At 72.0% G+C, this 56,432-nt stretch carries 52 protein-coding genes and 1 riboswitch (2 of these 53 cut by a window edge); of the genes, 35 read left to right on the top strand and 17 right to left on the bottom strand.

Translation table 11 applies throughout. The annotated features are described in order from the left end of the window. From ACZ6J5_RS15330 to ACZ6J5_RS15340, 3 genes are all read left to right on the top strand, one after another. Positions 1-431 carry the end of a M16 family metallopeptidase gene (locus ACZ6J5_RS15330; protein WP_469392148.1) on the top strand. 937 nt of this gene lie to the left of the window's left edge, so only the last 431 of its 1,368 coding nucleotides appear in the window; its start codon lies off the left edge, out of view; its stop codon occupies positions 429-431. 201 nt (positions 432-632) lie between these two features. Beyond that, positions 633-799: riboswitch (cyclic di-AMP (ydaO/yuaA leader) on the top strand. Between the two features lie 12 nt (positions 800-811). Beyond that, entirely contained in the window at positions 812-1,582 is a 771-nt protein-coding gene (locus tag ACZ6J5_RS15335; RefSeq protein WP_469391548.1) for a M23 family metallopeptidase, read from the top strand. A gap of 245 nt (positions 1,583-1,827) precedes the next feature. After that, the gene (locus ACZ6J5_RS15340; protein WP_469391550.1) at positions 1,828-2,511 is read left to right on the top strand and encodes a GntR family transcriptional regulator; all 684 of its coding nucleotides are present in this window, start codon (positions 1,828-1,830) and stop codon (positions 2,509-2,511) included. A gap of 168 nt (positions 2,512-2,679) precedes the next feature. Here ACZ6J5_RS15340 and ACZ6J5_RS15345 read toward each other — a convergent pair whose 3' ends face one another. Then, positions 2,680-2,961 carry an HPr family phosphocarrier protein gene (locus ACZ6J5_RS15345; RefSeq protein ID WP_076095604.1) on the bottom strand — a complete coding sequence of 94 codons (282 nt, stop codon included), beginning with the start codon at positions 2,959-2,961 and terminating at the stop codon, positions 2,680-2,682. A 174-nt stretch (positions 2,962-3,135) separates the two neighbouring features. Here ACZ6J5_RS15345 and ACZ6J5_RS15350 point away from each other — a divergent pair, with 174 nt between their 5' ends. From ACZ6J5_RS15350 to ACZ6J5_RS15365, 4 genes are all read left to right on the top strand, one after another. Then, positions 3,136-6,135: a bifunctional acetate--CoA ligase family protein/GNAT family N-acetyltransferase gene (locus ACZ6J5_RS15350; RefSeq protein WP_469391552.1), complete on the top strand. Its 3,000-nt coding sequence runs from the start codon at positions 3,136-3,138 to the stop codon at positions 6,133-6,135. Between the two features lie 221 nt (positions 6,136-6,356). Beyond that, positions 6,357-6,953, top strand: coding sequence for a DUF5998 family protein (locus ACZ6J5_RS15355; RefSeq protein WP_469391554.1), 597 nt, complete (start codon positions 6,357-6,359; stop codon positions 6,951-6,953). Next, positions 6,953-8,158: an alkaline phosphatase family protein gene (locus ACZ6J5_RS15360; RefSeq protein WP_469391556.1), complete on the top strand. Its 1,206-nt coding sequence runs from the start codon at positions 6,953-6,955 to the stop codon at positions 8,156-8,158. The genes ACZ6J5_RS15355 and ACZ6J5_RS15360 overlap by 1 nt, the downstream gene beginning before the upstream one ends. A gap of 155 nt (positions 8,159-8,313) precedes the next feature. Continuing rightward, positions 8,314-8,961, top strand: a complete 648-nt coding sequence (locus tag ACZ6J5_RS15365) for a thymidine kinase (RefSeq protein WP_469391558.1) — start codon at positions 8,314-8,316, stop codon at positions 8,959-8,961. A gap of 13 nt (positions 8,962-8,974) precedes the next feature. On the opposite strand, the gene ACZ6J5_RS15370 is transcribed toward ACZ6J5_RS15365, so the two are convergent. After that, positions 8,975-10,039 carry a GlxA family transcriptional regulator gene (locus ACZ6J5_RS15370; RefSeq protein WP_469391560.1) on the bottom strand — a complete coding sequence of 355 codons (1,065 nt, stop codon included), beginning with the start codon at positions 10,037-10,039 and terminating at the stop codon, positions 8,975-8,977. Positions 10,040-10,456: 417 nt separating this feature from the next. Between ACZ6J5_RS15370 and ACZ6J5_RS15375 the strand changes: the two genes are divergently transcribed. From ACZ6J5_RS15375 to ACZ6J5_RS15385, 3 genes are read left to right on the top strand one after another with little or no spacing between them, the layout of a single operon-like run. After that, positions 10,457-13,216, top strand: coding sequence for a YfhO family protein (locus ACZ6J5_RS15375; RefSeq protein WP_469391561.1), 2,760 nt, complete (start codon positions 10,457-10,459; stop codon positions 13,214-13,216). 57 nt (positions 13,217-13,273) lie between these two features. Beyond that, the gene (locus ACZ6J5_RS15380; protein ID WP_469391563.1) at positions 13,274-14,239 is read left to right on the top strand and encodes a glycosyltransferase family 2 protein; all 966 of its coding nucleotides are present in this window, start codon (positions 13,274-13,276) and stop codon (positions 14,237-14,239) included. 3 nt (positions 14,240-14,242) lie between these two features. Beyond that, positions 14,243-15,517 (top strand): polysialyltransferase family glycosyltransferase, encoded by a 1,275-nt coding sequence (locus tag ACZ6J5_RS15385; RefSeq protein WP_469391565.1) that lies wholly within the window; start codon positions 14,243-14,245, stop codon positions 15,515-15,517. 30 nt (positions 15,518-15,547) lie between these two features. On the opposite strand, the gene ACZ6J5_RS15390 is transcribed toward ACZ6J5_RS15385, so the two are convergent. Then, complete coding sequence (locus ACZ6J5_RS15390) at positions 15,548-16,348, bottom strand: VOC family protein (protein WP_469391567.1); 801 nt, start codon at positions 16,346-16,348, stop codon at positions 15,548-15,550. Positions 16,349-16,558: 210 nt separating this feature from the next. On the opposite strand from ACZ6J5_RS15390, the gene ACZ6J5_RS15395 reads away from it, so the two are divergent. Next, positions 16,559-17,386 (top strand): sulfurtransferase, encoded by an 828-nt coding sequence (locus ACZ6J5_RS15395; RefSeq protein ID WP_469391569.1) that lies wholly within the window; start codon positions 16,559-16,561, stop codon positions 17,384-17,386. Between the two features lie 76 nt (positions 17,387-17,462). Here ACZ6J5_RS15395 and sepH read toward each other — a convergent pair whose 3' ends face one another. Then, the gene (sepH, locus tag ACZ6J5_RS15400; protein ID WP_469391571.1) at positions 17,463-18,515 is read right to left on the bottom strand and encodes a septation protein SepH; all 1,053 of its coding nucleotides are present in this window, start codon (positions 18,513-18,515) and stop codon (positions 17,463-17,465) included. Between the two features lie 454 nt (positions 18,516-18,969). Here sepH and ACZ6J5_RS15405 point away from each other — a divergent pair, with 454 nt between their 5' ends. Then, entirely contained in the window at positions 18,970-19,728 is a 759-nt protein-coding gene (locus ACZ6J5_RS15405) for a hypothetical protein (protein WP_469391572.1), read from the top strand. 3 nt (positions 19,729-19,731) lie between these two features. On the opposite strand, the gene ACZ6J5_RS15410 is transcribed toward ACZ6J5_RS15405, so the two are convergent. Next, positions 19,732-21,075, bottom strand: a complete 1,344-nt coding sequence (locus tag ACZ6J5_RS15410; RefSeq protein ID WP_469391574.1) for a D-arabinono-1,4-lactone oxidase — start codon at positions 21,073-21,075, stop codon at positions 19,732-19,734. Beyond that, positions 21,011-22,276, bottom strand: a complete 1,266-nt coding sequence (locus tag ACZ6J5_RS15415) for an MFS transporter (protein ID WP_469391576.1) — start codon at positions 22,274-22,276, stop codon at positions 21,011-21,013. Before ACZ6J5_RS15415 ends, ACZ6J5_RS15410 begins: the two co-directional genes overlap by 65 nt. Before the next feature lie 160 nt (positions 22,277-22,436). Between ACZ6J5_RS15415 and ACZ6J5_RS15420 the strand changes: the two genes are divergently transcribed. Together ACZ6J5_RS15420 and ACZ6J5_RS15425 are read left to right on the top strand one after the other, a co-directional pair. After that, complete coding sequence (locus ACZ6J5_RS15420) at positions 22,437-23,564, top strand: ferrochelatase (RefSeq protein WP_469391578.1); 1,128 nt, start codon at positions 22,437-22,439, stop codon at positions 23,562-23,564. 35 nt (positions 23,565-23,599) lie between these two features. Then, complete coding sequence (locus tag ACZ6J5_RS15425) at positions 23,600-24,400, top strand: inositol monophosphatase family protein (protein WP_469392150.1); 801 nt, start codon at positions 23,600-23,602, stop codon at positions 24,398-24,400. Positions 24,401-24,469: 69 nt separating this feature from the next. Here ACZ6J5_RS15425 and ACZ6J5_RS15430 read toward each other — a convergent pair whose 3' ends face one another. Then, the gene (locus ACZ6J5_RS15430; RefSeq protein ID WP_469391580.1) at positions 24,470-24,643 is read right to left on the bottom strand and encodes a hypothetical protein; all 174 of its coding nucleotides are present in this window, start codon (positions 24,641-24,643) and stop codon (positions 24,470-24,472) included. A 348-nt stretch (positions 24,644-24,991) separates the two neighbouring features. Here ACZ6J5_RS15430 and ACZ6J5_RS15435 point away from each other — a divergent pair, with 348 nt between their 5' ends. The 4 genes from ACZ6J5_RS15435 to ACZ6J5_RS15450 all read left to right on the top strand — a co-directional run bounded on the left by ACZ6J5_RS15435 (position 24,992) and on the right by ACZ6J5_RS15450 (position 28,589). Next, a complete protein-coding gene (locus ACZ6J5_RS15435) occupies positions 24,992-25,645 on the top strand; it encodes a response regulator transcription factor (RefSeq protein ID WP_403798905.1) in 654 nt (217 codons plus the stop codon). Positions 25,646-25,649: 4 nt separating this feature from the next. Beyond that, positions 25,650-26,885: a sensor histidine kinase gene (locus ACZ6J5_RS15440; protein ID WP_469391583.1), complete on the top strand. Its 1,236-nt coding sequence runs from the start codon at positions 25,650-25,652 to the stop codon at positions 26,883-26,885. A gap of 396 nt (positions 26,886-27,281) precedes the next feature. Next, a complete protein-coding gene (locus tag ACZ6J5_RS15445; protein ID WP_003955561.1) occupies positions 27,282-27,578 on the top strand; it encodes a DUF4193 domain-containing protein in 297 nt (98 codons plus the stop codon). A gap of 12 nt (positions 27,579-27,590) precedes the next feature. Then, complete coding sequence (locus ACZ6J5_RS15450; RefSeq protein ID WP_469391585.1) at positions 27,591-28,589, top strand: hypothetical protein; 999 nt, start codon at positions 27,591-27,593, stop codon at positions 28,587-28,589. 62 nt (positions 28,590-28,651) lie between these two features. On the opposite strand, the gene ACZ6J5_RS15455 is transcribed toward ACZ6J5_RS15450, so the two are convergent. Then, a complete protein-coding gene (locus ACZ6J5_RS15455) occupies positions 28,652-29,170 on the bottom strand; it encodes a DUF3093 domain-containing protein (RefSeq protein ID WP_469391586.1) in 519 nt (172 codons plus the stop codon). Between the two features lie 58 nt (positions 29,171-29,228). Between ACZ6J5_RS15455 and ACZ6J5_RS15460 the strand changes: the two genes are divergently transcribed. The 8 genes from ACZ6J5_RS15460 to ACZ6J5_RS15495 all read left to right on the top strand — a co-directional run bounded on the left by ACZ6J5_RS15460 (position 29,229) and on the right by ACZ6J5_RS15495 (position 37,056). Continuing rightward, a complete protein-coding gene (locus tag ACZ6J5_RS15460; RefSeq protein ID WP_469391588.1) occupies positions 29,229-29,813 on the top strand; it encodes a PaaI family thioesterase in 585 nt (194 codons plus the stop codon). Then, entirely contained in the window at positions 29,813-30,325 is a 513-nt protein-coding gene (gene dut, locus ACZ6J5_RS15465) for a dUTP diphosphatase (RefSeq protein WP_128977708.1), read from the top strand. The genes ACZ6J5_RS15460 and dut overlap by 1 nt, the downstream gene beginning before the upstream one ends. 1 nt (position 30,326) lies before the next feature. Continuing rightward, positions 30,327-31,085: a DUF3710 domain-containing protein gene (locus ACZ6J5_RS15470; RefSeq protein WP_469391591.1), complete on the top strand. Its 759-nt coding sequence runs from the start codon at positions 30,327-30,329 to the stop codon at positions 31,083-31,085. A gap of 368 nt (positions 31,086-31,453) precedes the next feature. Beyond that, positions 31,454-32,122: an ABC transporter ATP-binding protein gene (locus ACZ6J5_RS15475; RefSeq protein ID WP_469392152.1), complete on the top strand. Its 669-nt coding sequence runs from the start codon at positions 31,454-31,456 to the stop codon at positions 32,120-32,122. Positions 32,123-32,470: 348 nt separating this feature from the next. Then, the gene (locus ACZ6J5_RS15480) at positions 32,471-35,020 is read left to right on the top strand and encodes a DUF4118 domain-containing protein (RefSeq protein ID WP_469391592.1); all 2,550 of its coding nucleotides are present in this window, start codon (positions 32,471-32,473) and stop codon (positions 35,018-35,020) included. A gap of 130 nt (positions 35,021-35,150) precedes the next feature. Further along, a complete protein-coding gene (locus ACZ6J5_RS15485) occupies positions 35,151-35,837 on the top strand; it encodes a response regulator (protein ID WP_469391594.1) in 687 nt (228 codons plus the stop codon). A gap of 34 nt (positions 35,838-35,871) precedes the next feature. Next, a complete protein-coding gene (locus ACZ6J5_RS15490; RefSeq protein WP_469391596.1) occupies positions 35,872-36,270 on the top strand; it encodes an OB-fold nucleic acid binding domain-containing protein in 399 nt (132 codons plus the stop codon). Between the two features lie 3 nt (positions 36,271-36,273). Further along, on the top strand, positions 36,274-37,056 hold the full coding sequence (locus ACZ6J5_RS15495; protein WP_469391598.1) for a DUF3159 domain-containing protein: 783 nt from the start codon (positions 36,274-36,276) through the stop codon (positions 37,054-37,056). Between the two features lie 118 nt (positions 37,057-37,174). Here ACZ6J5_RS15495 and ACZ6J5_RS15500 read toward each other — a convergent pair whose 3' ends face one another. Further along, positions 37,175-37,849: a potassium channel family protein gene (locus ACZ6J5_RS15500; protein WP_469391600.1), complete on the bottom strand. Its 675-nt coding sequence runs from the start codon at positions 37,847-37,849 to the stop codon at positions 37,175-37,177. Continuing rightward, positions 37,849-38,517 (bottom strand): potassium channel family protein, encoded by a 669-nt coding sequence (locus ACZ6J5_RS15505; protein WP_469391602.1) that lies wholly within the window; start codon positions 38,515-38,517, stop codon positions 37,849-37,851. Before ACZ6J5_RS15505 ends, ACZ6J5_RS15500 begins: the two co-directional genes overlap by 1 nt. Before the next feature lie 447 nt (positions 38,518-38,964). Here ACZ6J5_RS15505 and ACZ6J5_RS15510 point away from each other — a divergent pair, with 447 nt between their 5' ends. The 7 genes from ACZ6J5_RS15510 to ACZ6J5_RS15540 all read left to right on the top strand — a co-directional run bounded on the left by ACZ6J5_RS15510 (position 38,965) and on the right by ACZ6J5_RS15540 (position 48,104). Next, positions 38,965-41,019, top strand: a complete 2,055-nt coding sequence (locus tag ACZ6J5_RS15510) for an APC family permease (protein WP_469391604.1) — start codon at positions 38,965-38,967, stop codon at positions 41,017-41,019. 61 nt (positions 41,020-41,080) lie between these two features. Next, positions 41,081-42,409, top strand: coding sequence for a class I SAM-dependent RNA methyltransferase (locus ACZ6J5_RS15515; protein WP_469391606.1), 1,329 nt, complete (start codon positions 41,081-41,083; stop codon positions 42,407-42,409). 199 nt (positions 42,410-42,608) lie between these two features. Beyond that, entirely contained in the window at positions 42,609-42,917 is a 309-nt protein-coding gene (locus ACZ6J5_RS15520) for a PASTA domain-containing protein (RefSeq protein WP_469391608.1), read from the top strand. Between the two features lie 57 nt (positions 42,918-42,974). Beyond that, positions 42,975-43,760, top strand: a complete 786-nt coding sequence (locus ACZ6J5_RS15525; RefSeq protein ID WP_469391610.1) for a hypothetical protein — start codon at positions 42,975-42,977, stop codon at positions 43,758-43,760. 91 nt (positions 43,761-43,851) lie between these two features. Next, complete coding sequence (locus ACZ6J5_RS15530) at positions 43,852-45,933, top strand: GNAT family N-acetyltransferase (RefSeq protein WP_469391612.1); 2,082 nt, start codon at positions 43,852-43,854, stop codon at positions 45,931-45,933. Continuing rightward, positions 45,930-46,409 (top strand): ASCH domain-containing protein, encoded by a 480-nt coding sequence (locus ACZ6J5_RS15535; RefSeq protein WP_391817173.1) that lies wholly within the window; start codon positions 45,930-45,932, stop codon positions 46,407-46,409. Before ACZ6J5_RS15530 ends, ACZ6J5_RS15535 begins: the two co-directional genes overlap by 4 nt. Positions 46,410-46,577: 168 nt before the next feature. Further along, positions 46,578-48,104 (top strand): hypothetical protein, encoded by a 1,527-nt coding sequence (locus ACZ6J5_RS15540; protein ID WP_469391614.1) that lies wholly within the window; start codon positions 46,578-46,580, stop codon positions 48,102-48,104. Positions 48,105-48,220: 116 nt separating this feature from the next. On the opposite strand, the gene ACZ6J5_RS15545 is transcribed toward ACZ6J5_RS15540, so the two are convergent. The 7 genes from ACZ6J5_RS15545 to ACZ6J5_RS15575 are packed head-to-tail and all read right to left on the bottom strand — an operon-like array spanning position 48,221 to position 54,455. Next, positions 48,221-49,252, bottom strand: a complete 1,032-nt coding sequence (locus tag ACZ6J5_RS15545; RefSeq protein ID WP_469391616.1) for a serine hydrolase domain-containing protein — start codon at positions 49,250-49,252, stop codon at positions 48,221-48,223. A 54-nt stretch (positions 49,253-49,306) separates the two neighbouring features. Further along, positions 49,307-50,410 carry a glycosyltransferase family 4 protein gene (locus tag ACZ6J5_RS15550; RefSeq protein WP_469391617.1) on the bottom strand — a complete coding sequence of 368 codons (1,104 nt, stop codon included), beginning with the start codon at positions 50,408-50,410 and terminating at the stop codon, positions 49,307-49,309. Beyond that, positions 50,407-50,943, bottom strand: coding sequence for a dCTP deaminase (locus tag ACZ6J5_RS15555; RefSeq protein ID WP_469391619.1), 537 nt, complete (start codon positions 50,941-50,943; stop codon positions 50,407-50,409). The genes ACZ6J5_RS15550 and ACZ6J5_RS15555 overlap by 4 nt, the downstream gene beginning before the upstream one ends. Then, entirely contained in the window at positions 50,940-51,479 is a 540-nt protein-coding gene (gene dcd, locus ACZ6J5_RS15560) for a dCTP deaminase (RefSeq protein WP_469391621.1), read from the bottom strand. Before dcd ends, ACZ6J5_RS15555 begins: the two co-directional genes overlap by 4 nt. Further along, positions 51,476-52,690 carry a metallophosphoesterase gene (locus ACZ6J5_RS15565; protein ID WP_469391623.1) on the bottom strand — a complete coding sequence of 405 codons (1,215 nt, stop codon included), beginning with the start codon at positions 52,688-52,690 and terminating at the stop codon, positions 51,476-51,478. The genes dcd and ACZ6J5_RS15565 overlap by 4 nt, the downstream gene beginning before the upstream one ends. Next, positions 52,687-54,006 (bottom strand): UDP-N-acetylglucosamine 1-carboxyvinyltransferase, encoded by a 1,320-nt coding sequence (locus tag ACZ6J5_RS15570; protein WP_388068431.1) that lies wholly within the window; start codon positions 54,004-54,006, stop codon positions 52,687-52,689. The genes ACZ6J5_RS15565 and ACZ6J5_RS15570 overlap by 4 nt, the downstream gene beginning before the upstream one ends. Beyond that, positions 54,003-54,455 (bottom strand): ATP-binding protein, encoded by a 453-nt coding sequence (locus ACZ6J5_RS15575; protein WP_469391625.1) that lies wholly within the window; start codon positions 54,453-54,455, stop codon positions 54,003-54,005. Before ACZ6J5_RS15575 ends, ACZ6J5_RS15570 begins: the two co-directional genes overlap by 4 nt. Positions 54,456-54,626: 171 nt before the next feature. On the opposite strand from ACZ6J5_RS15575, the gene ACZ6J5_RS15580 reads away from it, so the two are divergent. Both ACZ6J5_RS15580 and ACZ6J5_RS15585 read left to right on the top strand, forming a co-directional pair. After that, positions 54,627-55,913 carry a helix-turn-helix domain-containing protein gene (locus ACZ6J5_RS15580; RefSeq protein ID WP_469391627.1) on the top strand — a complete coding sequence of 429 codons (1,287 nt, stop codon included), beginning with the start codon at positions 54,627-54,629 and terminating at the stop codon, positions 55,911-55,913. After that, positions 55,910-56,432: the 5' portion of a flavoprotein gene (locus ACZ6J5_RS15585; protein ID WP_469391629.1), read on the top strand. 8 nt of this gene lie beyond the right edge of the window; only the first 523 of its 531 coding nucleotides appear in the window; the start codon lies at positions 55,910-55,912; the stop codon falls past the right edge of the window. The genes ACZ6J5_RS15580 and ACZ6J5_RS15585 overlap by 4 nt, the downstream gene beginning before the upstream one ends.

Genomic DNA, 56,432 nt, shown 5'->3' on the forward strand with positions numbered 1-56,432 from the left:
TGCTGCGCTCCGACGGCGCGGGCCACGGGCTCTCGCTGCTCGCCATCAGCGGCTCGGTGGACACCCCCAACACGGGTCCGGCACTTGACGACCTGTGGAAGGTGCTGCGCACCCTCGCCGCCGAGGGCCTGACGGACGCCGAGCGCGACGTGGCCGTGCAGAACCTGGTGGGGGTGGCCCCGCTCAAGTACGAGACGGCCGCCTCCGTCGCGGGCACCCTCGCCGACCAGGTCGAGCAGCACCTCGCGGACGACTACCAGGCGCAGTTGTACGCGCGGCTGGCCGAGACCGGCACGGTGGAGGCGACCGCGGCCGTGGTCAACGCCTTCCCGGTGGACCGGCTCGTGACGGTGCTTGTCGGCGACGCGGCGCAGATCGAGGAGCCGGTGCGGGCCCTGGGCATCGGCGAAGTGACGGTCGTGACCGGCTGATTGAGCCGCCGCCAGGCGGACGAGGAGACCCCGACGGCATGGTTCGTCGGGGTTCTCCTTTTTGTCCGTATTGCCGCTCGTGTGATCTTCTGCCCTGTGGCATGTCTTACAAAAAAGCGTGTCTGTTTGGCGATTGACCGAAGATCGGCCTAGCGTCGATCCGGCTGTCCGCCCGTTGTACGACGCCGCATTCGCGGCAACGGACAGTCATCGCCGAGTCCCCGTAAGGCGCGAGCCTGGGGAGCCGGGGACCCATCGCAGTCCCTGGGGTGAATCGGACGCCTTCGCTCAGCGAGCGGAGGGGCCCGTAGGAGACCTTCCTGCTCCGAACCCGTCAGCTAACCCGGTAGGCGAGAGGGAAGGAAAGGATCAGCCACTTCATGGCGTTCACCCGTGCCACCGGGAAGCATCGTGGTCCGAGCCGCATGGCGCGCCGCTCCGTGGGCATCGCCGGTGTGGCGACCCTCGCGACGACCGGCGTCATCGGCACCCTGGCCTCCCCGGCGTTCGCCGCCGACACGGAGCCCGCCTCCCCGGAGGACACCGGCCTCACCAAGGTGATCACCGCCGAGTCCATCGCCGAGCGCGTCGACGCCCAGGCCGCCGCCCAGGAGAAGGAGGCCGTCGAGGCCGCCGCCCGGGTCAAGGCCGCCGCCGAGGCCAAGCGCAAGGCCGAGGCCCGCGCCAAGGAGGCCCGCGCGGCCCAGGAGCGCGCCGCCCGGGAGGCCGAGCGCAAGCGCCTGAACTCCTTCCAGCTCCCCGTCGCCGGCACGTACGTGAGCACCGGCTACAAGACCGGCGGCTCGCTCTGGTCCTCCGGCAGCCACTCCGGCATCGACTTCCACGCCGCCTACGGGAGCAAGGTCGTCTCCGTCGGCTCCGGCACCGTCGTCGAGGCCGGCTGGGGCGGCGCGTACGGCAACAACATCGTCATCCGGATGAACGACGGCACGTTCACCCAGTACGGCCACCTCGCCTCGATCGGCGTCTCCGTCGGCCAGACGGTCACCCCCGGCGACCAGATCGGCGTCTCCGGGTCCTCCGGCAACTCGACCGGCCCGCACCTCCACTTCGAGGCCCGTACGTCCGCCGAGTACGGATCGGACGTCAACCCGGTCTCCTACCTGCGTGCCCGCGGAGTCCACGTCTGACGTGTGCGTTCTGTGAAGAAGTCCCGGCTCGAACGAGCCGGGACTTCTTTTTTGTTTCCGTATTATCGGGTGGCATCGGAAATTCCGGCATCCTGCAATAGAGTCGCAGGGGTCGCCGGACGGGCGCCATGCGGTGGGTTTCGCTCGGGTCGAGCCGGATCGCATCGAGCCGGATCGCGTAGAACCGGATCGAAACGAGCCGGATCGAAGTGAATCGAATAGCGGATCACATACGGAGGTCGGACATGCGTGTTCCCGCGCACTCGGTATGCACGGCGATCCGGGACGACATCGTCTCCGGCGTCTTCGCGCGGGGTGCCCGCCTGACGGAGGAGCAGCTCGCGCGCCGCTACGGGGTCTCCCGCGTGCCGGTCCGCGAGGCGCTGCGCACGCTGGAGTCCGAGGGCTTCGTGGTCACCCGGCGGCACGCGGGCGCGCATGTCGCCGAGCCCACCGAGCAGGAGGCGGCGGACCTGCTCGACGTGCGGACCCTGCTGGAGCCGCTGGGGGCCGCCAGGGCCGCCCAGCGCCGCTCGGACGCGCACCTCAAGGTGCTGCGCGGGCTGGTCAGGCTGGGGCAGGAGCGGGCCAGGCGCGGCCAGGGGGAGGATCTGCGCGCGCTCGGCGCCTGGTTCCACGAGACGCTCGCCCAGGCGTCCGGCAGCCCGCCGCTCACCGCGCTCCTCACCCAGCTGCGGCACAAGATCGCCTGGATGTACGCGGTCGAGCCGGCCGTCCGGCCCGTGGAGGCGTGGGCCGAGCACGGGGCGATCGTCGACGCCGTCGCGCGCGGGGACGCGGAAAGGGCCCGCGCGCTGACCGCGCTGCACGTGGAGCGCGCTCTTCCGCTGCACCGGCCGCGGCGGGCGGAGCGCCCGCGTGTGAGGGTTTCGCAACATGCCGTCAACACGGCGGGGCCGCGGAATTAACATGGGCGCCGTATACAAGAGGAAGGCGATTTCCGGCGTGCGGGTAATTTGCGCTGTCGAAATCGAATTCCTCTTGGCGGAAACGCTTCAGGGAAGCAGAAAGGACCGTACCGGCCGGAATTCCGGCGAGTACGGCCCTTCGTGATCCGTCGTCGGGGAGGAGACGGATCAGACGGTCTCGGGGAGCTCCTCGAGACCCTCGGCGACCAGCTTCGCGAGGCGGTCGAGCGCGGCGTCGGCGCCGTCGGCGTCCGAAGCGAGCACGATCTCCTCGCCGCCCTGGGCACCCAGGCCGAGCACCGCGAGCATGGACGCGGCGTTGACCGGGTTGCCGTCGGCCTTGGCGATCGTCACGGGGACGCCGGCGGCCGTGGCGGCACGGACGAAGATGGAGGCGGGGCGGGCGTGCAGGCCCTCGGCCCAGCCGACGTTGACGCGGCGCTCAGCCATGGTGGTTGCCCTTCAACTTTCAGCGGTTGTCTAGACCAGTCTCTCACGGGCGGCGAGATGCTCGTGCCGACCTTCGGCCCGATATCGGCGGCCTTTAGGCCCTCCCTACCTTGCACGGTGGGCACCCGCCGCGCGACCGGTGCCGCTGTCGGACCCCGGTCGTAGTCTTGCCCCATGCACAGCGCGTCGGAACAGTCCGAACAGCCGGAGCACGCGTACCCCGACCACTGGGAAGCCGACGTGGTCCTCCGTGACGGCGGCACCGCGCGCATCCGTCCGATCACCGCCGACGACGCCGAGCGGCTGGTCAGCTTCTACGAGCAGGTCTCGGACGAGTCGAAGTACTACCGCTTCTTCGCGCCCTACCCCCGGCTCTCCGCCAAGGACGTGCACCGATTCACCCACCACGACTTCGTGGACCGGGTGGGACTCGCGGCCACGGTCGGCGGGGACTTCATCGCCACCGTGCGCTACGACCGGATCAACGCCCTGGGGCGCCCCGCCGCCGCCCCCGCCGACGAGGCCGAGGTCGCCTTCCTCGTCCAGGACGCCCACCAGGGGCGGGGTGTCGCCTCCGCGCTCCTCGAGCACATCGCGGCGGTCGCGCGGGAGCGGGGCATCCGCCGGTTCGTCGCCGAGGTGCTGCCCGCGAACACCAAGATGATCAAGGTGTTCACGGACGCCGGCTACACCCAGAAGCGCAGCTTCGAGGACGGCTCCGTGCGCCTCCACCTCGATCTGGAGCCCACCGACCGCTCGCTCGCCGTCCAGCGCGCCCGGGAGCAGCGCGCCGAGGCCCGGTCCGTGCAGCGGCTCCTCACCCCCGGCTCCGTCGCCGTCATCGGCGTGGGCCGCACCCCCGGAGGGGTCGGCAGGGCCGTGCTCCGCAACCTTCTGGACGCCGGTTACACCGGCCGGGTCCACGCCGTGAACAGCGCCCTGGGGGACGGGCCGCACGAGCTGGAGGGCGTCCCCGCCTTCCGGGGCGTCGCCGACATCGGCGAGGACGTCGACCTCGCCGTCGTGGCCGTGCCCGCCGAGCGGGTCCCCGAGGTCGTCGCCGCGTGCGGGGAGCACGGGGTGCGGGGCCTGGTCGTGCTCTCGGCCGGCTACGCGGAGAGCGGGGCCGAGGGCCGCGAGCGCCAGCGCGCGCTGGTGCGGCAGGCCCGCTCGTACGGGATGCGGATCATCGGGCCCAACGCCTTCGGGATCATCAATACGGCCGAGTCCGTCCGGCTGAACGCCTCGCTGGCCCCCCAGATGCCGGCCGCCGGGCGGGTCGGACTGTTCACCCAGTCCGGCGCCATCGGCATCGCGCTGCTCGCCGGACTGCACCGGCGCGGCGCCGGACTCTCCTCCTTCATCTCCGCCGGGAACCGGGCGGACGTCTCCGGCAACGACCTCCTCCAGCACTGGTACGACGACCCGGACACCGACGTCGTCCTCCTCTACCTGGAGTCGATCGGAAACCCCCGGAAGTTCACCCGGCTCGCCCGGCGCACCGCCGCCGTCAAGCCGGTCGTCGTCGTCAAGGGCGCCCGGCACAGCGGCAGCGCCCCGCCCGGCCACCGGGTCCCCGTCACCCGCATCCCGCACGCCACGGTCTCCGCCCTGCTGCGGCAGGCCGGCGTCATCCGCGTGGACACCGTCACCGAGCTCGTCGACGCGGGCCTCCTCCTCGCGGACCAGCCCCTCCCGGCCGGCCCCCGCGTCGCCATCCTCGGCAACTCCGAGTCCCTGGGGCTGCTCACCTACGACGCCTGCCTCACCGAGGGCCTGCGCCCGCTGCGGCCCCTGGACCTGACCACCGGGGCCACCCCCGCCGACTTCCGCACCGCGCTCGCCGCCGCCCTCGCGGACGACGCCTGCGACGCCGTGGTCGTCACCGCGATCCCCTGGGTCGGGGAGAACGGGGCGACCGAGTCCGGCGACGGCGAGGTCCTGGCCGCCGCCCTCCGCTCCGCCGTCGAGGACGCGCGGGGCACGGCCAAGCCGGTCGTCGTCGTCCACGTCGAGATGGGCACCCTCGCGGACGCCCTCGCCGCGGCGACCCGCACCCGCCCGGCGGCGTCCGACGGCGCGGCCGGTCCGGGGCGTACGGTCGGCTCGGACCGTACGGCGGGTCCGGATCGTACGGCCGGACCGGACCGTACGGCTGCGGCCGGGGGCACCTCCATCCCCGCTTTCGCTTCCGGTCCCGGTCCCGCTTCCGGTTCCGGTCCCGCGTCCGTATCCGCGTCCGAGCATCCCCCCGTACCCCACCCGGACGCGCAGCCCCAGGGTGTGCCCGCCGTCCGCCCCATCCCCGCCTACCCCGCCGCCGAGCGGGCCGTGCGGGCGCTCGCCGAGGCCGTGCGGTACGCGCAGTGGCGGCGGCAGGCGGCGGCCGAGCCCGGACGGGTGCCCGAGTTCGACGGCATCGACGAGACCGGGGCCGCCGGCCTCATCGCGCGGGCGCTCGCCGCCGACGGCGGCGACCCGCGCGGGGTGACGCTCGACGCCGAGGGGGCCAGGGGGCTCCTCGGGCGGTACGGGATCGACGTCCCGCCCGCCCTCCCCGCGCCCACCCCCGACGAGGCCGTCCGCGCCGCCGCCAGGCTCGGCTTCCCCGTCGCCCTCAAGACCACGGCCCCGCACCTGCGCCACCGCCCGGACCTCGGCGGAGTCCGGCTGGACCTGGCCACGGAGGAACAGCTCCGTACCGCGTACGCCGAGCTCACCGAGGCGCTCGGCAAGCCCGAGGAGCTCCAGCCGGTCGTCCAGGCGATGGCCCCGCGCGGGGTCGACACCGTCGTCCGCGCGGCCATCGACCCCGCCGTCGGCGCCGTCCTCTCCTTCGGCCTCGCCGGAGCCGCTTCCGAGCTCCTCGGCGACATGTCCCACCGGCTCGTTCCCGCCACCGACCGGGACGCCGCCGAGCTCGTCCGCTCCATCCGCACCGCCCCGCTCCTCTTCGGCTGGCGGGGCGCCGCCCCGGTCGACACCCCCGCCCTCGAAGAGCTGCTGCTGCGCGTCTCCCGCCTGGTCGACGACCACCCCGAGGTCGTCGCCCTCTCCCTCGAACCCGTCGTCGTCGCCCCGCGCGGCCTCTCGGTGCTGGGCGCCACCGTCCGACTGGCGCCGCCCCCGCCCCAGACCGACCTCGGCCCCCGCCGCCTGCCGAGCTACCAGTGACCGCCACCGACCCCACCGACCCCACCGACCGCGCCGACCGCGCCGACCGCGCCGACCCCGCCGGCCGCGCCGATCCCGGCAGCACCGGTGACGCCCGCGTCACCGGAGGTGCCACGGCTCCCCCGGGGGAGTCCCATGTCACAGCCCCGGCGCTCACGAACGGCCCAGACCCCCCGCACAACCGGCCAAGCGGTCCTTGTGCACGGATTAGGATGGAGTCCATGGCGAAGACCGGTACGACGACCCAGGGGCTGCGCGCGGCGATCGAGCGCAGCGGCTATTACCCGGCCCTCGTGGCCGAGGCGGTGGAGGCCGCCGTCGGCGGCGAGGCGGTCTCGTCGTACGTGGTCCACCAGGAGACCACCTTCGACGCGAACGAGGTCCGCCGCCATGTCACCGTCCTCGTCCTGACGGCCCACCGCTTCATCGTCAGCCACACCGACGAGCAGGCGGCCGACACCAGCTCCCCGACGCCGTACGCCACGACGTCCACCGAGTCCGTGAAGCTCGACCGGATCTCGTCCATCGTCGTCAGCCGCGTCGTCGCCAACCCGGAGTCCTACACCCCGGGCACCCTGCCCCGCGAGGTCGTCCTGACCATCGGCTGGGGCGCCGTCTCCCGGATCGACCTGGAGCCCGCCGCCTGCGGCGACCCGAACTGCGACGCCGACCACGGCTACACCGGCAACTCCACCGCCGACGACCTCAGCCTCCGCGTCAGCGACGCCGGCGACGGCCCGGACACCGTCCGCCAGACCCTCGCCTTCGCGCAGGCGCTCTCCGAGGCCACCGCGGACACCGCCGCGGTGACCCGCTGATGGCGCAGCCCGCCTCCGTGGCCCAGGGCTGGCCGGACGACCCGGTCCCGCTCGACCCCGCCACCGCGCCGCTCCCCGAGTACGGCAGCGGTTCCCTCGGCGACCTGCTCCCGACGCTCGTGGCCGGGCAGGGCGTGCCCGGCTTCGAGTCCCGGATAGCGGAGCTCGCCCCCGCCGACCGCAACTGCGTCTTCCTCATCGACGGGCTCGGCTGGGAGCAGATCAAGACCCACCCCGACGAGGCCCCCTACCTCGCCTCGCTGCTCGACGGCTCCCGAGGAGGCACCGGCCGTCCGCTGACCGCGGGCTTCCCGGCCACCACCGCCACCTCGCTCGCCTCGGTCGGCACCGGCCTCTTCCCTGGTGTCCACGGGCTCCCCGGCTACACCGTGCGCAACCCGGACACGGGCGAGCTGATGAACCAGCTCCGCTGGAAGCCCTGGACCTCGCCCCGCACCTGGCAGCCGTACCCCACGGTCTTCCAGCTCGCCCACGAGGCCGGGATCCACACCGCCCAGGTCTCCTCGCCGATGTTCCAGGACACCCCGCTCACCAAGATCGCGCTGAGTGGCGGAACGTTCCACGGACGGCTGTCCGGCGAGGAGCGGATGGACTTCGCGGCCGAGCAGCTCGCCGCCGGCGACCGCTCGCTGATCTACACGTACTACAGCGAGCTCGACGGCGCCGGACACCGCTTCGGCATAGACTCCGACGCCTGGCGCGGCCAGCTGATGTTCGTCGACCGCCTCGTGCGGCGGCTGGCCGAGCAGCTTCCGCCGCGCGCCGCGCTCTACGTCACCGCCGACCACGGCATGGTGGACATCCCCTTCGACGAGGACCACCGCATCGACTTCGACGAGGACTGGGAGCTGCGCGCCGGCGTCGCCCTCCTCGGCGGCGAGGGCCGCGCCCGGCACGTGTACGCCGTCCCGGGCGCCGAGTCCGACGTCCTCACCTGCTGGCGCGAGGTCCTCGGCGACCGCTTCTGGGTGGCGGGCCGCGACGAGGCCATCGAGCTCGGCTGGTTCGGCGACCGGGTCGACGAGCGGGTGTACGGGCGGATCGGCGACGTCGTCGCGGCGGCCCAGGACGACCTCGCCATCACGGCCTCCGTCAACGAGCCGAACGAGTCCGCCATGGTGGGGATGCACGGTTCGATGACCGCCGCGGAGCAACTCGTGCCGCTGCTCGAAGTACGCTCCTGAGGCTGCCGAGCCCACCCGGCATCACGCCCGAACCCGCACCACGCCCGAACCCCGCACCAAGCCCGAACCCCGGATCACGCCCGGACCCCGCCACGACCGACCGCCCGCACGCCCCCGTCGCCTCGCCCCCTGACCCGAAAGGTCCCCGACCTCCCATGCCCGAGCTGGTGTTCTTCTCCGGAACGATGGACTGCGGAAAGAGCACCCTCGCTCTTCAGATCGAACACAACCGGTCCGCGCGCGGGCTCCAGGGCATGATCTTCACCCGGGACGACCGGGCCGGCGAGGGCAAGCTCTCCTCACGGCTCGGCCTGGTCACCGACGCCGTCGAGGCGGCCGAGGGCTTCGACTTCTACGCGTACCTCGTCGCCCACCTGTCCAAGGGCGGGCGCTGCGACTACGCCATCGCGGACGAGGCGCAGTTCCTCGCGCCCGAGCAGATCGACCAGCTCGCCCGGGTCGTCGACGACCTCGAACTCGACGTCTTCGCCTTCGGCATCACCACCGACTTCCGCTCCAAGCTCTTCCCCGGCTCCCAGCGGCTCGTCGAGCTCGCCGACCGGGTCGAGGTCCTCCAGGTCGAGGCCCTCTGCTGGTGCGGCGCCCGGGCCACCCACAACGCGCGCACCGTCGGCGGCGAGATGGTCGTCGAGGGCGCCCAGGTCGTCGTCGGCGACGTCAACGCGGGGGACCAGGTCGGCTACGAGGTGCTGTGCCGCCGCCATCACCGCCGCCGGATGACGGCCTCGTCCGCCCGCGCGGCCACGCTCTCCCCGGACGTCCTGCCCGTCCCGCAGGGCTGACCGCGCCCGCCGCTCAGCCCCCGGCCGAGACGGAGTCGGGGGCAGGTGCCGAAGCAGGGGCCGAGGCGGGCACGGCGCCCGCGCCGCCGCCGGGCACGGCACGGAACCGGCGCCGGTACTCCATCGGTGTCGTGTCGAGGCGCCGGCGGAACGCCCGGATCAGGGTGTCCGTCGTGCCGAACCCGCACAGCGTCGTGATCCGTTCGAGCGTGGCGTCGGTGGATTCCAGCTGGTGGCGCGCCCGCTCGACCCGCGCCGACTCCACGTACGCGCTCGGCGTCATGCCCAGCTCCGCCTTGAAGATGCGGGTGAGCTGACGCTCGCTGACATGGGCGGTCGCCGCCAGGTCCGCCAGGGTCAGCGGCTCGCCGAGGTGGCGCGTGATGTGGTGGCGCAGGTCCTCGATCCGCCGCGTCGTGGAGACCGGTTCGAGCGGCACGCTGAACTGGCTCTGCCCGCTGGGCCGCTTCAGGTACATCACGAGCTGGCGGGCCACCCGCAGTGCCACCGTCTCCCCGAAGTCGTCGGCCACCAGGGCCAGGGACAGGTCGAGACAGGAGCTGATCCCCGCGCCCGTCCACACGTCGCCGTCCCGGATGAAGATCGGGTCGGCGTCGACCTCGACCTCCGGGTGCTCGGCGGCGAGCTGCCCCGCCGTCGACCAGTGGGTGGTGGCCCGCTTGCCGTCCAGCAGCCCGGCCGCCGCGAGGATGTGTGCCCCGACGCACACCGACGTCACCCGCCGGGTCCGCTCCGCGAGCCTCCGCACCCACGCCACGACGCCCGGATCGACCAAGGCGCGGACCCGCCGCCGCTCGTCCGTCTCGACCGAACCGGGCACCAGCAGCGTGTCGATGGCGCGCCCGGCCAGCTCCTCGAAGGTGATGTCGGGGAGGACCCGCACCCCGGCGGAGGTGGTGACGGGGGCCGTCGACTCGGCGGCCAGCAGCACCTGATAGCCCGTCGCCCCGTCGGTCTCGCGCCGCAGCAGGGCGAAGACCTCCGGAGGGCCGGTGACGTCGAGCAGGTCGACGCCCTCGAAGAGGACGATGACGACGAGTCGTCCGGCGCTGCCCATGGTGTCTCCGTCCGAGGGGGGGCGGGCGAGCCCGATGCCTGCGGGCCCGCTCGATGTCCGGATCCGCATGTTAGGCGACGTCACCGACATCGAGCGGGCCGGCCCCGATGCCGTCGCCGGTGCCGTCGCCAGTCCGCCCGCCGGTGCCGCCACCGGTCCGGCCACCGGTCCGGCCGCCCGTCCGGCCGCCCGTCCGGCCGCCCGTCCGGCCGCCCGTCCGGCCGCCGGTCCGGTCGCCGGTCCGGCCGCCGGTCCGGTCGCCGGTGTCGGCGCGCGCACCGGCTGTTCACCTGAGGTGCGCCCGGGGACCCCCTCCCGCTCGGGCGCGGGTCGTACGCCTCGGCGGTAATGCGTCTCTACGCCGATGCCGATCAGGCCCCGTAGCCCGCCCGGCCGAGCCCGCCCCCTGGAGGACGTGTGCCACCCGCTGCCGAGACCGCGCCCGCCCCGTCCCGGCCGAGGCTCCGGGCGGCGACCGGCGCGGCCCTCCTCGCCGGACTGCTGTTCTGCCTCGCCGGGGCGCTCGCGGGCAGCCACCCCTTCGGCCCCCGGACCCGCAACATCGTCGACCTCGGGCAGCAGTACCTGCCCTTCCACGTGTACTGGCGCAAGCTGCTGCTCGGCGAGACCCACGGCGACCTCTTCCTCAACTGGTCCTCGGGCTTCGGCGCCAACTTCCTCGGCGACTTCGGCACGTACCTGAGCAGCCCCTTCGACCTGCTCGTCCTGCTCTTCCCGGCCGACCGGCCCGAACTCGCCCTGTACGTCATCACCGCCGCCAAGATCGCCGCCGCGGCCGCGGGCATGGCGGCCCTGCTGCTCACCCTGCGGCGCGGCCCCTGGCCGGTGGCGGCCGTGCTCGGCACCGCGTACGCGCTCTCCGGCTGGACCTTCAACTACGGCGCCACCGTGCCCATGTGGCTGGACGGGCTCGCGGCCTTCCCGCTGCTGTGCCTGGTGGGGGAGTGGGCACGGCGCGGACGCCGCCCGGTGCTCGGGCCGCTGGTGGTGGCCCTCGCCTGGTTCGCCAACTTCTACACCGCGTACATGGCGACCATCGGCGCCGCCGTCGTCCTGGCCGTACGCCTTCTGACGACGAATCCGGAGCCGTCCGGTCCGGGAACGGTCGACCGGGACTCGTCCGGTCCGGTAGCGGCCGATCCGGAGCCGTCCGGTCCGGCCGCAGCCGATCCGACGCCCGGCACCGAGGCCGCCCCGCGCGGGCCCCGCCATCCCCGCCTCGCCGCCCTCCTCCGTGCCGCCCGCGGCGTGCTCATCGGGATCGGGCTGGCCGCCCCGCTCGTCGTCGTCATCTTCTTCGCCACCCGGGTCGCCGACCCGACCCCGCCCACCGCCTTCGTCCCCGCCGACTGGACCGACGTCCTGGCCCGCCTGCTGCCGGCCACGGCGAGCGTGGCGACCCCGGCGCTGTTCATCGGCACGCCCGCCCTCGCGCTCGCGCTCACGCTCCCGTTCAACCGCGCGGTCGCCGCCCGCGTGCGCGCCGGATGGACGGGCGCGACCGTCCTGGTCACGCTCTCCCTCCAGTGGGAGCCCACCCATCTGCTCTGGCACGCCGGGGCCTCGCCCAACGGCATCCCGTACCGCCAGACCTTCGTCCTGTGCGGGCTGCTGCTGATCGCCGCCTGGCTGTCGACCGCCCAGGGCCTGCCCCGGCCCGCCGCGCTCCTCTGCGGCGGCGCCCTGCTCGCGGGCGCCGCGTGGGCCGCCCGCGGCAGCGCGGACATCGACCGCTGGACGTACCCCGCCGTCGCCACGGCCGGCGCCCTCGCCGTCCTCGCCGCCGGGGCGGCCCTGCTCGGCGCCCGCCGAGGCGGGCGGCTGCTGCCCGCCCTCGCGGTCCTCCTCCTGCTCGCCGCGCAGGCGGGCGAGACCCTCGTGACCGGCAAGCGCGTCGAGGAGCAGCAGCTCGCCAAGGTCTCCTGGGCGCCGAGGCTCGGCCCCTGGCACACCGACACGGCCCGTGCCGTCGCCGAGAAGGACGCCTGGCCGCGCCACCGCACCGAGCCCGGCGAGGTCCCCGGTGGCAACGACGTCCTGCTCGTCGGCGGCGAGGGCGCCGACTACTACAGCAGCCTCACCTCCGACACGTACTCCCGCACCCTCGCCGGGCTCGGCTTCGGCTACTACGCCAAGGGGCGGCACCCGGTCGGCCTCGACAACCCGGTCACCGACGCGATCTTCTCCGTCGGCAGCCGCGTCCGCTCGACTCCCGAGGGCCCCCTGGCCGTCGACCGGCTGCCCCGGGCCGACGTGACCGCCGCCGACAGCCCCGTACCGCCCCTCGTCACCGTCCACCCCGCCGCCCCGGACACGCCGCCCCAGGGGGACGCCGACTCCGCCTTCGCCCGTCAGGAACGACTCCTGGGCCACACCGTGTACGAGGTCCCCGACGTCAGCCGCACGGGTACCGGTACGGGCACGGGCACGGCTCCGGGTACCGGCACCGGCCCTGGCACCGACCCCGGTACCGGAAAGGGCACCGGCCCCGGCACCCCCCTCACCCTCACCGCGCGCTGCCCCGCCGGCTCCCAGGTCTGGCTCTGGGCACCCGAATATCAGGGCTCCGCCGCCCTCGGCGGGCGCCCGGCCGTCTCCTTCGCCGGGAAGCTGCCCTCCGTCCTCGCCCCGATGCGGGCGCTCGGCACCGTCCCCGGCACGGGCGAGGTCCGCGTGGCCCTGAAGCCCGAGGCGGGCACCCGTCCCACGCTGCCCGCGCGGGCCGTCGGCTGCCTCGTGCCCGAGCGCCTGGCCGCCGCCGTGCGGCAGCTCACCGCCACCGGCGCCACCGCCGTCCGCACCACCGGCCACACCCTCACCGCCGAGCTGCCGCCCGGCAGCACCGGCACCGCCGTCCTCGCCGTGCCCCGGATCTCCGGCTGGCGCTGCGCCGCGGGCGACGCGCCCCTCGCCCCCGCGCGCGGCCGCCTCGGCCTCGTCGCCGTCCCGCTCGACGGCCGGGCCACCTCCGTGACCTGCTCCTTCCGGCCGCCGGGGGTCAGGCTCGGCGGCGCCGTCGGCGTGACCGCCCTCGCCGCGCTCCTGGCGACGGCATGGCTCCACCGGCGGCGGCGACGCACCCGCGAACCCGCAGGACCGCAAGAGTTCACCGCCCGTGCACACGAGGCTCGTCCGGCCGAGAAAAGCGCTGTCTAACCTGTCTGCTCTGCCCGCCAGTACCTGTACACGCGTACGCGAGTTGGGAATTCCCGAGTGCCGAAGCTGTCCGTCGTCGTGCCCTTCCACAATGTCGGGCCCTATGCTCCCGACACCCTGCGCAGTCTCGCGGACAACGCGGACGCGGACACGGAATTCCTGCTGGTCGACGACCATTCCACGGACGAGACGTCCGATCTCCTCGACCGCTGGAAGGGCCGCATTCCGCAGGCCAGAGTCATTCGCCACGAGACCAATCTCGGCGTCGCGCAGGCACGCAACACCGGAATCGACGCGGCCACCGGCGACTACCTCACCTTCCTCGACGGCGACGACTGGTACGCCCCCGGCCACCTGGCCGCCATGCGAGCCGGCATCCACCGCCTGGGCTGCGATTTCGCCCGCACCGACCATGTCCTGTCCACCGACCGCACCCGGCAGATCCGCTATGCCCCGGCGAAGGCGCGCGACACCGTCATGGACCCCAGGGACGGCATCGCACCGGCCAGCATGGTGACGATGGTCGACTATCCGTTCGTCCCCTTCGGCATTTACAGCTCCCGCCTGTTCGAAAACGGCGCCTCGCGTTTCGAGACGAAACTCCGGACCGCCGAGGACCGTCTCTGGATCTGGCGTCTGCACCTCACTGCCCGCACCTATGCCGCGCTTTCCCTGCACGGCGTCTTCTACCGGCGCGGAGTCACCACCTCGCTCACCCAGATCACCGACAACCGGCAGCTCGATTTCATCCCCTCGTACGATCTGCTGCTCGAAGAGGTCGCCCGTGACCGGGACGCCGACCGCTTTCTCCCGAAGGCCGTCCGCACCTACTGCGCGATGATCGCCTTCCACATGGCCAAGTCCGACCAGTACGAGCCGGCGGTGGCCAAGCGGCTCCGGCGCGACGTCACCGACGCCCTGCGCCGGATGCCGCGCCAGGTCCTCGACGGGACCCTCGCGACCATGGACACCCCCCGCGCCACCCTCCTCAGGAGCCTGCGCGACACCGGAAAGGCCGCCTGAGCCATGCCGTCCACCGACCGGGTCCAGATCTTCCAGGCGTCCACGCTGTACGGGGCCGCCACCGTCGCCGCCGCGATCGACGCCGGGCTGTTCGGCGCCCCCGGCGGCGCCCGCCGTCTCCTGCTCGTCTCGAACAACGCGGAGATCCCCGAGACCGCCCTGCGCCTCGACGAGATGACCGGCTACGACCGGATCGCCGCCCGCTTCGACGGGACCCTCGACTGGAACGAGGCGATCCACCCGCACCACCCCAGCTCCTGGGCGCCCCGCCCCGAGGAGTCCCCGCTGTGGCAGCGGGTCTTCCGCACCGCCTGGGGCCTGGGCACCGCCACCGTCGAGCTCGTCGTCGAGTCGATCCAGGTCAACCCGGCCAAGGCGCTCGCCGCCGTCTTCGCCGAGAGTGCCGTCCAGGTCTACGCGGACGGCCTCATGAGCTACGGCCCCACCCGCGACGAACTGCCCCAGTCCATCGCCTGCCGGGTCCGCCGCGTCCTCCACCTCGACCTGGTGCCCGGACTGCGCCCGCTGCTGCTCACCGAGTACGGGGTAGGGGCCGAGCTCGTCCCCGACGACGCCTTCCGCGCGGTGCTGCGCGAGATCGCCGAGGCCGCCGCCGACGACCCCCGGCTCGCCGCCGCGTCGGCGGCCGCGCCGACCGCCCTGCTGCTCGGCCAGTACCTCGCCGTCCTCGGCATCCTCACCGCCGAAGAGGAGGAGGAGCTGCACGCGCGGATGCTGCGCGGCGCGGCGGCGGCCGGACACCGCGGCGTCGTCTTCAAACCGCACCCGACCGCCCCGGCCCGCTACTCCCGGGCCCTGCACGAGGAGGCCGCCCGCGCGGGCGTCGCCCTCACCGTCCTGGACGGCCCTCTGCTCGCCGAGACCTTCTACGAGCGCTGCCGTCCACACCTCGTCGTGGGATGTTTCTCGACCGCGATGCTGACCGCCGCCGTCTACTACGGCGTCCCCGTCGCCCGGGTGGGCACGGAGACGGTCCTGGCGCGCCTGACCCCGTACGAGAACAGCAACCGGATCCCGCTGACGATCGTCGACCACCTCGTGCCCGACCTGGAGGGCGGCGCCCCGCCCGGGGTCCCCGGGACCACGCCCGGCACCCTCGCCCCGCTGGTCCGGGCGGTCGGCTACTGCATGCGCCCGACCGCGCACCCCGGGCTGCGCGAGGAGACGGTCCGCCGCCTGGAGCGGCACGCCGAGGCGCACCACTTCCCGGCGGACCGCCTGGCGGAGCTCGGCCTGCGCGTCCCGGCGGCGCGATAGGGCCTGTCCGACCCTGATCCACCGGACCGGCTAGCCGGCCGGAGCGCCTCCGGAGGCGTCCTCGTCCGGCGACCGCACCAGCGTGAACACCGCGCCCTCGGGGTCGGCCACCACCGCCAGCCGCCCCGCCGTGCCCTCGTGCGGCGGGCGCACCACCTGGCCGCCGAGCTCGGTGACCAGCCGGGCCGACGCGTCCACGTCGGCGACCTCGAAGTACGTCATCCAGTGCGCGCCCCGGTCGCGGGGCAGGGCGTCGCCCACGCCGTGCAGGGCGGCGACCGGGCGTCCGTCGAGGCGGAGCGTCAGGCGGTCGGCGTCGGCCGGGGCCACGGGCTCCGTCTCGTACCCGAAGATCGTCCCGTAGAACTTCGCGACCGATCCCGTCTCGTACGTCAGGAGCTCGTTCCAGACGGGGGTCCCGGGCGGGCCCGCCGTGGTGGTGCCCAGGTGGGCCCCGGCCTGCCAGACGCCGAAGACGGCGCCGGCCGGATCGGAGCAGAGCACCATGCGCCCCGCCTCGCCCGCGTCCAGCGGGCCGACCGCGACGGTGCCGCCGCAGCAGCGGATGCTCTCCGCGGTCTCGTCGGCGTCGTCGGTGGCCAGATAGGTGGTCCAGGCGATCGGGAGATGCCGGTCCGGGGGCAGCTGGCCGATCCCGGCCACCTCCCGGCCGTCGAGCAGCGCGCGCACATAGGGGCCGAGCTGCTGCGGACCGGGTGCGAACTCCCAGTCGAACAGCGCTCCGTAGAATTCCCGCGTCGCGTCAAGTCCATGCACCATCAGGCTCACCCAACAGGGTGTACCGGGTGTGCGCCGAGTCGCCTCGGTCATCGTCTTCGTCTCCTCGCCAGTGGCCGTACGAGGTGGGTCCGGCGGGCCGCACAGCGGCTCCCCGGCGGGTCCTGCCCGCCGTCCGCCCGTCGTACACCCGGGCAGGTCGTGCGTCCCGTGCCGATGGTCGCACCACGCGGCCGGCCGCGCGCCCCGGCGAATCCGCGCGAGGGGCGTTCTCAGGGGGTGGGCTGCGCGAGGATGGCCCCCATGAAGCCCATCATCTCCGCAAGCGAACTCGTGAGCGAGTCGGCCGGGGCCGTGCCCCCGGTCCTCCTGGACGTCCGCTGGACCCTCGGCGGCCCGCCCGGACGCCCCGAGTACGAGGCCGGACACCTCCCCGGCGCCGTCTACGTGGACCTGGACGCCGAGCTCGCCGGCCCGCCCGGGCGCGGCGGCAGGCACCCGCTGCCGGACGTCGCCGCCTTCGGCGCCGTGATGCGCCGCGCGGGTGTCTCGGCGGACCGGCCTGTCGTCGTCTACGACAGCGGTCTCGGCTGGGGCGCGGCCCGCGCGTGGTGGCTGCTGCGCTGGGCGGGTCACCCGGACGTGCGGGTCCTGGACGGCGGCCTGGCCGCCTGGACGGGGGAGCTGTCCAAGGACACGCCGACGCCCGAGGAGGGCGACTTCACGCCCGCTCCCGGGGCCCTCGGGCTGCTCGACGCGGACGCCGCCGCCTCCCTGGCACGCGCGGGTCTGCTCCTGGACGCCCGCGCGGGGGAGCGGTACCGGGGAGACGTGGAGCCCATCGACCGGGTCGGCGGGCACATCCCGGGCGCGGTCTCGGCCCCGACGACGGAGAACGTCGGCGCCGACGGGCGCTTCCTGCCCTCGGAGGCCCTCAACGCCCGCTTCACGGCCCTGGGCGCCGCCGAGGCCCCCGAGGTCGCGGTGTACTGCGGTTCGGGCGTCTCCGGCGCCCATGAGGTGCTCGCCCTGGAGATCGCGGGCTTCCGCGCCGGGCTCTACGCCGGCTCGTGGTCCGAGTGGTCGGCCGACCCGGCCCGCCCGGTGGCCACGGGGCCGGATCCGCGGTAGCGGCCGCCTGCGCGGGAAGGCGAAAGGGGCCCGCGCCGTCGGAACGGCGCGGGCCCCTCTCCCGTACGCGAGCTTGTCAGTCCTGCTTCTTGCGCCGGGTGCCGAAGACGATCTCGTCCCAGCTCGGGACCGCCGCGCGGCGACCCGGCCGGACACCGTCCGCCTCGGCCTGCCGGTCGGTGGTGCCGGTGAGCCGGTCGCGGTGACCGGAGACCGCGCGGGGCATCAGGACGTCGGCGTAGGCCGAGCCCGCGCCCGCGGAGGCCGCGGGAGCCTGCGGCTCCTCCGTCTCGATCTCGTCGGACGGCTCCGTGTCGGCCGGCTCGGGCACGACCATGTCGCCGCGGAAGCTCGGGACCGCCTCCAGGAGACTGGTCAGGGAGTCGCGCTCCTCCTCCGGCTCGGGCACCGGAACGGGACGCTCCATCTGGCGGTCGAGCGCGCGGTCCAGCGGCCGGTCCCGGGGCAGCCGGGCGATCCGAGGGACGAAGGGGAAGCTCGGCTCCGGCACCGCGGCGAGGGTGTCGTCGGTCTCGCCGATCAGCGCCCGCGCCTCGTCGTCCACGGCCTGCACGAGCCGCCGGGGCGGGTCGTACGTCCAGCTGGCCGTGTGCACCTCGCCCGCGACCCGGTACACGAGCAGCACCTCCCAGGTGCCGTCGTCACGGCGCCAGGAGTCCCACTGCGCGGTGTCCTTCTCGGCACCGCGCAGCAGCAGGCGCTCCTGCACCGCCTCGCCGAGCTGGGGTCCGGTGTTCTCGCCGGGACGGCGGACCGGGGTCTTGCGGGCCCGCTCGGCCATGAACGCGCGCTCGGCGAGCACCGGGCCCTCGAAGCGCCGGACCCGGTCGACGGGAATGCCGGCGAGCTGTGCGACCTCCTCCGCGGACGCACCCGCACGTATCCGTGCCTGGATGTCGCGGGGGCGGAGGTGGCTCTCCACCTCGATCTCGATCTGACCGAGGCGCGCGCGGTCGTTGCGCACGGCGGCACGCAGCCGCTCGTCGATCGGAAGCGTGTACTCCGTGCTGTCAGCAGCCTTCAGCACCAGTCGTGTGCCGTCGTTCGAGACGGCCACGACACGCAGTTCGGGCATGGGAACCTCCCGGGTGGTGCCTGCCGACGTCACGTGCGTCGCTGCTTCCGCTAGTCGAGTGTGGCCTGCCCGGGTGCAGCCTGCCACAACCCTGCCGAGTTGCCCGGCGTGTCGGGCCTGGACCCTGGAACGCCGCTGTGACACGGTTGCCTTTTCGCCACCCAGAGTGACAGGTCGTCACGCTGCGTCGCGGGCGTCCGTGCGGTGCCGTGGCGCCGCCGGTTCGAGTGCCACCTGCGGCCCCCTTCCGTCGATTCCGGACACCCATGGGGGAATCCGGACCCAGGGCTCGCCACAGTACTCCATTCGGGCCACCGGGGTGGACCGGCGCGCCGCCCAACTTTGCGGGCGGTACGGGAGTTGAGTCTCCGCGATCTTCCGGCGTGCGTGTCCCTCTTCACAGAAGCACCAGAAACGGAACTAATCCCTTCGTGCATATGTCCCTTCTGGGTGCATGGTGGAACGAATGAACAAGCAGGGGTTGGACATGCGCGAGAGGCTGGCATCGGGTGAAGCGGCCACGGAGGAGAAGAAACGATTCGACCTGAGTCTGGCTCAGGTCGCGGGAAGCGCCGTCGCGGCGGTGGTCGCCGCCAAGCTCGCGTCCACGCTCGGTGTCTACGGCACGATCCTCGGCGCCGGCGTGATCAGCGTCATCGCGACCTGCGGCGGACCCCTCCTCCAGCACGTCTTCAAGCGCACGGGCCAGCAGATGCGGGAGGCCACCGCCGCGACCAAGCCCAAGGGGCAGCCGCTTCCCGAGGCGTACGGCCAGGAGGAGTACAGCGAGGAGTTCGGCGCGCCGACCACCCATGGCACCCGGGTCCGCGGCTGGAAGCGCTCGGCCGTCGGCGCCGCCGCGGTCTTCCTGCTGGCGATGGGCGGCATCACCGTCTACGAGCTGACCTCCGGTCAGGATCTCAGCGGCACCAAGGGCACCACGACCTTCGGCTCCGTGGTCCGCAACGACGGCGGCGGCAAGGGCGAGGACCGGTCCGACCCTGCGGGCACCCCGTCCTCGACGCCGAGCGGCGGCGGGCGCCAGGAGGAGAAGGGCGGCGGGACCCCGACCCCGGGCGCCACCCCGTCGGGTCCGGCCACCCCGGACCCCACGCCCACCCCCACGCCCTCGCGGTCGACCGAGCCCACCGGTGGCGACACCACCCCGCCCCCGACGACGCCGCCGACCACCCCGCCCACCGTGCCGCCGACCGCCCAGGACTCGGCGACCGGCGGTACCGGCTGAGCGTCAGTCGCCCAGGACCCGGCGCAGGTAGTCGTTGCCGAAGCGCCGGTCCGGGTCGAGCCGGTCGCGCAGTGCCGTGAACTCGGCGAAGCGCGGATAGGCCTTCTCGAAGTAGGCGGCGTTCCGGGTGTGGACCTTGCCCCAGTGCGGCCGGCCGCCGTGCGCGGTCATGATGCGCTCCACCGCGGTGAAGTACGCGCGGTGGGGCGTCCCCTTGTAGAGGTGGACCGCGATGTACGCCGACTCCCGGTCCGACGCGGTCGACAGCGCGATGTCGTCGGCGGGGGCGGTCCGCACCTCCACCGGGAAGCTCACCTTCAGCGGCGAGCGCTCCACCATCGCCTTCAGCTCGCGCAGCGCCGAGACCGCCGCCCCGCGCGGGAGCGCGTATTCCATCTCCAGGAAGCGCACCCGGCGCGGCGAGGTGAACACCTTGTACGGGATGTCGGTGTACGTACGGGCCGACAGCGCGCGGCTGGAGACCTTCGCGATCGACGGGATCAGCGGCGGCACCGCGCGGCCCACGGCGCAGGCGACCTGGAAGACGCCGTTGGAGAGCAGCTCGTCCTCGACCCAGCCGCTCAGCCTCCCGGGCGGGGCGACGGGGCCCGTACCGCGGTTGTTGCGCTTGGTGTTGCAGTTGTCCGTGTGGGGGAACCAGTAGAACTCGAAGTGCTCGTTCTCCGCGTGGAGCGCGTCGAACTCCGCGGTGACCCGGTCGAAGGACATCGGCTCCTCCCGCGCGGTGAGCAGGAAGACCGGCTCGACGGCGAAGGTGAGGGCGGTGATCACCCCGAGGGCGCCGAGGCCGATCCGGGCGGCGGCGAAGACCTCGGGGTTCTCCGTGGCGGAGCAGGTCATCAGGCGCCCGTCGGCGGTGACCAGTTCGAGCGCGCGGATCTGCGCGGCGATAGAGGCCGAGTCGCGCCCGGTGCCGTGGGTGCCCGTGGAGGTGGCCCCGGCGACCGTCTGCTCCATGATGTCGCCCATGTTCGTGAGCGACAGGCCCTCCCGGGCCAGCGCCACGTTGAGCCGCTTCAGCGGGGTGCCCGACTCCACGGTGACGGTCATCGCCTCGCGGTCGATCCGGCGGATCCCGGTGAGCAGATGGGGCCGGATCAGCACCCCGTCGGTCGCCGCGATCGAGGTGAAGGAGTGGCCGGTGCCGACCGTCTTCACCCGCAGGCCGTCCTCGGCCGCCGCGCGGACGGCGTCGGCGAGCTCCTCGGCCGAGGCCGGGCTCACCTCCCGCACCGGACGGGAGGCGACGTTCCCCGCCCAGTTACGCCAGGTGCCGCTCGTCGGCCCGCTGTTCCCCCAGTGCCGTGTCGTGCTGCTCTCGCCCACTCTGCCCCTCCCGCGTCGGCACCGGCTTGCGCAGCCGGCGGTAGCCGAGGAGCGCCACCGCGACCGCGAGCGCACCCGAGGCGACGGGCACCACGTACCCCGCCTTCGCGCCCGAGGCGTCGACCACCCAGCCGGCGGCCGAGGAGCCGAGCGCCACGCCGATCGCGAGGCCGGTCCCCGTCCAGGTCATGCCCTCGGTCAGCTGGGCGCGCGGTACGTGCGCTTCGACGAGGGCCATGGTGGTCACCATCGTCGGCGCGATGGAGAGGCCCGCGACAAAGAGCGCCACGGCCAGCAACGGCAGGTTCCCGGCCAGTAGGAGGGGGATCATACTCACGGCCATCGCGCACACGCCCACGAGCCAGCGCAGCGACGGATCGCCCTTGAGGTGGAGCAGGCCGAAGACGGCGCCGGCGAGGCAGGAACCCAGCGCGTAGACGGCGAGCACCAGGCTCGCGGCGGCCTTCTGGCCGAGCTCGTCGGCGAAGGCCACGGTGACCACGTCGACCGAGCCGAAGATCGCGCCGGTGGCGACGAAGGCGAACGTCAGGACCTGGAGCCCGGGGGAGCGCAGGGCGGAGCCGCCGCCCTGCTCGGTGCGGGGGTGCGGGGCGGGCTCGGTGGCGCGCTGCGCGGTCAGCCAGAAGACGCCGACGGCGAGGAAGACCCCGGCGAGCAGCGGGCCGGCCTCGGGGAACCAGATGGTCGACAGGCCGATGGAGATGATCGGGCCGAAGATGAAGCAGACCTCGTCGACGATCGACTCCCAGGAGTACGCCGTGTGCAGCCGCTGGGCCTCGCCGCGGTAGATGTTCGCCCACCGCGCGCGGGTCATCGCGCCGAGGCTGGGCACGCAGCCGATGAAGGCGGTGAACAGGAACAGCGTCCAGTCCGGCGCCTTCTGCTGGACGCAGAGCAGCAGGCCGCCGGCGGCCACCAGGGAGATGAGGGTGGCGGGGCGCAGCACCCGGCGCTGGCCGTAGCGGTCGACCAGCCGGGAGATCTGCGGGCCGAGCACGGCGGCGGAGCACGCGAGCGTCGCGGACAGCGCGCCGGCGAGCCCGTACCGGCCCGTGACCTGGGAGATCATGGTCACAATGCCGATGCCCATCATGGACAGCGGCATCCGTCCGAAGAAGCCGGCGATGGAGAACATCGTGCTGCCGGGGGCCGCGAAGATCGCGCGATAGGGACTGGGCAAGGGGATCTCCGGGCTTCCGTGGCAGGGCGGCAGACCACACGCGTCGGCTCAACACGTGTAATTAATAGCTAAAGCCTACGGTGTTGAACTGGTCTGGTCACCCCCCTTTCCGGTCGGGGCGCGACTCCGGCTGTCAGCGGCGGGTGGCAGGATCGATGCCATGTCCGACGAGCTCGATCCCGCCCCGTACGACGCCCTGCTGCTGCTCTCCTTCGGTGGTCCCGAGGGCCCGGACGACGTGGTCCCGTTCCTGGAGAACGTGACCCGCGGCCGCGGCATCCCCAAGGAACGGCTGAAGGAAGTGGGGCAGCACTACTTCCTCTTCGGTGGCGTCAGCCCCATCAACGAGCAGAACCGCGCCCTGCTCGACGCCCTGCGCGCGGACTTCGCCGAAGCCGGCCTCGGCCTCCCCGTCTACTGGGGCAACCGGAACTGGGCGCCGTACCTGACCGACACCCTGCGCGAGATGGTCACCGACGGCCGCCGCCACATCGCCGTCCTCGCCACCAGCGCGTACGCCTCGTACTCCGGCTGCCGGCAGTACCGGGAGAATCTGGCCGACTCCCTCGCCGAGCTGGAAGCGGAGGGCCTGCCGCTGCCCCGGGTCGACAAGCTCCGGCACTACTTCAACCACCCCGGCTTCGTCCGCCCCATGGTCGAGGGCGTGCTCGCCTCCCTCGACGCGCTCGACCCGTCCGTCCGCGCGGGCGCCCACCTCGCCTTCACCACGCACTCCATCCCCGACTCCGCCGCCGACAGCTCGGGCCCCGTCGCCGACCACGGCGAGGGCGGCGCCTACGTGAAGCAGCACCTGGACGTGGCCCGGCTGATCGTCGACGCCGTCCGCGAGGAGACCGGCACCGAGCACCCCTGGCAACTCGTGTACCAGTCGCGCAGCGGCGCCCCGCACATCCCCTGGCTGGAACCGGACATCTGCGACCACCTGGAGGAGCTGCACGGCGCCGGGGCGCCCTCGGTCGTCATGGTGCCCATCGGCTTCGTCTCCGACCACATGGAGGTCCTCTACGACCTCGACACCGAGGCCACCGCCAAGGCCGCCGAGCTCGGCCTCCCGGTCCGCCGCTCCGCCACCGTCGGCGCCGACCCCCGCTTCGCGGCGGCCGTCCGCGAGCTCGTCCTGGAGCGTGCCGCGACCGAGCGCGGGCAGCGCGCCGAGCGCTGCGCCCTGGGCGCCCTCGGCCCCTCGCACGACCTCTGCCCGATCGGCTGCTGCCCCGCGCGCGCGGAGCGCGCCGCCGCGGCCGGCGCCGACAGCCCGTACGCCTGAGGAGCCCCGCCGTGACCGAACCGCACGCGTCCCCCGTGACCGACCCGCTGCTGCGGGAGCTGCTCGACGTGGCCCTGGAGGCCGCCCGCCGCGCGGGCGCCCTGCTGCGCGACGGGCGGCCCGACGACCTCGCCGTGGCCAAGACCAAGACCAGCCCCATCGACGTCGTCACCGAGATGGACATCGCCGCCGAGAAGCTGATCACCGGCTTCCTCGCCGAGCGCCGCCCGCAGGACGGCCTCCTCGGCGAGGAAGGCGCCGCCAGCCCCGGTACCAGCGGCATCCGCTGGGTGATCGACCCGCTGGACGGCACCGTGAACTACCTCTACGGCCTGCCGACCTGGGCCGTCTCCATCGCCGCCGAGCGTGACGGCGAGAGCGTCGTCGGCGTCGTCGAGGTGCCGCTGCGCGGCGAGACCTTCCACGCCGTCCTCGGCGGCGGCGCCTGGCTCGGCGACCGGCGGCTCGCCGTCCGGCCCTCCCCGGAGCTCGACCAGGCCCTCGTCGGCACCGGCTTCGCGTACGTCCAGGCCCGCCGCGCCCACCAGGCGGACATCGCCCAGCGGCTCATCCCGCGCGTGCGTGACATCCGCCGCGGCGGCTCGGCGGCGATCGACCTCTGCGACGTCGCCGCCGGACGCCTGGACGCGTACTACGAGCGTGGGCTCAACCCCTGGGACCTGGCCGCGGGCGACCTCATCGCCCGCGAGGCGGGCGCGCTGACCGGCGGCCGCCCGGGGGAGCGGGCGTCCGGGGAGCTGGTGCTGGCCGCATCCGAGGGCGTCTTCGGGCCGCTCCAGGAGTTCCTGGACGAGGCCGGCGCCTGGCACGACTGACCCGCCCCGCGCGGACGCGGAAGGGCCCCCGGAGCCGATCGGCTCCGGGGGCCCTCGCTGTCCGGGGGGTCAGGCGCAGGTCGCGCCGACCTCCACGCCGTGTTCGGCGGCCAGGCGGTGCAGGTCGTCCAGCTCGGCCTGCTCGACGTCCGCGAGGAAGTCGTCGCCCGTCTCACGAGCGCGCGTGAGGTCGGACTGAGCGGCCTTGATGCGGTGCAGCAGGCCCGCGGTGAAAGCGTCCATCGTGCGCCCCCTCGTCGTGGGTCGTGGCACGGGGAGTGCCGGGGGTTGGGCGGATCACACACTGCTACCTCTGGGGGACAGAGAGCGGTAGGTGGCGCGCCACCTACAGGGCGTGATCTCGGGGTGTGCAGTCGTCCTCCCCAGCCCGTTCCGCGCAGAAACCTCAACTGGCCCGGGAATCAGGTGAATTCTTCCCTACCCGGTACGAGCCGCCCGCCCCGCGCGGCACCCGCGCCGCCGTCTTACAGCCGGTTTACGCGCGTTAGGGGCAGGATGGATACGCACAGTCAGTGCGCAGACCCGCCCCGTCCGTGTCCGGATCAGGGCAGCAGGAAAGGACTTACAGACGTGCGCGTACTCGTCGTCGAGGACGAGCAGCTGCTCGCCGATGCGGTGGCCACCGGACTGCGCCGGGAGGCCATGGCCGTCGACGTCGTGTACGACGGCGCCGCGGCCCTGGAGCGCGTCGGGGTGAACGACTACGACGTCGTCGTGCTCGACCGGGACCTCCCGCTCGTGCACGGCGACGACGTCTGCCGGAAGATCGTCGAGCTCGGCATGCCCACCCGCGTCCTGATGCTCACCGCCTCCGGCGACGTCAGCGACCGCGTCGAGGGCCTGGAGCTGGGCGCCGACGACTACCTTCCGAAGCCCTTCGCCTTCACCGAGCTCATCGCGCGCGTGCGGGCCCTCGGCCGGCGCACCACCGTGCCCCTCCCGCCCGTCCTGGAGCGCGCCGGCATCAAGCTCGACCCCAACCGCCGCGAGGTCTTCCGCGACGGCAAGGAGGTCCAGCTCGCGCCCAAGGAGTTCGCCGTCCTGGAGGTCCTGATGCGCAGCGAGGGGGCCGTCGTCTCGGCCGAGCAGCTGCTGGAGAAGGCCTGGGACGAGAACACCGACCCGTTCACCAACGTCGTCCGCGTCACCGTGATGACCCTGCGCCGCAAGCTGGGCGAGCCCCCGGTCATCGTCACCGTCCCCGGCTCCGGCTACCGGATCTGACCCGATGCCCCAGACCCCGGCGCCGCTCCAGGCGCCTCCGAAGCCGACCTGGGACCCGCGGGACCCGGTGCGCCCGCTGCTGCGCCCGACGATCCGGATAAGACTCACGCTGCTGTACGGCGGGATGTTCCTGATCGCCGGCATCCTGCTGCTCGCGATCATCTACCTGTTCACCGCGCAGGCCCTGCGGGACAGCACCTCCCAGCTGCCCTTCAAGGTCGTCAGCGGCACGATCACGCCGACCAGCGACTGGTGCCAGTTCCCGAAGGAGGCGAACAGCGAGACGCTCAGCAGCGCCGCCACGATGTGCCTGCGCCACCAGAGCGACCTGGCTCTGGACGACCTGCTGCGCCGTTCGCTGTTCGCCCTGCTGGGCCTGAGCATCATCGCCTTCGCCTTCGGCTACGCCATGGCCGGCCGGGTGCTCTCCCCGCTGGGCCGGATCACCCGGACCGCCCGCCAGGTGGCCGGATCCGATCTGTCCCGCCGGATCGAGCTGGGCGGCCCGGACGACGAGCTGAAGGAGCTCGCGGACACCTTCGACGAGATGCTGGAGCGCCTGGAGCGGGCCTTCACGGCCCAGCAGCGCTTCGTCGCGAACGCCTCGCACGAGCTGAGGACCCCGCTCGCGATCAACCGCACCCTGCTGGAGGTCCAGCTCGCGGACCCCGCCGCCCCGGTGGAGCTCCAGCAGCTCGGCAAGACGCTGCTGGCCACCAACGAGCGCAGCGAGCAGCTGGTCGAGGGCCTGCTGCTGCTGGCCCGCAGCGACAACCAGATCGTCGAGCGCAAGCCCGTCGACCTGGCGGAGGTGGCCACCCGTGCCATCAACCAGGCCCACGCGGAGGCCGAGGCCAAGGGCGTCGAGATCCGGGGCGAGCGCGCCCTGGCGGTCGTCCAGGGCAACGGCGTCCTGCTGGAGCGGATCGCGCTGAACCTGGTGCAGAACGCGATCCGGTACAACGTGCCGGAGGGCGGCTGGGCCGAGGTGACCACCGAGACCCAGCACGGGCAGGCGATCCTGACCGTCTCGAACACCGGCCCGATGGTCCCGGCGTACGAGGTCGACAACCTTTTCGAGCCATTCCGGCGTCTCAGACAGGAGCGCACCGGGAGCGACAAGGGCGTCGGCCTCGGCCTGTCGATCGCGCGATCCGTCGCGCGTGCCCACGGCGGCCGTATCATCGCGGAGCCCCGCGAGGGCGGCGGCCTCGTGATGCGTGTCACTCTCCCGATCTGACACACTGCACGAGTCGACCGGATCTGTTCGCTTTGCGCGGAATTTCCGGTCCCCGATCCCGAGACGGTCCTGTGTGATCGATCACAGGACCGGGTGTCCGTACCCCCACTCTCCGTGATCGCGAATTCCCTTAAAAAACCCGGAAAAGTCCGGGTTTCCGGGGGTCCGCCAGGCGGGAAGTACACGGGGTGGCACCCGAGAGGGATGGCCGAAGGACCGTGTACGGTCCGGTTCGCCACCCAAAGCCGCTCACTCATGAGAGGGCGGATTGGGTGTCGATTGAGTAACAGACCTTGATGTGAGGCAAAATCTCCGCCTCGGGTCGGGCACAAGTCCGGCCTCTCACGCGTTACGTGCGCTGGAGACACCGCAAACCACCCAGAGGGGGAGAGCGACATGGCAACGGATTACGACACCCCACGCAAGACCGACGACGACGTCGACTCGGACAGCCTTGAAGAACTGAAGGCCCGCCGGAACGACAAGTCGACCTCGACCGTCGACGTCGACGAGTTCGAGGCCGCAGAAGGCCTGGAGCTGCCCGGCGCCGACCTCTCGAACGAGGAGCTGGCCGTCCGGGTCCTGCCCAAGCAGGCCGACGAGTTCACCTGCATGAGCTGCTTCCTCGTGCACCACCGCAGCCAGCTGGCTCGGGAGAAGAACGGCCAGCCGATCTGCCGCGACTGCGACTGAGACCGGTCGGCCGTGGCAGGCGACACACCGTCTCGGAAGCGGCGGCTCCGGCTCCCAGGGATGCCGGGGACGCACCGGGGCGGCTCAGGCCCGGTGGAGGACGCCCAGCAGGGCCCCTCGACCGAGCACTCCGCCCCCCTGCCCACTTCTGGCGCACGTGACGACGGGCGAGGCCCCACGGCCTCGCTCGAAGCGGCACAGGCGCCACAGCCGGGCGACCAGCCGCCCGTCCCGCCCGCGCGGGACGACGGGCCCAAGCGGGGCGCCCTGCGGCGCGTCGCCGATCCGGCGCGCCTGCGCCTGGAGCGCCTGAAACCGGACAGCGCCCGCATCGAGGCCGTACGCCGTGGTGTGCAGCGCGGCGGCCAGGGCGCCAAGGCCGGCATCGGCTATCTCGCCGACCGGGTCATCGAGCTCGCGCCCAGGGTCCCCGTGCGGGACCTGGCGACCCTGCGCCGGCACTTCCCGGGGCTCGGCCCCGAGGAGATCGCCGACAAGCTCGTCGCCGGCGCGTCCAGCGCCAGCGCCACCGTCGGCGCCGGTATCGGTGCCGCGGCGATGCTGCCCGTACCGCCCGCGATGCCCGCCGAGCTCGCCGCGGAGATCACCGGCGTGGCCGCCATCGAACTCAAGCTCATCGCCGAGCTGCACGAGGTCTACGGCCTCCGCCCGCCCGGCACGCTTCCCCAGCGCTCGACCGCGTACCTGACCTCCTGGGCCGAGGAGCGGGGCATCGACCCCACCAAGCCCACCACCGTCAACGCGGCCCTCGGCGGCCAGCTCAAGCGCGAACTGCGCCAGCAGATCACCAAGCGCCTGGTGCGCAACCTGCCGAACCTCACCCCGTTCATGGTGGGCGCGGCCGTCGGCGCGGTCATGAACCGGCGCGACACCAGAAGGCTCGCCGCGCACATCCGCAAGGACCTGCGCGACCGCCAGATCCCCTGGGACGCCCTGCCGGCCCTGCCCCCGCTGGAGCCGCCGGACCATCCCAAGGAGATCGACTTCTAGGGCCCGCTCCCGGGCCGGGCCCGGGGGCCGACTCCCGGGCCGGTGGACAGCCCCCAGGCCTCCTAGACCCCCGGGGCCTCCTGTGCCTCGGGTGCCCGCACGGCGTCCCGGGCCTCGCCGCGGGACGCCTCCAGCGCCGCCACGAGGCCCTCGGGGTCGCGGCTGGACAGGTAGACGTACGGCGTCGGATCGGCCGGGTCCACGATCTCCACCCGCACCGCCGTCGGCACATAGCTGCGCATCAGCATGAAGGCGCGCGTATCGGCCTTGTGCGTGCGCCAGGCGCGCGCCTCCTCCGTGTCCAGCGCCTCGGCCGCCCCCAGGGCCGACACCGGGATCCGCGCGTCCCCGGCGACCAGCGAACCGGCCACCACCCGGATCCGCGCCGAGCCGTACGAGGACACCGCGACCGCCGCGAGCGCCGCGGCGCCGATCAGACCGCCGAGCGTCGGGACCGTACCCAGCGGGAACATGATCAGGCCGCCGGAGACGCCCAGCAGGGCCACGATGACCCACCAGGAACGGGGCGCCGTGAGGCGCTCGTCGAAGCTCGGCGCGGGGTGAGGTGCGGAAGGCTGCATGTCCCCCAGCTTGGCACGGCGAGACCGGCGCCCGGCCGCGCGGGTAAGGTCTGCGCCTGTGACTGGAACATCTGCCGCCCTCACCCCGCCGGCCGACGCCATACCGCCGGTACGCCACGCCGACGCGCCCGCCCCCGGCGAGCTGCTCGGCGCGCACTACGCGCACTGCTTCGGCTGCGGCGGCGGACAGCCCCACGGGCTGCACCTGGAGGCGCGCGCGGGCGAGGGCGTGACCGTCACCGCCGAGTTCACCGTGACCGCCGACCACCAGGGCGCCCCCGGTCTCGCGCACGGCGGCGTGCTCGCCACCGCGCTCGACGAGACCCTCGGCTCCCTGAACTGGCTGCTGCGGGTCATCGCGGTCACCGGCCGCCTGGAGACCGACTTCGTGCGCCCCGTTCCGGTCGGCACCGTGCTCCACCTGGAGGCCGAGGTCACCGCGGTGCGCGGCCGCAAGATCTACTCGACCGCCGTCGGCCGGATCGGCGGGCCCGAGGGGCCCGTCGCCGTCCGCGCCGACGCCCTCTTCATCGAGGTGAAGGTCGACCACTTCATCGACAACGGCCGCCCGGAGGAGATCCAGGCCGCCATGTCCGACCCCGACCAGGTCAGGCGCGCCCGCGCCTTCGAGGTGAACCCCTGATGCGCAATCCCGTCGACGTACTCATCCGCCGTGTGGACCCCGAGGTGCCGATCCCGGCCTACGGGCACCCCGGCGACGCCGGAGCCGATCTGGTGACCACCGAGGCCGCCGAGCTCGCCCCGGGCGAGCGGGCCGTGCTGCCCACCGGGGTCTCCATCGCGCTGCCGGACGGCTACGCGGCCTTCGTCCACCCCCGCTCCGGCCTCGCCGCACGCTGCGGCGTCGCGCTCGTGAATGCCCCGGGGACGGTCGATGCCGGGTACCGTGGAGAGATCAAAGTGATCGTGGTCAATCTGGACCCGCGCGAGAGCGTGCGGTTCGAGCGATTCGACCGGATTGCCCAACTGGTCGTCCAGCAGGTCGAGAAGGTGCGCTTCCACGAGGTGGCGGAGCTTCCCGGCTCGGCGCGGGCCGAGGGGGGCTTCGGGTCCACCGGCGGTCACGCCGCCGTGGACGGCACTACGGGTGGGAATCGATACGCTTCGGTCGTATCCGACCGGGAAGGACAGTGACGTGTTCGGACGTCGCAAGAAGAGCGGTGCCGCTGAGGACGCAGCGGGCGAGGCCGAGCAGGTCGTCGACGCGGTGGACGGCGAGGACGCGGCCGCGCCGCGCCGGGTGAACCTTCCGCCGGCGCCCCGGCCCGACGGTCCCTGGGACATCTCCGAGGTCCCCACGCCCGAAGAGGGCCGGGTGGACCTGGGCGGCATCTTCGTGCCCGGAGTCGAGGGCATGGAGCTGCGCGTGGAGGTGGCGGGCGACGCGATCGTCGCGGCCACGGTGGTGCTGCGCGACAGCGCCGTGCAGCTCCAGGCCTTCGCCGCGCCGAAGAAGGAAGGCATCTGGGGCGAGGTCCGCGACGAGATCGCGGGCGGCATCACCCAGCAGGGCGGTGCCATCGAAGAGGTCGAGGGCCCGCTGGGCTGGGAGCTCCGCGCCCAGGTCCCCGTGCAGCTCCCGGACGGCAACCGCGGCGTGCAGCTCGTGCGCTTCGTGGGCGTCGACGGACCGCGCTGGTTCCTGCGCGGCGTGATCTCCGGCCAGGGCGCTGTGCAGCCCGAGGCCGCCGGTCTGCTGGAGCAGATCGTCCGGGACACCGTGGTCGTCCGCGGCGAGGGCCCGATGGCCCCGCGCGACCCGATCGTCCTCAAGCTGCCGAACGACGCGCAGATGGTGCCGGACGGCGTGCAGCAGGACGACCAGGCCGGCTCCCGGTTCTCCGGCGGCATGGGCCAGCTGCAGCGCGGTCCGGAGATTTCCGAGATCCGCTGACGGGCCGGCCATCTGACCAGCTGATCCGGCGGCTGATGAGCTGGTCCGGCGATTCGCCGAATCAGCGATCCGGCCATTCGGTGATCCGCTGAGGAGCTCATCCGTCGATGAGTTGCCGCGCTCACGTGTGCCTGCGGACCGTGCCGTTCCCTCCCCTCCGTCCGGAGCGGGAGGGAACGGCACGGCCCGCTCGTTTTCCGTGCGGGCCCGGCCCCGTTGTCCACAGGTGGTTGTCCACAGGCCTGGCACCCGCCCCCGTGATCGGCCCATACTGACGGCGCACACGTTCGATCGAGGGGGGCACCACGGTGAGTGAGAGCAACGCGCGGACCGGTACGGCCGTGATCGAGGATCCGGCCGGGACGCCGATGGTCCGGATCGAGAATCTGAAGCGGTCGTACGGCACGGGCGCCGCGGCCGTGCACGCCCTGCGCGGAGTCTCCTTCGACATCCCGCGCGGCGAGCTGGTCGCCCTCAAGGGCCGCTCCGGCTCCGGCAAGACCACCCTGCTCAACCTGGTCGGCGGCCTCGACTCCGCCGACGGCGGCCGCATCGTCATCGACGGCACCGACCTCGCCGGGCTCGGTGAGGAGGGGCTGCTGGAGCTGCGCCGGGACCGGATCGGATTCATCTTCCAGTCCTTCGGCCTCATCCCGATCCTGACCGCCGCGGAGAACGTCGGCGTGCCGATGCGGCTGCGCAAGGCCGACCCGAAGGAGCGCGAGGAGCGGGTCGCCCTGCTGCTGGCGCTCGTGGGGCTTGCCGACCACGCGGCCCAGCGCCCGGGCGAGCTCTCCGGCGGCCAGCAGCAGCGCGTCGCGATCGCCCGCGCCCTGGCGAACCGGCCGGCCCTGCTCATAGCCGACGAGCCGACCGGTCAGCTCGACGCCGAGACCGGGCTCGCGGTCATGGAGCTGCTGCGCGCCGTCGTGCGCAGCGAGGGCTGCACGGCCCTGGTCGCCACCCACGACTCCCAGCTGCTGGGGCTGGCCGACCGGGTGCTGGAGCTGCGCGACGGCGAGATCATCGAGCACTGAGCGGGCGCCGGGCGGCCTGGGCCCGGTCCGGGACGGACCTGGACCGGACCTGCAGGACCTGGACCGGACCTGGACCGGACCTAGGCGGGACCTGCCGGACCCGGGCGGGAACGGTCCGGGGCTTGGGCGGGCCGGGCCGGGACCTGGATGGGCCGGCCCGGGACTTGGGCGGGCCGGTTCCGGACCTGGGCGGGCCGGTTCCGGACCCGGGCGGGCTGGTCCTGATCGGTCCTGGCCCAGGTGAGGGCCCGGTGCGGGGTGCCATGAGGCCGTCAGGATCACGTCAAGACAGCTCTGACCTCCCACACTCGTGCGGAATGTCCGTTTGGCTGGACGTAAAGTCGAGCCATGGGACGCGGCAAGCTTCGGATCTACCTCGGTGCGGCGCCGGGCGTCGGCAAGACGTACGCGATGCTCTCCGAGGGGCACCGGCGGGTGGAGCGGGGTACGGACTGCGTGGTGGCGTTCGTGGAGCACCACGACCGGCCGCGTACGGAGGTGATGCTGCGCGGTCTGGAGCAGGTGCCGCGCCGGGAGATCGAGTACCGGGGCGCGGTGTTCCCGGAGATGGACATCGACGCGGTCCTCGCGCGCAGACCGGTGGTCGCGCTGGTCGACGAGCTCGCTCACACCAACGTGCCCGGCTCCCGCAACCCCAAGCGGTGGCAGGACGTCGAGGAGCTGCTGGCGGCTGGTGTCGACGTCGTATCGACGGTGAACATCCAGCACCTGGAGTCGCTGGGCGACGTGGTCGAGTCGATCACGGGGGTCCGGCAGCGGGAGACGGTGCCGGACGAGGTGGTGCGGCGGGCGGACCAGATAGAGCTGGTCGACATGTCGCCGCAGGCGCTGCGGCGGCGGATGGCGCACGGCAACGTGTACAAGCCGGACAAGGTCGACGCGGCCCTGTCGAACTACTTCCGGCCCGGCAACCTGACCGCGCTGCGGGAGCTGGCCCTGCTGTGGACCGCCGACCGGGTCGACGAGTACCTGCGCCAGTACCGCGGCGAGCACAACATCCAGTCCACCTGGCAGGCCCGGGAGCGGATCGTCGTCGGGCTCACCGGAGGCCCGGAAGGCCGCACCCTGATCCGGCGGGCCGCGCGGCTCGCGGAGAAGGGCGCGGGCGGCGAGGTGCTGGCCGTCTACATCTCCCGCAGCGACGGCCTCACCTCCGCCTCCCCGAAGGAGCTCGCCGTCCAGCGGACCCTGGCGGAGGACCTGGGCGGCACCTTCCACCACGTCATAGGCGACGACATCCCCGCCGCGCTGCTGTCCTTCGCGCGGGGCGTCAACGCCACCCAGATCGTCCTCGGCTCCAGCCGCCGCCGCTCCTGGCAGTACGTCCTCGGACCCGGGGTCGGCCAGACCGTCGCCCGGGACTCCGGGCCCGACCTCGACGTCCACATCGTCACCCACGAGGGAGCAGCCAAGGGCCGCGGGCTGCCCGTCGCCCGCGGCGCCCGGCTCGGGCGCGCCCGGCTCGTCTGGGGCTGGGTCGTCGGCATCGGCGGGCCCGCGCTGCTCACCCTGCTGCTCACCCACGCCGACGCGGACCTCGGGCTCGCCAACGACATGCTGCTCTTCCTGGCCCTGACCGTGGCCGCCGCGCTGCTCGGCGGGCTGCTTCCGGCGCTCGCCTCGGCGGCGTACGGGTCGATGCTGCTCAACTGGTTCTTCACCCCGCCGCTGCACCGGCTGACCGTCGCCGACCCGAAGAACATCGTCGCCATCGCCGTCTTCTTCGGGGTCGGCGTCGCCGTGGCCTCCGTCGTCGACCTGGCCGCCCGCCGCACCCACCAGGCGGCCCGGCTGCGCGCGGAGTCCGAGGTGCTCTCGTACCTCGCCGGCAGCGTGCTGCGCGGTGAGACCAGCCTGGAGGCGCTGTTGCAGCGGGTCCGCGAGACCTTCTCCATGGAGTCCGTCGCCCTGCTCGAACGGGCGGGCGACCTCGAACCCTGGACCTGCGCGGCGAGCGTCGGCGGGCGGCCGGTGTCCCGGCCCGAGGACGCGGACGTCGACATGCCCGTCGGCGACCACCTGGCGCTCGCGCTCAGCGGCCGGGTGCTGCCCGCCGAGGACCGCCGGGTGCTCGGCGCCTTCGCCGCCCAGGCGGTCGTCGTCCTGGACCGCCAGCGCCTGCTCGACCAGGCCGAGGAGGCCCGCAAGCTGGCCGAGGGCAACAAGATCCGCACCTCCCTGCTGGCCGCCGTCAGCCACGACCTGCGCACCCCGCTCGCCGGCATCAAGGCCTCCGTGACCTCGCTCCGCTCCGACGACGTCGAGTGGTCCGAGGAGGACCAGGCCCTGCTCCTGGAGGGCATCGAGGACGGTGCCGACCGCCTCGACCACCTGGTCGGCAACCTCCTCGACATGTCCCGGCTCCAGACCGGCACGGTCACCCCGCTCATCCGCGCCACCGACCTCGACGAGGTGGTGCCGATGGCCCTCGGCGGCGTCCCCGACGGCAGCGTCGAGCTCGACATCCCGGAGACCCTGCCCATGGTCGCCGTCGACCGGGGACTCCTGGAGCGGGCCGTCGCCAACATCGTCGAGAACGCCGTCAAGTACAGCCCCGACGGCATCCCCGTCGCGGTCGGCGCCAGCGTCCTCGGCGAGCGCCTCGAAGTGCGCGTGACGGACCGCGGCCCCGGCGTCCCCGACGAGGCCAAGGACGGCATATTCGAGCCCTTCCAGCGCTTCGGCGACGCCCCGCGCGGAGCCGGCGTGGGCCTCGGCCTCGCGGTCGCCCGCGGCTTCGTGGAGGCCATGGGCGGCACCATCACCGCCGAGGACACCCCGGGCGGCGGCCTGACCATGGTCCTCACCCTCAGGACCGTCGGACCCCTGCCCCCCGACACCGCCGCCCCGCCGATGCCGGCGCACATCATGACCTGACCGGCGCGCCCGCCACCCCGCCACGCCCTTACGCTCGCCGTACCCCGCCCCGTATCCCGTACCCCGCATCCCCGCACCCTCCCCACTCCCGCACCCTGCCCCGTAGCAACGACAAGGAAGGCACCCCTTCATGACCCGGGTCCTTGTGGTCGACGACGAGCCTCAGATCGTCCGCGCCCTGGTGATCAACCTCAAGGCGCGCAAGTACGAGGTCGACGCCGCCCCCGACGGCGCCACCGCACTCCGGCTCGCCGCCGAGCGCCACCCCGACGTCGTCGTCCTCGACCTCGGGCTGCCCGACATGGACGGCGTCGAGGTCATCAAGGGCCTGCGCGGCTGGACCCGGGTGCCGATCCTGGTGCTCTCCGCCCGGCAGACCTCCGACGAGAAGGTCGAGGCGCTCGACGCGGGCGCCGACGACTACGTCACCAAGCCCTTCGGCATGGACGAGCTGCTGGCCCGGCTGCGCGCCGCCGTCCGCAGGGCCGAGCCCGTCGGAGGCGGCGAGGACGGCGTCGTGGTCGTCGAGACGCAGGACTTCACCGTCGACCTGGCCGCCAAGAAGGTGCACCGCGACGGCAAGGACGTACGGCTCACCCCGACCGAGTGGCACCTCCTGGAGGTCCTGGTCCGCAACAGCGGGCGCCTGGTCAGTCAGAAGCAGCTCCTCCAGGAGGTCTGGGGACCCTCGTACGGCACCGAGACCAACTATCTCCGGGTCTACATGGCACAGCTGCGGCGCAAGCTGGAGCAGGACCCCTCGCACCCGCGGCACTTCGTCACCGAACCGGGCATGGGTTACCGCTTCGAACACTGAGTTCGGTGTCGGCGGCGGCCGGTACGCTTTCTGTATGAGTGCTGCACCCCGTACTGAGAAGCCGGCCGGGCGCTTCCGCCGGATGCTCGACCGCCTGTCCACCTCTCAGGAGGAGCTGGAGTCGGTGGAGCTCCAGGAGGACTCCGTCGCGTCGGGCTGCACGCGCATCTGCGACTGCTCCGACCGCCAGATAGTCAAGGTGACTGGTACGTTGCGGACGGTCACCCTGCGTCCGAGGGCCGGTGTGCCCGCGCTGGAGGCCGAGCTGTTCGACGGCACGGCGCCGCTGGACGTCGTGTGGCTGGGCCGCCGTTCCATCGTGGGCATCGAGCCGGGACGCAAGCTGATCGCCTCCGGCCGGATCTCCATGAGCCACGGCCGGCGGGTCCTCTTCAACCCCAAATACGAGCTGCGACCGCTCGGACAGGAGTAGCCGGTGAGGTCAGTCGACAAGCCGACCACCGAGAAGCCCACGCCCGACCAGGACGCCCAGGCCGACAAGGCCGTGACCGAGGCGGCCCTCTTCGAGGCGTTCGGCGGAGTGCGCGGCATGGTGGAGACGGTCCTGCCGGGCCTCCTCTTCGTCACGATCTACACGATCAACAAGGACCTGCGCTCCTCGGCCATCGCCGCCCTCGCGGTCTCGCTCGTCCTCGTCGCCGTCCGGCTGATCCGCCGCGACACCGTCAAGCACGCCTTCAGCGGCGTCTTCGGCGTCGCCTTCGGCGTGGTCTTCGCGATGATGACCGGCAATGCCAAGGACTTCTACCTGCCGGGCATGCTCTACACGCTGGGCCTCGCCCTCGCGTACATCGTCACGACCCTCGCCGGCGTGCCGCTGATCGGCGTCATCCTGGGCCCGGTCTTCAAGGAGAACCTCTCCTGGCGCACCCGCAACCCCGGCCGCAAGAAGGCGTACGCCAAGGCCAGCTGGGCCTGGGGCCTGATCCTGCTCGGCAAGTGCGCGATCCTCTTCCCGCTGTACTGGTGGGCCGACACCACCCAGCTCGGCTGGGTCCTGGTCGCCCTGAAGATCCCGCCGTTCCTGCTCGCGGTCTATCTGACCTGGGTGTTCCTCGCCAAGGCGCCGCCGCCGATCGACGTCTTCGCCGAGATGGAGGCCGAGGAGCGGGCCGAGAAGGCCGAGAAGGCGGAGAAGGCCGCGAAGGCCGAGGAAGCAGCCCGCCAGGCCGCCGCCCAGGGGCGTCCCGAGGCGTGAGCGAAGCGCGCGTACGTATCCGCGCGTACGGGAAGGGGCCCGGGACCTGTCACAGGTCCCGGGCCCCTTCCCGTACGGCGGTGTCCCTCGTCAGGGACCCGGCTCGTGACGACAGGCCCTAGTCGTTCGGACCGCGGCGGACCGACAGCAGGTCCTCCAACTGCTCCTCGCGCGCCTGGGTGGCCACGAACAGCAGCTCGTCGCCCGCCTCCAGGGTCTCCTCCGGGCTCGGCGTGAGGACCCGCGAGCCGCGGATGATCGTGACCAGCGAGGTGTCCTGCGGCCAGGCCACGTCACCCACCGCGGTGCCCGCGATCGCGGACTCCGGCGGCAGGGTCAGCTCCACCAGGTTGGCGTCGCCGTGGCTGAAGCGCAGCAGCCGGACCAGGTCGCCGACGCTCACCGCCTCCTCGACCAGGGCCGACATCAGGCGCGGCGTCGAGACGGCGACGTCCACGCCCCACGCCTCGTTGAACAGCCACTCGTTCTTCGGGTTGTTGACCCGGGCGACCACGCGCGGCACGCCGTACTCGGTCTTCGCGAGCAGCGAGACGACCAGGTTCACCTTGTCGTCGCCGGTCGCCGCGATGACGACGTTGCAGCGCTGCAGGGCCGCCTCGTCGAGCGAGGTGATCTCGCAGGCGTCGGCCAGCAGCCACTCCGCCTGCGGCACCCGCTCCACCGAGATGGCGGTCGGCGCCTTGTCGATGAGGAGGACCTCGTGCCCGTTCTCCAGGAGCTCGCCCGCGATGGAACGGCCCACGGCGCCCGCGCCTGCAATAGCGACACGCATCAGTGACCGCCCTCCTCGGGACCCTCGGCGAAGGCCGCCTCGACCTTGTCGATCTCGTCCGTCCGCATCATCACGTGCACGAGGTCGCCCTCCTGCAGCACCGTCTGCGAGGTCGGCAGAATCGCTTCGCCCAGCCGGGTGAGAAATGCCACGCGCACCCCGGTCTCCTCCTGGAGCCGGCTGACCTTGTGGCCGATCCACGCGGGGGAGGTGTGCACCTCGGCGAGCTGTACTCCGCCGCTCGGGTCACGCCACAGCGGCTCGGCGCCCGACGGCAGCAGCCGCCGCAGCATCTGGTCGGCGGTCCAGCGGACCGTCGCGACGGTCGGGATGCCCAGGCGCTGGTAGACCTCGGCACGCCGAGGGTCGTAGATCCGGGCGGCGACGTTCTCGATGCCGAACATCTCGCGCGCGACCCGCGCGGCGATGATGTTCGAGTTGTCACCGCTGCTCACCGCGGCGAAGGCACCGGCCTCCTCGATCCCCGCCTCGCGGAGCGTGTCCTGGTCGAAGCCCACGCCCGTGACGCGACGGCCGCCGAAGCTCGAGCCCAGACGCCGGAAGGCCGTCGGGTCCTGGTCCACGACCGCGACGGTGTGGCCCTGCTGCTCCAGGGTCTGCGCGAGAGCGGCTCCCACGCGCCCGCAGCCCATGATGACGATGTGCACGTCCCCTTACCCCGCACTCCTGATCGCCCTGCTGACCTGCGAAAACACGCTTCTCACAACTTTCCTGGCCTGGTCGGCCATGTACTCGGCCGCACTTTTCGGCCACGTAGGCGGTCCCCTAGGGCCCGTACGGTCAGTCCATACGGGTCCATACGGTCCCATGCCGTCCCGCGCCGCCCCCTCGGGGCGGCTCGGCCGGCCCGGCCCGACTGGCCCGGACCGAGGGCGGACGCGTGCGTACGCACTGTCCGGTCCGAGCTTATGCGGCAACGAAGACGGGGACCTCACGCAGCCCTCGTTAGGAATGCGTCAAGACCGCGTCAGGGGCGTGTCACCACGGGACACGGCATCTGCCCAGCTCTCCCTTGAGGTGGTATCCAGAGAGATTCCGTGCCGATCGGGGGTGGTGGTCGGCGTGGCTCTTTTCGAACGCTTACGATCCTCTGCGTGTCCAAACTGACCGACGTGCCCAAACGGATCCTGATCGGGCGGGCCCTGCGCAGCGACAAGCTCGGCGAGACTCTCCTCCCGAAGCGCATCGCCCTCCCCGTCTTCGCCTCCGACCCGCTGTCCTCGGTGGCGTACGCCCCGGGCGAGGTCCTCCTGGTCCTCTCGATCGCGGGCCTGTCGGCCTACCACTTCAGTCCGTGGATCGCCCTGGCCGTCGTGGTCCTGATGTTCACGGTCGTGGCCTCCTACCGGCAGAACGTGCACGCGTACCCGAGCGGCGGCGGCGACTACGAGGTCGCCACCACCAACCTCGGGCCCAAGGCGGGACTGACCGTCGCGAGTGCCCTGCTCGTCGACTACGTCCTCACCGTCGCCGTCTCGATCTCCTCCGGCATCGAGAACCTCGGCTCCGCCGTCCCCTTCGTCGTCGAGCACAAGGTCCTCGCCGCCGTCGCGGTGATCGTGCTGCTCACCCTGATGAACCTGCGCGGCGTCAAGGAGTCCGGCGGCCTCTTCGCCATCCCGACGTACGTCTTCGTCTTCGGCGTCTTCGCCATGATCATCTGGGGCGCCTGGCGCGGTCTCGTCCTCGGCGACACCATGGCCGCCCCCACCGCCGACCTGGAGATCAAGCCCGAGCACCAGGGACTGGCCGGATTCGCCCTGGTCTTCCTGCTGCTGCGCGCCTTCTCCTCCGGCTGTGCCGCCCTCACCGGCGTCGAGGCCATCTCCAACGGCGTGCCCGCCTTCCGCAAGCCCAAGTCGAAGAACGCGGCCAGCACCCTCGCGCTCATGGGCGGCCTCGCCGTCACCATGTTCTGCGGCATCATCTTCCTGGCCATGGCCACCAACGTCCGGATGGCCGAGAAGCCCGCCCAGGACCTGCTGCTCAACGGCGTGCCCGTCGGCGAGGGCTACGTCCAGGACCCGGTCATCTCGCAGGTCGCCGCCGCCGTCTTCGGCCACGGAACGTTCTTCTTCGTGCTGCTCGCCGCCGCGACCGCGCTCGTCCTCTTCCTGGCCGCCAACACGGCGTACAACGGCTTCCCGCTCCTCGGCTCGATCCTCGCCCAGGACCGCTACCTGCCCCGCCAGCTGCACACCCGCGGCGACCGCCTCGCCTTCTCCAACGGCATCGTGCTGCTGGCCGGCGCCGCGGCCCTGCTCGTGGTGATCTACGGGGCCGACTCGACCCGGCTGATCCAGCTCTACATCGTCGGCGTCTTCGTCTCCTTCACCCTCAGCCAGATCGGCATGGTCCGGCACTGGAACCGGCACCTGCGCACCGAGAAGGACCCCGCCAAGCGCCGCCACATGATCCGCTCCCGCGCGATCAACACCTTCGGCGCCTTCTTCACGGGCCTCGTCCTCGTCGTCGTCCTCGCCACCAAGTTCACCCACGGCGCCTGGGTCGCCCTGCTCGGCATGGTGATCTTCTACGTGACGATGACCGCGATCCGCCGCCACTACGACTCCGTGGCCGCCGAGATCGCCGCCGCCGAGGAGCGCCCCGACGAATACGTCCGCCCCTCCCGGGTCCGGTCCGTCGTGCTCGTCTCCAAGCTGCACAAGCCCACGCTGCGCGCTCTCGCGTACGCCAAGCTCATGCACGCCAACGAGCTGGAGGCGCTCACCGTCAACGTCGACCCGGCCGAGACCAAGGCGCTGAAGGAGGAGTGGGAGCGGCGCGGCATCAACGTGCCGCTGAAGATCCTCGACTCCCCGTTCCGCGAGATCACCCGCCCGGTCATCGACTACGTCAAGAACCTGCGGAAGGAGAGCCCGCGGGACGCCGTCGCGGTCTACATCCCCGAGTACGTGGTCGGCCACTGGTACGAGCACATCCTGCACAACCAGAGCGCCCTGCGCCTCAAGGGCCGGCTGCTCTTCACGCCGGGTGTGATGGTGACCTCGGTCCCGTACCAGCTCCAGTCCTCCGAGGCCGCCAAGAAGCGGGCCCGCAAGCGCCAGGACTGGAACGCCCCCGGAGCGGTCCGACGCGGACCGGTCGAGAAGGGTGCCGCGAAGGTTCCGGCCGAAAAGAGCAACTAGACTGGTGGGCTGCCGTCCCGAACGGCAGCCCACCGCTCTCGTCTCTTGGAGTCCCCCCGTCATGCAGAACGTGCCCGTTGCTTCGCTGGTCGGGGAAGAGTACGAGGTCGAGGTCGGCCCGGTCGCCCACGGTGGTCACTGCATCGCCCGCACGGACGCGGGCCGCGTCCTCTTCGTCCGCCACGCCCTGCCCGGCGAGCGGGTCCGCGTCCGGATCACCGAGGGCGAGGAGACCTCCCGCTTCCTGCGCGCCGACGCGGTCGAGATCCTGGACCCGTCCAAGGACCGCATCGAGGCGCCCTGCCCCTTCGCCGGCCCCGGCAAGTGCGGCGGCTGCGACTGGCAGCACGCCAAGCCGGGCGCCCAGCGCCGCCTCAAGGGCGAGGTGCTCGCCGAGCAGCTCCAGCGGCTCGCGGGCCTGACCCCCGAGGAGGCCGGCTGGGACGGCACGGTCGTCCCCGCCGACGGCGACAAGCTGCCCGCGGGCGAGGTCCCGAAGTGGCGCACCCGCGTCCAGTACGCGATCGACGCCGACGGCCACGCGGGGCTGCGCAAGCACCGCTCGCACGAGGTCGAGGTCGTCGACCACTGCATGATCGCCGCCGAGGGCGTCTCCGAGCTGGGCGTCGAGAAGCGCACCTGGGAGGGCATGGCCTCGGTCGAGGCCATCGCCGCCTCGGGCTCCCACGACCGCCAGGTCATCCTCACCCCGCGCCCCGGCGCCCGCCTCCCCCTCGTCGAGCTCGACAAGCCGGCCTCCGTGCTGCGCGTCGACGAGAAGGACGGCGGCGTCCACCGCGTGCACGGCCGGGGCTTCGTCCGCGAGCGCGCCGACGAGCGCACCTACCGCGTCGGCAGCGGCGGCTTCTGGCAGGTCCACCCGAAGGCCGCGCAGACCCTGATGCTCGCCGTGATGCAGGGCCTGACGCCCCGCAAGGGCGAGACCGCCCTGGACCTCTACTGCGGCGTCGGCCTCTTCGCGGGCGCCCTCGCCGACCGCGTCGGCGACCAGGGCGCGGTCCTCGGCATCGAGTCCGGCAAGCGCGCCGTCGAGGACGCCCGCCACAACCTGGCCGACTTCCCGCGCGTCCGCATCGAACAGGGCAAGGTCGAGTCGGTCCTGCCGCGCACGGGCATCACCGAGGTCGACCTGATCGTCCTGGACCCGCCCCGCGCCGGCGCCGGCAAGCAGACCGTCCAGCACCTCGCCAAGCTGGGCGCCCGCCGCATCGCCTACGTCGCCTGCGACCCGGCGGCCCTGGCCCGCGACCTCGGCTACTTCCGCGAGGGCGGCTACCGGGTGCGGACGCTGCGGGCGTTCGACCTGTTCCCGATGACGCACCATGTGGAGTGCGTGGCGATTCTGGAGCCGGTGAAGAAGGACGCGTGAGCTGGGGTTTTGTGGGTGCGCGGTATGTGCCGTGTGGGCGTTACGGGCGATATCTTGACGCTGAGATGACGCTCGTGACGCTCATTTGACGCTCGTTCTGATGGAGTGTCAGGACCGGGGGTCGGCCGGGCGCGACGAACACCGTGACCGTCCTGCCCCCCGGTGGGGGGAGTCAGGACCCTTCCACGACCGAGAGGTGGTGGCGGAGCTCGTCAGCCACTCGTGCCCTGTCGCCATTGGCGGGAAGGACTGCCCCGGCAAGGATCAGGGCGCGAGCCGGCCGGAGACCGCAAATACCGTGCCTGACTTCAGCGGGAAGTCCGTCAAGGTCGCCCGCCAGGCCCTCGACGCATCCACGAGTCTCACAGTCACCGATGCATCCCCCGCGGGCCGAATGGTCCTCATGGAGTCCAACTGGCAGGTCTGCACCCAGGAGCCGACTGCCGGCACCAAGCTCGACGGCCAGCCTGTCGCCTTGACCGCAGTGAAGTTCGACGAGACCTGCTGAACGCCCACAGGTCCGCTACGTATCCTCGCTGCCGCGGCCCCATGCTTGAATCGGCGGATGATCGAGTGGCGGTTGCCGAGGTACGGGCGCGGACCATATGACGAGGTTCCGCCCGTTCTCGAGCGGGTTCTGCGATCGCCGTCCAGCGATGAGGAGGCATGGCAAGAGCTCTGGCACCTCCTGGCTACCGAGGGGCTTGCAGTCTCGGCAGCGAGCTTTGCCGCACTCCCGTACCTTCGGGATATCGCCCGCGCCGGTGAGACGACTGCCGTGGACCGGGCGTTGGACCTGGCCGGAGCGATCATGGCGGGGATCCATCAGGACCACGGCGCTGACGACCTCATCAGGACCTTGGCTCCGGTGATCGTCGAATTGAAACAGATGGTCTCCCAGCGCCTCAACGACAATGACCTGCCAACGGCGACCGCGATGGCCCTCTTCCGCGCTCATCTCGCATTCGCCGGGGCGAGCGTGTGGAGCCTGGCCGAGTACGACTTCGAAGACGGCTTCTACGAGGTCGGCTGCCCTCACTGCCACCTCAGCGTCACCATCGCGATCGGTATCTACGGCCGCTACTCGGCCCATCGCGACTGGGACCAGGGAGACATCCGCCGCCGCCCTCTCCAGCAAGCCGACCCGAGCGACCTTGACGGCTTGGCTGCATGGATGCACGAAACAGCCCGTGACCTCGGCTTTGCCCAGTTGGCAGAGGGGATCACCTGGCTGTTCGGCCACGCCGAATGCCCCGAATGCGCGAGCACTTTCGTCATCGGGGACCAGTATGCAGCCGAGAACGAACCCCACCACTCATCTGACGGGCCCATACCAGTTGGAGGGTGGTGACGAGTCCCGCACCGTAGGTCTCCCGCCACTAGCCGGTTCTGATCAATCAGCGGCTTGGCCGCTCCGGTTTAGGCAGTATGCGCTTGGGGCGGTGATCGAACCGGAGGGGATGCAGATGGCGATCAAAGTGCTGCCAGTGACGGGAGAGCAGCCGGACCTACTCAGTGCCGCCATCGCCCTGGGCGACCGGTACACGAAGCGTCTGGGCCTGCTCACGCCACCCGCTTACCGAAAGTACGCGGACGACGGTGGGCTGCTGGTCGCGCTGGAGGGGGACGAGCTCGTCGGCTACGCGCTTTTCGGGTTGCCCAAGCGTAGCCAGTACGTGCGTCTCGTGCATCTGTGTGTGGCAGAGGAACGCCGAGGGAACGGGATCGCTGGGCTCTTGATCGCGGAGCTTCGCCGTCGTCAAGGACACCGGCTCGGCATCCGGGCCAGATGCCGCCGGGACTATGGGCTCAGTTCCATGTGGAGCGGTCTCGGCTTCGTACCGAAGGGCGAGGGGCTCGGACGGGGTGGTGATCAGGAGACCCTCGATACCTGGTGGCTTGACCTCGGTCACGAGGATCTGTTCACCGAGGCACAGAGCGACGCCCTGCTGATCGTGACGGTCGACTACAGCGTCTTCTCCGGGCTTCGCGGCACGGGTGCCGAGCGGGCTGTCGAGGAGTCGAGGGCCCTTGAGGCCGGATGGCTCGCAGACCTGATCGAGCTCACGTACACACCGCAGCTCCTCCTCGACGTGCGGGAGATCGAGAACCGCGAAGAGAGGAAGCATCAACGCAACGGTCTTTCCCGGCTTCGCTCCGCGTCTCCCGATGCGGCCGCGGTATCGGCCCGCCAGCAGGAGTTGGCCACGGCAGTCAGCAAGGAACTGCCGGAAGCGCCGATCGACGGCACGCTACGTGCCCGACTGCGGTACGTGGCCGAGACGTCCTGTGCGGGTCTGCAAGTGCTGGTGACGCGTGATCCTGAGCTGGAGCGGCTGGCCGACATCGCCTGGGAAGTAGCACGCGTCAGGGTCGTCTCGCCGGCCATGGTGACCCTTCATGTGGACGAACTCCGCCAAGCCCAGGTCTATCGCCCGGCGGATCTCATGGGCACGGCGTTCTCCGCCGAGGAGGTCGCGTCCGGAAGCGAAGGGGAGCTGGTCGCCTTCTTCGAGCAGGCCGACGGCGACAGCGGTACCGCCTTCGCGGAAAGGCTGAAGGCCCTTGGCACCGACGGAGTGTTGTGGCGAAGGGAGCTGCTCCGGGACGGTGACGGACATCCGGCCGCCCTGTACGCCTGGGCCCTGGACGGCCGTACATTGAACGTCGCCTTCCTGCGGACCGCGGCACACCCACTGGAGGAGACGCTTGCCCGGCAGCTGTTCTTCATGCTGAAGCGGCTGGGGCGGGAACGAGGCGCGCAGGTCGTCCGCATCGTCGATCCGTACCTCTCCCAGGCTGCCATGTCAGCTGCGGGCGCCGACGGATTCACCGAGGGCGAGAGCGGCTTCACGGCCCTCATCGTCGACCTGTGCGGACCGGCCGAGGCCGTCTCCGAGGCGGCAGGAGCCATCGCGGCACGCGTCGGGCGTACGACACCGCGCCTGCCGGCTCAGGTGTCGCCTGAGATCGCGAGCGTGGCCGAGCGAGTGTGGTGGCCGGCAAAGCTCATCGACACGGCTCTGCCTTCCTTCATCGCTCCCGTACAGCCCCGCTGGTCCACGGAGCTGTTCAACGTGCCGGCCATGCTCGTGCCGCGTGACGACGTGATCGGCATCAGCCGTGAGCACGTCTACTACCGGTCTGCCGGTCGCCGCGGGGAGAGCGTCCCTGGCCGGATCCTTTGGTACGTCAGCGGAGGGACCGCCGGGCAGCAGGGCAAGATGGTGATCGGCTGTTCGCGGCTGGACGAGGTGGTCGTCGGCGATCCTGACACCCTCTTCTCGCGATTCGAACACCTGGGCGTATATGGTCGTGCCGAAGTGCGGGCGAAAGCCGAACCAGCGGGCAAGGTCATGGCGTTGAGGTTCTCGGACACGGAGATCTTTCCCGTACAGGTGACGCATTCGCGATTGTCCGCGTTGGCCAAGGGGCTGGGGCTACCGTTGTCGCTGATGTCGCTATCGAAGATCAGTAGCACGCTGTTCCAGGCCGTGTACGAAGAGGGGCACCGAAAGACGTGAGCGATCCGGAGCGCGCGATGCTGCTGTCCGTCCACCCTCGGTTCGCCACGGCGATCCTGGCCGGGACCAAGACGGTCGAAGTGCGCCGTCAACGCGTCGCCGCCCCACCTGGAACCCCGGTACTCCTCTATGCGACCGCGCCCACGATGGCCATCGTGGGCATGGCGCGGATCGCCTCCGTGCAGGTCGCTTCCCCCCGCGAGGTCTGGTCGGCCAGCCGTGCGAGCGCTGGAATCAGCCGACGCGAGTACGACGAGTACATGAGCGGCGCGACCCGGGCCAGCGGTTTGTCACTCGAAGAGCCGATTATCTTCGAGGACCCCGTACCGTTGGCCGCCCTTCGGGCCTCCGGACCATTCCATCCGCCCCAGAGCTACAGGTACTTGACCGGTGAAGACCTGAGGAAAGTGGCTGCGGCAGCACCTGGTGCTGGCACGGCACTCCGTGGTGCTCTGAACGACCTCGCGCCCGTCTAGTTTGAGGGAGTGCCCCTGTGTCAGTGGGCAGGGGGTACGGCAATCTCGGTTGGACAGTCGGCTGGTGCTACCCAACAGCCATGTGAAGCCCTTGAGGCCGGTGGCGCCAGCTTGTCGACGTCGAAATCGACCGGACGTTCGACCACGGTCCGGGCAGTATGTCTTCCTGTGAACCATGCACTGTGCGGGCTCGCCGTCAATGCGGCCCTGCCCTTCGAGTTGGTCGGGCGCCTGATCGCGGTCGCGGACGCGGACATCGCCGAGGGCCTAGCCAGTCGCCCGGACCTCAGCCATGAGCAGGCGGTCGACCTGGCCGCGCGGGTCGAAGAGAGCGCTGTGCGACTTGCGTACGAGGGCCGGCTGACCGCCGCAGACGTCGACCCTGTCACACAGCCGCAAGCCGCGCTCGCCCTGCTCGGCGAGCACTCTGGCGACCTGGAGTGGGCACGACTCTTCGCCGAGGACTTGGACGTCGAGCGCCGGGAGAAGCTAGCTGCCTGCCCCGGACTTCCGGCCGAAGTGCAGGAGACGCTTGCCGCCGACCCGGACGTCCGGGTCGTCGCGGAACTCGCGTTGTGGACGACGGCGGACGTGGCCGCCCGACTTGCGTGGCATCCGCATGCTGAGGTCCGCCGCGCGGTGGCGGCCAACGAGGCGACGCCACCAGAGGTGCTTGCGATGCTGATCACTGGCGAGGGGCTGCCTCCGGCAGAGCGGTGCCTGGTCTGCGACACCGAGGAGACGCCCTTCGTACACGATCCGCAGTGCCCTCGGCTCGACTGCGAACTGTGGCCTGGTGCCTCATGCGACGGCTCCCACGAGTCCACCGTCCATGAGATGGCGGAGCAGGCACTGCGGAACCCCGCCACGCCTGTCGAGGCTCTTCTCCGGTTCGTCGAGCACCGGTCGACGCTGCTGCGTTGTCGGCTCGCCGCCCGCCCAGATCTGCCGCCGCTGGTGGGGGTGAGGCTCGCCGGTGATTCCGTTCCCAGCGTTCGAGCCGAACTCGCGGAGAACCCTACGATCGACGACGCCCTGATCAGGGTGCTGGCTGCAGACCGTGGCCACGACGTACAGCGCAGACTCGCGCACAACGTCCGTGTGCCGCTCGACGTCCTCGCCGGCCTGGCCGCCACTGTCAAGATCGGTTCGGCTCTGCTGCCGCGTATTGCCGCTGCTTCTCCCGTCGAGGTCGAGGAGCTGTCGAGGTCGTCGAATCCGGTGGTGCGGATGCTCCTGGCCGAGCGGCGCGATCTGCCACCCGAGATCCGCGACGTGCTGGCCGCCGACCTCGACGCGAAGGTGGTCAAGTCCATCGCGCCGCACCCGGGCCTCTCGGAGGATCAGCTGCGGACCATGGTCGACCGCCATGGAGTCCGGGTCGTCGCCAAGGTGGCGGCAAACCCGGATGCGTCGCCGGCGCTGCTTGAGGACCTGACCAGACACGTACCGCCGGTTCAGAAGGCACTGCGCGAGGTCGCCCGGCACCGCGCTGCGACGAGCCCGGCACTTCTCGCGTGCTTGGCAGACAGACAGGCACGGCCGATAGCTGCCGGGCACCCGGCCCTGCCGCCGCGGGTCATCGTCGAACTGCTTGCCGACGACGACTGGCGAGTGGTGGAGGCGGCTGCCGCCAACCCGTCGCTGCCGCAGACCGTGATGGCGGAGCTGGTGCCTGAGTCGAGCGGCGTGTAGATCCAGCGCGGAACCCTGCGGGTCACGCGCAGAAACAGGATGCACGCTGGGCACAGAGCCGACGCCAACTCCGATGTACAGCCCCGATCTGGTCCGCCGCACAGCTGTTGGCAGGGTCAGGAGAAGGCAGCCGATCGGAAGGCGCCTCGGATAGAGGCCAACGGTTCCCGATCGCGAGAGAGGAAGAGCTTGTTGGTCAGGAGGACGGCCCAGAGGCGTTGGGCTGGACTGATCCACATAGCGGTGCCGGTGAAGCCGTAGTGGACCCAGATGTCTTCCCGCAGCTCGGTGCCAGGTGCGGGGTGCCAGAAGAGGCCGCGGGCGGGTGCCAGTTCGCCGGTGCGAGTGCGGAGGGAGTCGCTGATCCAGGCCGGGCCGAACGCGGCTTGGGCCGGGTTGAGCATGTGGCGCAGGAAGCGGCCGAGGTCGGCGAGGGTGGAGAAGGTGCCGGCGATGCCGCAGGTGCCGCCGAGGAGGCGGGCGGAGAAGTCGTGGGCGGTGCCTTTGAGGTGAGTGCCGGTTTCCTCGTCGAGTTCGGTGGGGGCGCAGCGGGCGATCATGTCCGCAGGCAGAGGGGCGAAGCGGGTCTCGGTCATGCCGAGGGGGTCCCAGATTCGGCTTGTGGCCAGTTGGTCGAGGGGCTGACCAGCGAGGTACTCGGCCAGGTAGCCGAGGATCAGGGCAGCTCGGTCGGTGTACTCGACGGCCTCGCTGGGGGCGCGATGGAGGGCCTCATGGAGGACGCCGTCGCGGATGTCCTGGGGGTCGGTGCCGTACAGGTTCTTGAGGTTGGCGCGCAGAGGCAGGCCGGCGGTGTGGGTCAGGAGCTCGTGGGTGGTGACCTGCGCGAGCGGGTGGCCGGTGACCTCGGGCCAGAAGGTACCGAGCGGGGTGTGGAGCTGGAGCTTGCCCTCTTCGACGAGGGCGCCGATGACGGCCCACACGGCGACGATCTTGGTGAGGCTGGCGATGTCGAAGACGGTGTCGAGCCGCATCGGCTCGTCGGGTCGGGTCGGGTCGAGGAGGCCGACCGCCCCGCTCGCCGTCGTGCCGGAGGCGTTGCCGACGGCCCAGACGGCTCCCGGGTAGACCCGGTCGCGGACGCCGTCCTGGAGGAGCTGCTCAATGCGCGGGATGTCGAGCGTCATGGTGTTCCGATCGTAGTGAGACGGCCAGACCTCGTGGGGGTGCGCCACGGGTGATCAGGCGAGTCGCCTGCCGAGGTCGGCGAGGGCTTTGGCGGTGGCGCTCAGAGGGAAGCGGGTCGCGTTGGTGGCGCCGGCCGCGCGGAGCGCCGGCAGGAGGCCGGGGCTGGTGCGGAGGCGGTCGAGTTCCCGGGCGACGGCGTGCGGGTCGGCGAAGTCGGTGGCGAGACCGGCGCCTCCCAGTGCCTCGGTGAGACCGGGAACGGGTTGGTAGAGGACGGGAAGCCCGCATGCCTGGGCTTCGAGCGCCACGAGGCCCATGGCCTCCAGTGTCGTGGAGGGCATCACTAGGACGTCGTGGTCGGCGAAGGTCCTCCAGAGCTGTGGTCGGCGTAGCCAGCCGAGGTAGTGGACGTGTACCCCGCGCTGGTGGAGGCGGGGGCGAAGGGCGTGGAATTCAGCTCGGGGTGCGGCGATGGACAGCTCGGCAGACTGGGTGAGGGGGAGGGCTGAGAGGAGGGTGTCGAAGCCCTTCTCGGGGGTGAGGCGGCCGGCGTACAGGATCCGCAGGTGGCTGGAGGGCTGGTTCCGGCGCCGTGGGGGAGGGGTGGCGATGAGGTGGTCGGGGATGCCCCAGGGGATCTTCTCGATCTTGCGGCGTCGGGTATCGGGGGCGAGGAGGAGTAGTCGGTCCGCCATTGCGCCGGTCGGCACCACGATCGCGTCGGCGGCCCAGGCTGCCTCGCGCAGGGTGGCCAACTGTTCGGGGTGCGTTTCGGCGAAGAGGAGGTCGGTCCCGTGGACCAGGGCGATCCGAGGGCGTTTCGGGAAGGCTCTGAGCAGGGCCGGCGTGGCGCCGAAGGCCAGGTGCTGCAGATGCAGGACTCCGGCGTCATCCGGATCTACCGCCTCGACCAGGGCCCGCTGGAGGGTGGCGACGTAGCGGCGGAAGGCGTAACCGGTCAGGCACTTTCCCGGAGCCTGCACCAGCTCCAGACCCGCCGGCATGGGCGGCCGCAGCCCCCTGCGCTCGGGCGCGAGCATGAAGGCGCGGGCGGGCAGGAGGGGAACGCGGCCGGTGTACAGGTCCAGGAAGAGCTCGACGCTTCCGCCAGGGCTCGGGAACGGCAGGTCGAGGGCGGTGACGACGGTGGGGTTCACGCGGGGCCTCCCGGGTTCTCCTCGTAGAGGCGGGACGTTTCGATGCCCTGGCTGGCCCGGTATTTGAGGCCGTGGTTCTGGTAGCTGGCAGTGGCGCCGAGGGCCTGGAGGAAGACCAGCTTCCCGAAGGTCATGCGCGGGTAGACCCGGACCGGTCGGCTCGCTCGGATCTCCAGGGTCCAGCGAATGGCGTGGCCCTGGTGCCCGAGGGGAGCGGAGACGTGGACCCAGATGCCGAGCGCCCCGATCGTCCGGTCACCGTTGAGGAACTGCGCGTACGCCTCCGAGCCGGTCCGCTCGTACGTCGTCCCCAGGTAGAGGACCTCCGGCCGCAGCACGTACCCGGACTCGGGGATCGGCGCCTCCTGGAAGTCGGTCGGCCTCGCCGCGTCCAGGGAGCCGTCGTGGAAGCGCAGGGTGTCGCCGAGACGCCAGTCGTAGGCGTTGGGGGAGATCCTCCGCGGCTCGTACGGCTCGATGGTGATCTCGCCAGCGGCTCTGGCTGAGGCGATGGCGGGGCCGGTGAGGATCACGAGGCCACCGCCCCGAGGGCGGCGAGGTCCCGCCAGTACGCGGAGGGCTGTGGGCCGGCGGACGACTGGTACTTGCCCGCGTAGAGCGCCACCGGACCGACCGAAACGAAGAACATGATCTGGCCGATCCGCATGCCCGGGTACACGCGCAGCGGCCGGATCGGGGAGAGCATGAGCGTCCACTGGCCGTGGAAACCGATGTCCCCGATGGGCGCGGTGATCTCGACGAACAGGCCGAGGCGGCCGACCGAGGAGCGGCCGAAGAGCAGGGGCACGAAGGTGTCCGAGCCGACCTCCTCGATCGTGTGGCCGAGGTAGAGCTGGCCGGGTTGGAGCTCGAAGCCGTCCGGACCGATCTCGATCGACTCGGTGGCGTTCGGCCGGTGGGCGTCCAGGGTGTGTGCGGTGTACGTGAGCAGGGTCCCGCCGAGACGGACGTTGTAGCTGTTCGGGTTCACCTGCGTCGGCTCGAACGGGGAGATGCGGATGCGGCCGTCGGCCGTGGCCTGGGCGATCTCGGGGCCGGTGAGGATCATCGGGATTCTCCATCGGTGAGCGTGCGCTGCACGGCCTGGCTGAGACGGATGCCGGCCTGCCGGGTACGGCCTCCGAGGTACGCGTCGGCGAGATAGCCGGTGGTCAGCACAGTCGGCAGGCGGTCGGGCAAGGGACGGGGCGCGGACACGACCGGGCCCGTCTGCGCAGTGAGGTGGGCGAGGAGGACCGCCGGGTCTGTGAGGAAGCGCTCCGGCACGTGGGCGTGTACGAGCTGGTTGTCGAAGGGCTCGATGGCCAGGAGGTCGCCCTGCGTGAGTACGGTCCCCAGCCGGGGAGACCGAAGCGCGGTCTCGTTCAGCAGGACGGCTTCGGCGCCCAGACCGTTGTGGAGGCGGCCGGCGACGTCGGTGAGCAGGGCGCGACGGTCGAGCAGGCCGTTCGCGTACGGGGCCCGGAGCGGACCAAGCGGCGTGCGCAGCTCCTCGCGGATGGCGTCGATGGCCTCCCGTACGGGGGCGAGTTCTCGGGGGAGTTCCGCTGTAGGCGGGAAGGAGTCCACCCGGGCTGCCCAGCCGGCGCCCACGGGCTCGGCCAGCGCGTACCCGGCCGCGAGTTCACGCCCCTTGAGAACGAGCGTGTCTCCCACGGGCACCGGCCCCGGCCGCTCGCTGTGACAGTGCCCGGCGAAGACGACATCCAGGAACGGGCAGGCAGCAGCCAGCTTGAGATCCTCGTCGAACCCGGAGTGGCTGAGCACCACCCAGGAGTCGGCCTGGTGGTGATGGGTCAGCATCAGCTCGCGCAGTGCCTGGACCGTTTCGGTGACACGGTGTCCGGCGCGCTGGTCGGCGGGGATGGCGTTGAACGCCTGGGGACCGATGACGCCCGTGACGGCGACGCGGCGGGTGCCGACTTTCACGAGGCGGGCCGGACGGAAGAGAGGATTGCCGGTCTCGGCGTCCACGGCGTTCGCGCACACCGTGATGCCATGGAGGTCGGGCTCGAAGTGGTGGACCCAGCCGTGGTTGCCAGGGACGACGGCGTCGTAGAGGCGGACCAGGACGTCCCGCTCGATGCGGCCCTGGCCGAGCCGGTAGTAGCCCGTGCCCTCGAAGAAGTCCCCGCAGTCGACGACGAGGCTGTCGTGCCTTCTGGCGTGCAGGTGCGTGAGCATCGGTACGGCGTCATCGAAGGCCGAGTGGAAGTCGGTGGTAGCGATGATTTGGTGGAGGCGTCTGGCTGCGGTCATGGGGTGACCTCGCAGATGTCGGCGCCGAGGGCGAGGAGCTTGCCGGGCAGGTCGGCGTGGCCGCGGCGGATCTGGTCGACCCCGCCGAGCGTGGTGACGCCACGGGCAGTGAGGCCGGCGACCATCAGCGCGGAACCCGTGCGGATGTCGGTCGCCTCCACTCCGGCACCCGTCAGCCTCTGGGGGCCGGTGAAGCGGCATTCGGTCGAGGACAGTTCGGTGATCTCCCCGCCCATGCGGACGAGCTGGGGGATGAGGTTGCTGTGGCGCCCGGGGTTGATCGGGTCCGAGAACAGGTGCGTGCCGGGGAAGCCCAGGGCGAGCCCGAGCAGCGGTGGTTCGAAGTCGGCGTCGAGGCCGTTGGGGGCGAGGGTGGCCATGGCCCGGAGGGGCCGACCGGTCGGCTGAGTGTCCCGACCGTGGACGGCCAGCGCCTCGGTCTCCTCGGCCGTGGGGATGCCCATCCGGTTCAGCGCCGCGATCAGCGGACCGATGTCAGATCCGTGGACGCCCTCGATCCGCGCGGTGCCGCCGGTGGCGGCCACGGCACAGGCCAGGGTTCCGGCCTCGATCTTGTCTCCCGGCACCTTCCAGACGGGCGCGTCCCCTGAGACCGAAGATGGCGGGGCGAGCGTGAGGACGCGCTCGCCCGCACGGTACGCGTACCCCACGGCCGTCAGAGCGTCCAGAACGCAGAGGACCTCCGGGGAGAGGTTCGGCTGCCCGAGCCGCAGTGGCGCACCTGCGACCACGGCACGCAGGACCGCGGCGATCGTCGCCCCGCGCGAGCGGAACGGCAGGGCCAGCGACACCGTGCCAGGGACCGCCTTGCCGGCTTCGACCACGTACCCGCGATCGTCCACGCGGACGCGGTCGCCGAAGGCTTCGTACACCTTGAAGTGCTGCTCCATCCCGCGGTCGCCGATCCGGCAACCGCCGGGCCAGGGGAGCCCGGCTCGACCGCACAGGGCGATCAGGGCGGGGACGAGGTAGTACGAGGCCCGGATGCTGGAAGCGTCCTCGTCGAGCCCGTTGGCCTTCGGGGCCGCCTCGCCGGGGAGGACGAGGACGGTGCGGCTGTCACCGACCGAATGGGCGGTGTTCCATCCCGCCTGCCGCAGCAGGTCCAGCAGGGTCTGGACGTCGGAGCTGGCGGGGACGTTGTCGAGACGTACGGGGCGAAGGAGAGCTGCGGCAGCCGCGATGAGCGGGAGCGCGGCGTTCTTCGAACCGTCGACCGTCACGGCACCGGCGAGGGGCCGGCCGGGCCGGATCGCGATCACCTGGGACGTAACGGCGGGGACGCTGGTACTCACGTACAACTCCTCTGCGTGGGAACAGACAAGACGGAGGCGGATCTGGTCGGGGATGCGCCAGCGACGTCGATCTCGGCCCAGCAGCACTTGCCAGAGCCTGTCGGCGCCGTACCGAAGCGGTCCGCGAGTACGCCGACCAGGAAGAGCCCGCGTCCGCCCTCGCTGTCCTCGTCCGGCAGCGCGGCCGTTGGCAGAGTGGGGCTCGCGTCGCTGACCTCCACCCGGAGAACCGCCTCGGAGAGCTGGGCTACGACACTGATCGGCTGATGACCGGCGTAACGGACCGCGTTCGTGACGAGCTCGCTGACGACCAGCTCGGCCGTGTGGACGGCCTCCGACGCCGCGGGCACCGCCGGCCAGGCGGCTATGGCCTCCCGCATCTGGCGTCGTGCCACGGGCACAGCCGCCGGAATCGGCGGGAGGGAGAAGATGAGCTGGTGCGCTTCCACGAGCGGCCTCCAGAAGTCGGATCGACCACCCCAAGGAACAGCGCCGCCAGCACACTTCGCGACGGCCTGTGCCCGTACTGCATCGTTCATGCAGAAGCTGCATGAAGCCTTCGTGCGACTCGCCTACGCTGCGTCCGGAGGGGCATGCTCGACGCGGACGGAAGGGCATGGATGGCAGACGTGAAGACCGAAGCCGAGGAGATCGGCGAGACGATCAAACGCGCTCGCCTGCGCACCAGTCGCTCGCAGGCGGACGTCGCCACCGCGCTCGGCTACCACCAGTCGAAGATCAGCCGCCTGGAGAGCGGACGGGGCACGGAGGACACCCGGGTCTTACGCGCCGTTGCTGCCGAACTCGGCATCCCACTCCACCTCCTCGGCCTGAGCGGCCCCGGCCCGTCCCTAGAACCGACAGACGATCCCGAGACAGAAGACATGCGCCGCCGCACCTTCCTCGCCGCGAGCATCGCGTCCCTCGCGGCTCCCACCGCACCTGCCACGGCTGCCCACGACGACCTCGTCCGTGCACTCCTCCCCGGCCCACGCACGGCTTCCGCCCGAGTGGACGGCATGGATAAGGAGTCCCTGGAATCACGGATCGCCGTGGCTCGGCGCCTCTTCTACACCTGCGACTACGCAGCGCTGGAGGCAACTCTTCCCAGCCTCATCGCCGACCTGCGCGAAGCTGCGGGCGGCGATCACCACGGTGACGCGGCGATGGCCGGGCTCCTCGCTACCGCCTACCAGACCTCCACGAGCCTGCTGCTCAAGCAGGGCGACCACGGCAACGCCTGGCTCGCCGTGGGTCGTGCCATGGCCGAAGCAGAACGCTGTGGCGACCCCGTCGTTCTCGCCTCCAGCGTCCGCGTCCACGCCCACGTCCTGACCCGCGAGAAGCACACCGCCGAGGCCGTCAACCTGGTCCGGCACACCGCAGGACAGCTCGCAGGCTCATACGACCAACGCTCCCCGCGCTACCTCGCGGCAGTAGGACTCCTTCTCCTGCGAGGCGTGACTGCCGCCAGCACGGCCGGCGACCGTGCCGCCACCCGCGAATTCCTCGACGAGGCCCGGGACATCGCCCGCTACGTCGCACTCGACCGCCCCGACGCCTGGGCCAACTTCAGCCCCACGAACGTCGCCCTCCACGCGGTGAGCGCCTCCGTGGCCTTCGGCGACGCCGGCATCGCCCTGAACACCGCCGCGCCCCTCATGCGCCGCCACATCCCCGTCCCCGAACGCCGGGCAGCGCTGTGGGTCGAGGCCGCCCGCGCCTACAACCAGCAGGGCCGCCTCGCCGAGGGCTACCAGGCCCTCCGCATCGCCGAGACCTGCGCCGCCCAGGACGTACGCCGTCCCGCCGTCCGTGACCTGGTCGCCGACATGGCCGCCCGCGATCGGCGACGTACGCTGCCCGAGCTCCACCACTTCAGCCGCCGACTGGGAGTCCCCGCGTGACCGCACAGCCGTTCCTGTACGTCGTCGTCTGCGCCGCCGGCATCGCTGGCGACGCCCACAAGCTGATCACCGCCGCGCAGGAGCAGGGCTGGGGCGTCGGCGTCGTAGCCACACCACAGGGCCTCGGCTTCCTCGACGCCGAGGCGGTCGAGGCCCAGACGGGCTACCCGATCCGATCGGCCTGGCGCAGGCCGGGCGACGCGCGCCCGCTTCCGCCCGCCGACGCCATCGCCGTCGCGCCAGCCACCTTCAACACGATCAACAAGTGGGCCGGCGGCATCGCCGACACCCTCGCGCTGGGCATCCTGTGCGAGGCGTACGGGATGGGCATCCCGACGGTCGTGCTGCCATACGTGAATGCAGCCATGGCCGCGCATCCGGCGTACGGCCGGAACCTGGAGCAGCTGCGGGAGATGGGCGTGCTGGTGGGGTCATACGAGCCGCACCGGCCGAAGGCGGGTGGGGGAGCGGACCGCTTCCGGTGGGAGGAGGCGCTTTCGTTGCTGGCTCAGGATGCGC

This window comes from Streptomyces sp. NPDC042100 (assembly GCF_055582325.1).

What these genes read in the sequence shown, in the direction of transcription:
- ACZ6J5_RS15545 (WP_469391616.1), bottom strand. Translation starts at nt 49,252, where the DNA reads ATGACGCTCGACATCCCGCGCATTGAGCAGCTCCTCCAGGACGGCGTC.
- ACZ6J5_RS15525 (WP_469391610.1), top strand. Translation starts at nt 42,975, where the DNA reads ATGATCGAGTGGCGGTTGCCGAGGTACGGGCGCGGACCATATGACGAG.
- dut (WP_128977708.1), top strand. Translation starts at nt 29,813, where the DNA reads ATGCGCAATCCCGTCGACGTACTCATCCGCCGTGTGGACCCCGAGGTG.
- ACZ6J5_RS15580 (WP_469391627.1), top strand. Translation starts at nt 54,627, where the DNA reads ATGGCAGACGTGAAGACCGAAGCCGAGGAGATCGGCGAGACGATCAAA.
- ACZ6J5_RS15485 (WP_469391594.1), top strand. Translation starts at nt 35,151, where the DNA reads ATGACCCGGGTCCTTGTGGTCGACGACGAGCCTCAGATCGTCCGCGCC.
- ACZ6J5_RS15515 (WP_469391606.1), top strand. Translation starts at nt 41,081, where the DNA reads ATGCAGAACGTGCCCGTTGCTTCGCTGGTCGGGGAAGAGTACGAGGTC.
- ACZ6J5_RS15490 (WP_469391596.1), top strand. Translation starts at nt 35,872, where the DNA reads ATGAGTGCTGCACCCCGTACTGAGAAGCCGGCCGGGCGCTTCCGCCGG.
- ACZ6J5_RS15390 (WP_469391567.1), bottom strand. Translation starts at nt 16,348, where the DNA reads ATGACCGAGGCGACTCGGCGCACACCCGGTACACCCTGTTGGGTGAGC.
- ACZ6J5_RS15370 (WP_469391560.1), bottom strand. Translation starts at nt 10,039, where the DNA reads ATGGGCAGCGCCGGACGACTCGTCGTCATCGTCCTCTTCGAGGGCGTC.
- ACZ6J5_RS15360 (WP_469391556.1), top strand. Translation starts at nt 6,953, where the DNA reads ATGGCGCAGCCCGCCTCCGTGGCCCAGGGCTGGCCGGACGACCCGGTC.
- ACZ6J5_RS15480 (WP_469391592.1), top strand. Translation starts at nt 32,471, where the DNA reads ATGGGACGCGGCAAGCTTCGGATCTACCTCGGTGCGGCGCCGGGCGTC.
- ACZ6J5_RS15445 (WP_003955561.1), top strand. Translation starts at nt 27,282, where the DNA reads ATGGCAACGGATTACGACACCCCACGCAAGACCGACGACGACGTCGAC.
- ACZ6J5_RS15365 (WP_469391558.1), top strand. Translation starts at nt 8,314, where the DNA reads ATGCCCGAGCTGGTGTTCTTCTCCGGAACGATGGACTGCGGAAAGAGC.
- ACZ6J5_RS15355 (WP_469391554.1), top strand. Translation starts at nt 6,357, where the DNA reads ATGGCGAAGACCGGTACGACGACCCAGGGGCTGCGCGCGGCGATCGAG.
- ACZ6J5_RS15395 (WP_469391569.1), top strand. Translation starts at nt 16,559, where the DNA reads ATGAAGCCCATCATCTCCGCAAGCGAACTCGTGAGCGAGTCGGCCGGG.
- ACZ6J5_RS15440 (WP_469391583.1), top strand. Translation starts at nt 25,650, where the DNA reads ATGCCCCAGACCCCGGCGCCGCTCCAGGCGCCTCCGAAGCCGACCTGG.
- ACZ6J5_RS15475 (WP_469392152.1), top strand. Translation starts at nt 31,454, where the DNA reads ATGGTCCGGATCGAGAATCTGAAGCGGTCGTACGGCACGGGCGCCGCG.
- ACZ6J5_RS15420 (WP_469391578.1), top strand. Translation starts at nt 22,437, where the DNA reads ATGTCCGACGAGCTCGATCCCGCCCCGTACGACGCCCTGCTGCTGCTC.
- ACZ6J5_RS15500 (WP_469391600.1), bottom strand. Translation starts at nt 37,849, where the DNA reads ATGCGTGTCGCTATTGCAGGCGCGGGCGCCGTGGGCCGTTCCATCGCG.
- ACZ6J5_RS15405 (WP_469391572.1), top strand. Translation starts at nt 18,970, where the DNA reads ATGCGCGAGAGGCTGGCATCGGGTGAAGCGGCCACGGAGGAGAAGAAA.
- ACZ6J5_RS15345 (WP_076095604.1), bottom strand. Translation starts at nt 2,961, where the DNA reads ATGGCTGAGCGCCGCGTCAACGTCGGCTGGGCCGAGGGCCTGCACGCC.
- ACZ6J5_RS15565 (WP_469391623.1), bottom strand. Translation starts at nt 52,690, where the DNA reads ATGACCGCAGCCAGACGCCTCCACCAAATCATCGCTACCACCGACTTC.
- ACZ6J5_RS15430 (WP_469391580.1), bottom strand. Translation starts at nt 24,643, where the DNA reads ATGGACGCTTTCACCGCGGGCCTGCTGCACCGCATCAAGGCCGCTCAG.
- ACZ6J5_RS15340 (WP_469391550.1), top strand. Translation starts at nt 1,828, where the DNA reads ATGCGTGTTCCCGCGCACTCGGTATGCACGGCGATCCGGGACGACATC.
- dcd (WP_469391621.1), bottom strand. Translation starts at nt 51,479, where the DNA reads ATGATCCTCACCGGCCCCGAGATCGCCCAGGCCACGGCCGACGGCCGC.
- ACZ6J5_RS15350 (WP_469391552.1), top strand. Translation starts at nt 3,136, where the DNA reads ATGCACAGCGCGTCGGAACAGTCCGAACAGCCGGAGCACGCGTACCCC.
- ACZ6J5_RS15455 (WP_469391586.1), bottom strand. Translation starts at nt 29,170, where the DNA reads ATGCAGCCTTCCGCACCTCACCCCGCGCCGAGCTTCGACGAGCGCCTC.
- ACZ6J5_RS15335 (WP_469391548.1), top strand. Translation starts at nt 812, where the DNA reads ATGGCGTTCACCCGTGCCACCGGGAAGCATCGTGGTCCGAGCCGCATG.
- ACZ6J5_RS15385 (WP_469391565.1), top strand. Translation starts at nt 14,243, where the DNA reads ATGCCGTCCACCGACCGGGTCCAGATCTTCCAGGCGTCCACGCTGTAC.